Annotated in this window: 54 protein-coding genes (2 of these 54 running past the window's edge); 11 read left to right on the forward strand and 43 right to left on the reverse strand. The window is 71.8% G+C overall.

The window, feature by feature from the left end; all coding sequences use genetic code 11:
* The 5 genes from carA to pyrR form a co-directional block, all read right to left on the reverse strand.
* Positions 1–789 carry the 5' portion of a glutamine-hydrolyzing carbamoyl-phosphate synthase small subunit gene (carA, locus tag ACZ4VA_RS14945; protein ID WP_355780889.1) on the reverse strand. 354 nt of this gene lie to the left of the window's left edge, so the window shows 789 of its 1,143 coding nt (coding positions 1–789); the start codon lies at positions 787–789; its stop codon lies beyond the left edge, outside the window.
* On the reverse strand, positions 786–1,409 hold the full coding sequence (locus tag ACZ4VA_RS14950; protein ID WP_356166523.1) for a PH-like domain-containing protein: 624 nt from the start codon (positions 1,407–1,409) through the stop codon (positions 786–788). Before ACZ4VA_RS14950 ends, carA begins: the two co-directional genes overlap by 4 nt.
* Positions 1,406–2,692 (reverse strand): dihydroorotase, encoded by a 1,287-nt coding sequence (locus tag ACZ4VA_RS14955; RefSeq protein WP_355779196.1) that lies wholly within the window; start codon positions 2,690–2,692, stop codon positions 1,406–1,408. Before ACZ4VA_RS14955 ends, ACZ4VA_RS14950 begins: the two co-directional genes overlap by 4 nt.
* Before the next feature lie 5 nt (positions 2,693–2,697).
* Complete coding sequence (locus tag ACZ4VA_RS14960; protein ID WP_355779199.1) at positions 2,698–3,732, reverse strand: aspartate carbamoyltransferase catalytic subunit; 1,035 nt, start codon at positions 3,730–3,732, stop codon at positions 2,698–2,700.
* 85 nt (positions 3,733–3,817) lie between these two features.
* Complete coding sequence (gene pyrR / locus ACZ4VA_RS14965; RefSeq protein WP_355779202.1) at positions 3,818–4,408, reverse strand: bifunctional pyr operon transcriptional regulator/uracil phosphoribosyltransferase PyrR; 591 nt, start codon at positions 4,406–4,408, stop codon at positions 3,818–3,820.
* 245 nt (positions 4,409–4,653) lie between these two features.
* Here pyrR and bldD point away from each other — a divergent pair, with 245 nt between their 5' ends.
* Positions 4,654–5,154: a transcriptional regulator BldD gene (gene bldD / locus ACZ4VA_RS14970; protein WP_067366005.1), complete on the forward strand. Its 501-nt coding sequence runs from the start codon at positions 4,654–4,656 to the stop codon at positions 5,152–5,154.
* 250 nt (positions 5,155–5,404) lie between these two features.
* Here the strand turns inward: bldD and nusB are convergent, their stop codons facing one another.
* The 13 genes from nusB to ACZ4VA_RS15035 form a co-directional block, all read right to left on the reverse strand.
* Complete coding sequence (nusB, locus tag ACZ4VA_RS14975; RefSeq protein ID WP_355795591.1) at positions 5,405–5,839, reverse strand: transcription antitermination factor NusB; 435 nt, start codon at positions 5,837–5,839, stop codon at positions 5,405–5,407.
* A 2-nt stretch (positions 5,840–5,841) separates the two neighbouring features.
* Entirely contained in the window at positions 5,842–6,408 is a 567-nt protein-coding gene (gene efp / locus ACZ4VA_RS14980; RefSeq protein ID WP_355795589.1) for an elongation factor P, read from the reverse strand.
* A 46-nt stretch (positions 6,409–6,454) separates the two neighbouring features.
* Complete coding sequence (locus tag ACZ4VA_RS14985) at positions 6,455–7,561, reverse strand: aminopeptidase P family protein (RefSeq protein WP_356166530.1); 1,107 nt, start codon at positions 7,559–7,561, stop codon at positions 6,455–6,457.
* Between the two features lie 125 nt (positions 7,562–7,686).
* Positions 7,687–8,568, reverse strand: a complete 882-nt coding sequence (locus ACZ4VA_RS14990; RefSeq protein ID WP_355782103.1) for a Pro-rich N-terminal domain-containing protein — start codon at positions 8,566–8,568, stop codon at positions 7,687–7,689.
* A gap of 285 nt (positions 8,569–8,853) precedes the next feature.
* Positions 8,854–9,945 (reverse strand): 3-dehydroquinate synthase, encoded by a 1,092-nt coding sequence (aroB, locus tag ACZ4VA_RS14995; protein ID WP_355782100.1) that lies wholly within the window; start codon positions 9,943–9,945, stop codon positions 8,854–8,856.
* Positions 9,942–10,460 (reverse strand): shikimate kinase, encoded by a 519-nt coding sequence (locus tag ACZ4VA_RS15000; protein WP_355782097.1) that lies wholly within the window; start codon positions 10,458–10,460, stop codon positions 9,942–9,944. The genes aroB and ACZ4VA_RS15000 overlap by 4 nt, the downstream gene beginning before the upstream one ends.
* Entirely contained in the window at positions 10,457–11,641 is a 1,185-nt protein-coding gene (gene aroC, locus ACZ4VA_RS15005) for a chorismate synthase (protein WP_355782094.1), read from the reverse strand. Before aroC ends, ACZ4VA_RS15000 begins: the two co-directional genes overlap by 4 nt.
* Before the next feature lie 175 nt (positions 11,642–11,816).
* Positions 11,817–12,653 (reverse strand): shikimate dehydrogenase, encoded by an 837-nt coding sequence (locus ACZ4VA_RS15010; RefSeq protein ID WP_355782092.1) that lies wholly within the window; start codon positions 12,651–12,653, stop codon positions 11,817–11,819.
* The gene (gene mltG, locus ACZ4VA_RS15015) at positions 12,650–14,434 is read right to left on the reverse strand and encodes an endolytic transglycosylase MltG (protein WP_468081591.1); all 1,785 of its coding nucleotides are present in this window, start codon (positions 14,432–14,434) and stop codon (positions 12,650–12,652) included. The genes ACZ4VA_RS15010 and mltG overlap by 4 nt, the downstream gene beginning before the upstream one ends.
* A 123-nt stretch (positions 14,435–14,557) precedes the next feature.
* Entirely contained in the window at positions 14,558–15,022 is a 465-nt protein-coding gene (ruvX, locus tag ACZ4VA_RS15020; RefSeq protein ID WP_355782086.1) for a Holliday junction resolvase RuvX, read from the reverse strand.
* 9 nt (positions 15,023–15,031) lie between these two features.
* Positions 15,032–17,704, reverse strand: a complete 2,673-nt coding sequence (gene alaS / locus ACZ4VA_RS15025) for an alanine--tRNA ligase (protein ID WP_355782083.1) — start codon at positions 17,702–17,704, stop codon at positions 15,032–15,034.
* Positions 17,704–18,042, reverse strand: coding sequence for a DUF6167 family protein (locus ACZ4VA_RS15030; RefSeq protein WP_355782080.1), 339 nt, complete (start codon positions 18,040–18,042; stop codon positions 17,704–17,706). The genes alaS and ACZ4VA_RS15030 overlap by 1 nt, the downstream gene beginning before the upstream one ends.
* Positions 18,043–18,049: 7 nt before the next feature.
* The gene (locus tag ACZ4VA_RS15035; RefSeq protein WP_355782105.1) at positions 18,050–18,484 is read right to left on the reverse strand and encodes a DUF948 domain-containing protein; all 435 of its coding nucleotides are present in this window, start codon (positions 18,482–18,484) and stop codon (positions 18,050–18,052) included.
* A gap of 161 nt (positions 18,485–18,645) precedes the next feature.
* Between ACZ4VA_RS15035 and ACZ4VA_RS15040 the strand changes: the two genes are divergently transcribed.
* Complete coding sequence (locus tag ACZ4VA_RS15040; protein WP_468081595.1) at positions 18,646–20,829, forward strand: ATP-binding protein; 2,184 nt, start codon at positions 18,646–18,648, stop codon at positions 20,827–20,829.
* A gap of 32 nt (positions 20,830–20,861) precedes the next feature.
* On the opposite strand, the gene rpsD is transcribed toward ACZ4VA_RS15040, so the two are convergent.
* The 3 genes from rpsD to ACZ4VA_RS15055 form a co-directional block, all read right to left on the reverse strand.
* Positions 20,862–21,476 carry a 30S ribosomal protein S4 gene (gene rpsD, locus ACZ4VA_RS15045; RefSeq protein WP_355793228.1) on the reverse strand — a complete coding sequence of 205 codons (615 nt, stop codon included), beginning with the start codon at positions 21,474–21,476 and terminating at the stop codon, positions 20,862–20,864.
* Positions 21,477–21,811: 335 nt separating this feature from the next.
* On the reverse strand, positions 21,812–23,167 hold the full coding sequence (locus ACZ4VA_RS15050) for a replication-associated recombination protein A (protein ID WP_356166545.1): 1,356 nt from the start codon (positions 23,165–23,167) through the stop codon (positions 21,812–21,814).
* 66 nt (positions 23,168–23,233) lie between these two features.
* Positions 23,234–23,872 (reverse strand): vitamin K epoxide reductase family protein, encoded by a 639-nt coding sequence (locus ACZ4VA_RS15055; RefSeq protein ID WP_356166548.1) that lies wholly within the window; start codon positions 23,870–23,872, stop codon positions 23,234–23,236.
* 139 nt (positions 23,873–24,011) lie between these two features.
* Between ACZ4VA_RS15055 and ACZ4VA_RS15060 the strand changes: the two genes are divergently transcribed.
* Genes ACZ4VA_RS15060 through ACZ4VA_RS15075 form a run of 4 tightly spaced genes read left to right on the forward strand, consistent with a single transcriptional unit; the run spans position 24,012 to position 27,536 of the window.
* Positions 24,012–24,878, forward strand: a complete 867-nt coding sequence (locus ACZ4VA_RS15060; protein ID WP_468081599.1) for an ABC transporter ATP-binding protein — start codon at positions 24,012–24,014, stop codon at positions 24,876–24,878.
* Positions 24,875–25,720 (forward strand): ABC transporter permease, encoded by an 846-nt coding sequence (locus tag ACZ4VA_RS15065; RefSeq protein WP_356166551.1) that lies wholly within the window; start codon positions 24,875–24,877, stop codon positions 25,718–25,720. Before ACZ4VA_RS15060 ends, ACZ4VA_RS15065 begins: the two co-directional genes overlap by 4 nt.
* Positions 25,717–26,916 carry a sensor histidine kinase gene (locus ACZ4VA_RS15070; RefSeq protein WP_356242160.1) on the forward strand — a complete coding sequence of 400 codons (1,200 nt, stop codon included), beginning with the start codon at positions 25,717–25,719 and terminating at the stop codon, positions 26,914–26,916. The genes ACZ4VA_RS15065 and ACZ4VA_RS15070 overlap by 4 nt, the downstream gene beginning before the upstream one ends.
* Entirely contained in the window at positions 26,913–27,536 is a 624-nt protein-coding gene (locus ACZ4VA_RS15075; RefSeq protein WP_356242157.1) for a response regulator transcription factor, read from the forward strand. The genes ACZ4VA_RS15070 and ACZ4VA_RS15075 overlap by 4 nt, the downstream gene beginning before the upstream one ends.
* Positions 27,537–27,610: 74 nt before the next feature.
* On the opposite strand, the gene hisS is transcribed toward ACZ4VA_RS15075, so the two are convergent.
* Together hisS and ACZ4VA_RS15085 are read right to left on the reverse strand one after the other, a co-directional pair.
* Entirely contained in the window at positions 27,611–28,873 is a 1,263-nt protein-coding gene (gene hisS / locus ACZ4VA_RS15080) for a histidine--tRNA ligase (protein ID WP_355788892.1), read from the reverse strand.
* Between the two features lie 11 nt (positions 28,874–28,884).
* Complete coding sequence (locus ACZ4VA_RS15085) at positions 28,885–29,595, reverse strand: MBL fold metallo-hydrolase (protein WP_355788895.1); 711 nt, start codon at positions 29,593–29,595, stop codon at positions 28,885–28,887.
* 187 nt (positions 29,596–29,782) lie between these two features.
* Here ACZ4VA_RS15085 and ACZ4VA_RS15090 point away from each other — a divergent pair, with 187 nt between their 5' ends.
* The gene (locus ACZ4VA_RS15090; protein ID WP_355788897.1) at positions 29,783–30,604 is read left to right on the forward strand and encodes a peptidylprolyl isomerase; all 822 of its coding nucleotides are present in this window, start codon (positions 29,783–29,785) and stop codon (positions 30,602–30,604) included.
* Between the two features lie 135 nt (positions 30,605–30,739).
* Entirely contained in the window at positions 30,740–31,969 is a 1,230-nt protein-coding gene (locus ACZ4VA_RS15095; protein WP_468081603.1) for a DUF349 domain-containing protein, read from the forward strand.
* Between the two features lie 78 nt (positions 31,970–32,047).
* On the opposite strand, the gene ACZ4VA_RS15100 is transcribed toward ACZ4VA_RS15095, so the two are convergent.
* The 18 genes from ACZ4VA_RS15100 to pgsA all read right to left on the reverse strand — a co-directional run bounded on the left by ACZ4VA_RS15100 (position 32,048) and on the right by pgsA (position 50,677).
* On the reverse strand, positions 32,048–33,193 hold the full coding sequence (locus tag ACZ4VA_RS15100; RefSeq protein ID WP_388906915.1) for a caspase family protein: 1,146 nt from the start codon (positions 33,191–33,193) through the stop codon (positions 32,048–32,050).
* A complete protein-coding gene (locus ACZ4VA_RS15105) occupies positions 33,174–33,596 on the reverse strand; it encodes an effector-associated constant component EACC1 (RefSeq protein WP_355785033.1) in 423 nt (140 codons plus the stop codon). Before ACZ4VA_RS15105 ends, ACZ4VA_RS15100 begins: the two co-directional genes overlap by 20 nt.
* Positions 33,589–34,998: a serine/threonine-protein kinase gene (locus tag ACZ4VA_RS15110; protein ID WP_355785036.1), complete on the reverse strand. Its 1,410-nt coding sequence runs from the start codon at positions 34,996–34,998 to the stop codon at positions 33,589–33,591. The genes ACZ4VA_RS15105 and ACZ4VA_RS15110 overlap by 8 nt, the downstream gene beginning before the upstream one ends.
* Before the next feature lie 19 nt (positions 34,999–35,017).
* Positions 35,018–37,573 (reverse strand): RelA/SpoT family protein, encoded by a 2,556-nt coding sequence (locus tag ACZ4VA_RS15115; protein ID WP_468081607.1) that lies wholly within the window; start codon positions 37,571–37,573, stop codon positions 35,018–35,020.
* 215 nt (positions 37,574–37,788) lie between these two features.
* Entirely contained in the window at positions 37,789–38,328 is a 540-nt protein-coding gene (locus ACZ4VA_RS15120) for an adenine phosphoribosyltransferase (RefSeq protein ID WP_468081609.1), read from the reverse strand.
* Positions 38,325–39,449: a protein translocase subunit SecF gene (gene secF / locus ACZ4VA_RS15125; protein WP_356166569.1), complete on the reverse strand. Its 1,125-nt coding sequence runs from the start codon at positions 39,447–39,449 to the stop codon at positions 38,325–38,327. The genes ACZ4VA_RS15120 and secF overlap by 4 nt, the downstream gene beginning before the upstream one ends.
* Before the next feature lies 1 nt (position 39,450).
* Positions 39,451–41,220: a protein translocase subunit SecD gene (gene secD, locus ACZ4VA_RS15130; protein WP_468081611.1), complete on the reverse strand. Its 1,770-nt coding sequence runs from the start codon at positions 41,218–41,220 to the stop codon at positions 39,451–39,453.
* Between the two features lie 141 nt (positions 41,221–41,361).
* Positions 41,362–41,853, reverse strand: coding sequence for a preprotein translocase subunit YajC (yajC, locus tag ACZ4VA_RS15135; RefSeq protein ID WP_389391093.1), 492 nt, complete (start codon positions 41,851–41,853; stop codon positions 41,362–41,364).
* 165 nt (positions 41,854–42,018) lie between these two features.
* Positions 42,019–43,089: a Holliday junction branch migration DNA helicase RuvB gene (ruvB, locus tag ACZ4VA_RS15140; protein WP_356166577.1), complete on the reverse strand. Its 1,071-nt coding sequence runs from the start codon at positions 43,087–43,089 to the stop codon at positions 42,019–42,021.
* Between the two features lie 61 nt (positions 43,090–43,150).
* On the reverse strand, positions 43,151–43,762 hold the full coding sequence (gene ruvA, locus ACZ4VA_RS15145) for a Holliday junction branch migration protein RuvA (RefSeq protein ID WP_355789872.1): 612 nt from the start codon (positions 43,760–43,762) through the stop codon (positions 43,151–43,153).
* Entirely contained in the window at positions 43,759–44,289 is a 531-nt protein-coding gene (gene ruvC / locus ACZ4VA_RS15150) for a crossover junction endodeoxyribonuclease RuvC (RefSeq protein WP_453364668.1), read from the reverse strand. The genes ruvA and ruvC overlap by 4 nt, the downstream gene beginning before the upstream one ends.
* Positions 44,290–44,398: 109 nt before the next feature.
* Positions 44,399–45,151 carry a YebC/PmpR family DNA-binding transcriptional regulator gene (locus ACZ4VA_RS15155; RefSeq protein WP_355789878.1) on the reverse strand — a complete coding sequence of 251 codons (753 nt, stop codon included), beginning with the start codon at positions 45,149–45,151 and terminating at the stop codon, positions 44,399–44,401.
* A 48-nt stretch (positions 45,152–45,199) separates the two neighbouring features.
* Positions 45,200–45,808, reverse strand: a complete 609-nt coding sequence (gene pdxT, locus ACZ4VA_RS15160; RefSeq protein ID WP_468081616.1) for a pyridoxal 5'-phosphate synthase glutaminase subunit PdxT — start codon at positions 45,806–45,808, stop codon at positions 45,200–45,202.
* 6 nt (positions 45,809–45,814) lie between these two features.
* On the reverse strand, positions 45,815–46,738 hold the full coding sequence (gene pdxS, locus ACZ4VA_RS15165; protein ID WP_356166583.1) for a pyridoxal 5'-phosphate synthase lyase subunit PdxS: 924 nt from the start codon (positions 46,736–46,738) through the stop codon (positions 45,815–45,817).
* Positions 46,739–46,963: 225 nt separating this feature from the next.
* Positions 46,964–47,509, reverse strand: a complete 546-nt coding sequence (locus tag ACZ4VA_RS15170; RefSeq protein ID WP_356166586.1) for a LemA family protein — start codon at positions 47,507–47,509, stop codon at positions 46,964–46,966.
* Positions 47,510–47,877: 368 nt separating this feature from the next.
* The gene (locus ACZ4VA_RS15175) at positions 47,878–49,038 is read right to left on the reverse strand and encodes a glycosyltransferase family 4 protein (RefSeq protein WP_355794017.1); all 1,161 of its coding nucleotides are present in this window, start codon (positions 49,036–49,038) and stop codon (positions 47,878–47,880) included.
* Positions 49,035–49,964, reverse strand: a complete 930-nt coding sequence (locus tag ACZ4VA_RS15180; RefSeq protein WP_356166589.1) for a phosphatidylinositol mannoside acyltransferase — start codon at positions 49,962–49,964, stop codon at positions 49,035–49,037. The genes ACZ4VA_RS15175 and ACZ4VA_RS15180 overlap by 4 nt, the downstream gene beginning before the upstream one ends.
* A complete protein-coding gene (gene pgsA, locus ACZ4VA_RS15185; protein WP_356166677.1) occupies positions 49,961–50,677 on the reverse strand; it encodes a phosphatidylinositol phosphate synthase in 717 nt (238 codons plus the stop codon). The genes ACZ4VA_RS15180 and pgsA overlap by 4 nt, the downstream gene beginning before the upstream one ends.
* 215 nt (positions 50,678–50,892) lie before the next feature.
* Between pgsA and ACZ4VA_RS15190 the strand changes: the two genes are divergently transcribed.
* Positions 50,893–53,088 carry an elongation factor G-like protein EF-G2 gene (locus ACZ4VA_RS15190; RefSeq protein ID WP_355791171.1) on the forward strand — a complete coding sequence of 732 codons (2,196 nt, stop codon included), beginning with the start codon at positions 50,893–50,895 and terminating at the stop codon, positions 53,086–53,088.
* Positions 53,089–53,262: 174 nt separating this feature from the next.
* Entirely contained in the window at positions 53,263–54,924 is a 1,662-nt protein-coding gene (locus ACZ4VA_RS15195; RefSeq protein ID WP_356166592.1) for a hypothetical protein, read from the forward strand.
* A 43-nt stretch (positions 54,925–54,967) separates the two neighbouring features.
* Here ACZ4VA_RS15195 and ACZ4VA_RS15200 read toward each other — a convergent pair whose 3' ends face one another.
* Entirely contained in the window at positions 54,968–55,531 is a 564-nt protein-coding gene (locus tag ACZ4VA_RS15200; protein WP_355784474.1) for an HIT family protein, read from the reverse strand.
* Positions 55,532–55,598: 67 nt separating this feature from the next.
* Between ACZ4VA_RS15200 and ACZ4VA_RS15205 the strand changes: the two genes are divergently transcribed.
* Positions 55,599–56,252: a potassium channel family protein gene (locus ACZ4VA_RS15205; RefSeq protein ID WP_355784477.1), complete on the forward strand. Its 654-nt coding sequence runs from the start codon at positions 55,599–55,601 to the stop codon at positions 56,250–56,252.
* A gap of 33 nt (positions 56,253–56,285) precedes the next feature.
* Here ACZ4VA_RS15205 and thrS read toward each other — a convergent pair whose 3' ends face one another.
* A protein-coding gene (gene thrS / locus ACZ4VA_RS15210; RefSeq protein WP_355784480.1) for a threonine--tRNA ligase crosses the window boundary here: on the reverse strand, positions 56,286–56,530 show its end. It continues 1,732 nt past the right edge of the window; the window shows 245 of its 1,977 coding nt (coding positions 1,733–1,977); its start codon lies off the right edge, out of view; the stop codon is at positions 56,286–56,288.

A 56,530-nucleotide genomic window follows, 5' to 3' on the forward strand; every position in this document is an offset into this window, starting at 1 on the left:
GATGCCGAAGAGCGGGGTCTTGCGGCTGAGGACCTCGCGCATCAGGGCGACGGGCTGGTCGGCCTTCTCGGGGTCGCCGGGGCCGTTGGAGAAGAACACCCCGTCCGGCTGGACGGCGTAGAGCTCCTCGGCGGTCGCGGTGGCGGGCAGCACGTGCACCTCGATGCCGCGCTCGGCCATCCGGTGCGGGGTCATGCCCTTGATGCCGAGGTCGACGGCGGCGACGGTGAACTTCTTCTCGCCGACGGCCGGGACGACGTAGGTCTCCTGGGTGGCGACCTCCTCGAAGAGGCTGGCGCCCTTCATCTCGGGGGCCTGGCGCACCTCGGCGATCATCGTGCCCTCGTCGGGCAGCGCGTTGCCGGAGAAGATGCCGACGCGCATGGCGCCGCGCTCGCGCAGGTGGCGGGTGAGCGCGCGGGTGTCGATGCCGCTGATGCCGACGACGCCCTGGGCGCGCAGCTCGTCGTCCAGGGAGCGGCGGGAGCGCCAGTTGGAGGGCACGCGCGCGGGGTCGCGCACCACGTATCCGGCGACCCAGATCCGCTTCGACTCGGGGTCCTCGTCGTTGATGCCGGTGTTGCCCACGTGCGGGGCCGTCATGACGACGACCTGGCGGTGGTACGACGGGTCGGTGAGGGTCTCCTGGTAGCCGGTCATGCCGGTGGAGAACACCGCTTCGCCGAAGGTCTCCCCCACGGCCCCGTAGGCACGGCCGCGGAAGATCCGGCCGTCCTCCAGGACGAGTACGGCGGAAACCTTCGCGGCTTCCCTTGTGGAGGTCGTCATCGTGCGCCTTCCGTGTCGTTGCTCTTGTTGATCATGGCGTTCAGGGTGTCGACCCACTCGTTGTGTTCGGCCGCGCGGTCCGAGCGGAACCCGGAGTCGATCAGCCGGTCGCCGTGGGCCCAGGTGACGACGAGCAGGCCGCCCTCGGTGAGGACCTTGCCGGCGATGCCCTTGTCGAGCCGGGCCTCGCGCAGTGCTCCGGCCGGGACGAAGAAGTCGGTGGCCCCGGGGCGTACGACGTCCAGTCCCGCGTCCGTCAGCGTGAGCTCGACCCTGCTGCGGGTGCCCAGGCCGTGCGCCACGATGCGGTCGAGCCACTGCCCGGCGGTGGTGGAACCGTGGTAGCGGCCGCTCATCGTCAGTCTCGCCGGACCGGGGCCGGTCGGCATTCCAGGCAGCCGCGGGCCGTCCTCGTCGGGGGCGGCGGGCGCCGGGCGGGTCGGCAGCTCGGGCAGGTCGCCCTGGAGGGTGCCGCGCCACTTCCAGCCCTCGCGCATCAGCCAGTAGACCAGCGCGACGAAGAGGACGAGGCCGACGAGCCAGCCGATCCGGGCGGCCCAGTCGGTCACCTCCGCCGACTTCTGTCCGGCGGCGATATAGGTCGGTTGCAGAGATGTCACGCGAGCTTCCCGTCGACGAGCGTGGCCCGGCCCCGCAGCCACGTGTGCGTCACACGGCCCGGCAGCTCGCGGCCCTCGTACGGAGTGTTGCGGCTGCGCGAGGCGAAGCCCGCGGGGTCCACGGCTCCACGGTATTCCGTGTCGACCAGCGTGAGGTTGGCGGGCTCACCTGCCGAGACGGGACGTCCGTGGCCGGTGGCCCGGCCGATCACGGCGGGCTTGACGGACATGCGGTCGGCGACGCCGGCCCAGTCGAGCAGGCCGGTCTCCACCATCGTCTGCTGGACGACGGAGAGGGCGGTCTCCAGGCCGACCATGCCCATGGCCGCCGCGGCCCACTCGCAGTCCTTGTCCTCGTGCGGGTGCGGGGCGTGGTCGGTGGCGACGATGTCGATGGTGCCGTCGGCGAGCGCCTCGCGCAGGGCGAGCACGTCACGCTCGGTGCGCAGCGGCGGGTTGACCTTGAAGACCGGGTTGTAGCTGCGCACCAGCTCGTCGGTGAGGAGCAGGTGGTGTGGGGTGACCTCGGCGGTGACGTCGATGCCGCGGGACTTGGCCCAGCGGACGATCTCGACGGAGCCGGCGGTCGACAGGTGGCAGATGTGGACGCGGGAGCCGACGTGCTCGGCGAGCAGCACGTCCCGGGCGATGATCGACTCCTCGGCGACGGCGGGCCAGCCGCCGAGGCCCAGCTCGGCGGAGACGACGCCCTCGTTCATCTGGGCGCCCTCGGTCAGCCGGGGCTCCTGGGCGTGCTGGGCGACGACGCCGCCGAAGGCCTTCACGTACTCCAGGGCACGGCGCATGATCACGGCGTCGTCGACGCACTTGCCGTCGTCGGAGAAGACCGTGACGCCGGCCGCGGACTCGTGCATCGCGCCCAGCTCGGCGAGCTTCTTGCCCTCCAGGCCGACGGTGACGGCGCCGATGGGCTGCACGTCGCAGTAGCCGCCCTCCTGGCCGAGCCGGTAGACCTGCTCGACGACGCCGGCGGTGTCGGCGACCGGGAAGGTGTTGGCCATGGCGAACACCGAGGTGTAGCCGCCGCTCGCCGCGGCCCGGGTGCCGGTGAGCACGGTCTCGGAGTCCTCGCGGCCCGGCTCGCGCAGGTGGGTGTGCAGGTCGACGAGGCCCGGCAGCAGCACCCGGCCCTCCGCCTCCACGACCTCGGCGCCCTCGGCGCTGAGGCCGGTGCCGACCTCGGCGATGGTCTCGCCGTCGATCAGCACGTCCTGCGGCTCGCCGCCGAGCACCTTCGCACCGCGAATAAGGATCTTGCTCATCTGTCTTACTTCTCCTCGTCCGCGGAAAGGGTGTGCGCGGAGCGCTCGCTGGAAGGGTGGGGGTGGGAGACGGGCGGGCGGGTGTGGGTGACGGCGGGCTCGTTGCCGCCCAGCAGCAGGTACAGCACCGCCATGCGGATGGACACGCCGTTCGTCACCTGCTCGATCGCCGTGCACCGGTCGGAGTCGGCGACCGCGGCGGTGATCTCCATGCCGCGGACCATCGGGCCGGGGTGCATCACGATGGCGTGCTCCGGCATCTTCGCCATCCGGTCGCCGTCGAGGCCGTAACGACGCGAGTACTCGCGCTCGGTCGGGAAGAAGGCCGCGTTCATGCGCTCGCGCTGGACGCGCAGCATCATCACCGCGTCGGACTTGGACAGCGTGCTGTCGAGGTCGTAGGAGACCTCGCAGGGCCAGGACTCGACGCCGATGGGCAGCAGCGTCGGCGGGGCGACCAGGGTGACCTCGGCGCCCAGGGTGTGCAGCAGGTCGACGTTGGAGCGGGCGACCCGGCTGTGCAGGATGTCGCCGACCAGCGTGATGCGCCGACCCGCCAGGTCCCTGCCGAGTCCGGCGTCCCGGCCGACGAGCCGGCGGCGCATGGTGAACGCGTCGAGCAGGGCCTGCGTGGGGTGCTGGTGGGTGCCGTCGCCCGCGTTGATCACGGCCGCGTCGATCCAGCCGGAGGTGGCGAGGCGGTACGGGGCCCCGGAGGCGCCGTGCCGGATGACGACCGCGTCGACGCCCATGGCCTCCAGGGTCTGGGCGGTGTCCTTCAGGGACTCGCCCTTGGAGACGCTGGACCCCTTGGCGGTGAAGTTGATGACGTCCGCCGAGAGCCGCTTCTCGGCGGCCTCGAAGGAGATCCGGGTGCGGGTGGAGTCCTCGAAGAAGAGGTTGACGACGGTGCGGCCGCGCAGGGTCGGCAGCTTCTTGATCGGCCGGTCGGCGACCCGGGCCATTTCCTCGGCGGTGTCGAGGATGAGCACGGCGTCGTCGCGGGTGAGATCGGCGGCCGAGATGAGATGACGCTGCATCTGTCAGGCTCCGTAAGGCAGTTCAGGCATATGGGGGCATACGGGCGCGCGGAGGCGCACTCAGGGGACGTACCGCTGAGTGGGACTACTGCTCGCCGGCCGGGGAGGTCCGCTTCACACCGAGCAGCACGGTGTCGCGACCGTCCTCCTCGGCGAGCTGGACCTTGACCGTCTCCCGCAGCGACGTGGGGAGGTTCTTGCCGACGTAGTCGGCGCGGATGGGCAGTTCGCGGTGGCCGCGGTCGACGAGGACCGCCAGCTGCACGGCGCGCGGACGCCCGATGTCGTTCAGCGCGTCGAGGGCGGCGCGGATGGTGCGGCCGGAGAAGAGCACGTCGTCGACGAGGACGACCAGCCGGCCGTCGATGCCGTCACCGGGGATCTCGGTGCGGGCCAGCGCACGCGGCGGGTGCATGCGCAGGTCGTCGCGGTACATGGTGATGTCGAGGGAGCCGACCGGGATCGTGCGGCCGGTGATCGCCGCGAGCTTGTCGGCCAGCCTGCGGGCCAGGAAGACGCCCCGGGTGGGAATGCCGAGGAGCACCACGTCGTCGGCGCCCTTGGCGCGTTCGACGATCTCGTGGGCGATGCGGGTCAGCACCCGCGCGATGTCGGGACCCTCGAGAACGGGCCGCGCATCGGACTCGTACTGCTGCTTGTCCTGCTCGGTGTCCATACGAAACGGACCTCCTTCTCCGCCTCACGGGACGGATCATTAAAGGACGTCGGATTTGCGCCACCCACGGTACCAGCAAGGCAACGCGCCTGATCACACCCGCGGAATCACCCGTACGGCGGCTGCCGGGGAGGGGCGGGTACGGACCTTTCGGCTTGACGGGGGAGAGTAACGCTGCGTAACCTCACAGTGAGTCACCAGCCGCGCGGCGGAGCCGCACGTTGATACAGCGTCCGGGGAGCTATATGTCCAGCGAATACGCCAAACAGCTCGGGGCCAAGCTCCGCGCCATCCGCACCCAGCAGGGACTTTCCCTCCACGGCGTCGAGGAGAAGTCCCAGGGCCGCTGGAAGGCAGTCGTGGTCGGTTCGTACGAGCGCGGCGACCGCGCCGTCACCGTGCAGCGTCTCGCCGAGCTGGCGGACTTCTACGGGGTCCCCGTGCAGGAGCTGCTTCCGGGCACCACGCCGGGCGGGGCCGCCGAGCCGCCGCCGAAGCTGGTCCTGGACCTGGAGCGCCTGGCTCACGTGCCGGCCGAGAAGGCGGGCCCGCTCCAGCGGTACGCGGCCACGATCCAGTCCCAGCGCGGTGACTACAACGGCAAGGTGCTGTCGATCCGCCAGGACGACCTGCGCACACTCGCCGTCATCTACGACCAGTCGCCGTCGGTGCTCACCGAGCAGCTGATCAGCTGGGGCGTGCTGGACGCGGACGCGCGCCGCGCGGTCTCCCACGACGAAGGCTGATCCCTTCCCCCGCTTGTGAAGAAACGTGCCGCCGGGGTGGCCGGAACACATCGTTCCGGCCACCCCGGCGGCTTTCTGCGCGCCGCGCGGGCCCCGGGGGCACCGGCGGGCCACCGGGCTCCCGCGAGGGCTCAGGGGGGCACAGGAACGCCGGAGGGCCCGCAGCGGGTGCGCTGCGGGCCCTCCGGCGTTTCGTACGTCGTCATCCGGCGCCGTACGACCAGGTCTCGCTCCGGCGGAACCGCCGGTGCTAGGCCTCGTCCCGGCGGAGCGACGGCTTCAGGTCCTTCAGCCGGCCCAGCAGGCCGTTGATGAACGCGGGCGACTCGTCCGTGGAGAACTCCTTCGCCAGCTGGACCGCCTCGTCCAGCACCACGGCGTCGGGGGTCTCGTCGACCCAGATCAGCTCGTAGGCACCGAGACGCAGGACGTTGCGGTCCACGACCGGCATCCGGTCGAGGGTCCAGCCGACGGAGTACTGCGCGAGGAGGTCGTCGATCCGGCGGGCCTTCTCGGCGTACCCCTCGACCAGCTGCATCGTGTACTCGCTGACCGGCGGCTGCCGGGTGTCGGACCGGGAGTGCCGGATCCAGTCCGCGAGGACCGTCAGGACGTCCACATCGCGCTGGTCGCCCTCGAAGAGGATCTGGAAGGCGCGCTTGCGGGCCGTGTTGCGGGCAGCCACGGTTAGCTGTTCACCCGGCCGAGGTAGTCGCTCGTACGGGTGTCGACCTTGATCTTCTCACCGGTGGTGATGAAGAGGGGCACCTGGATCTGGTGGCCGGTCTCCAGGGTGGCGGGCTTGGTGCCACCGGTGGAGCGGTCGCCCTGGACACCGGGCTCGGTCTCCTGGATGGTCAGCTCGACGGCGGCCGGCAGCTCGACGAAGAGCACCTCGCCCTCGTGCTGCGCGACGGTGGCGGTGAAGCCCTCGATCAGGAAGTTGGCGGCGTCGCCGACGGACTTGCGGTCGACCATGAGCTGGTCGTACGTGCCCATGTCCATGAAGACGAAGTACTCGCCGTCCATGTACGAGAACTGCATGTCGCGCTTGTCGATCGTGGCCGTCTCGACCTTGACGCCGGCGTTGAACGTCTTGTCGACGACCTTGCCGGAGAGCACGTTCTTCAGCTTGGTGCGCACGAAGGCCGGGCCCTTGCCGGGCTTGACGTGCTGGAACTCGACGACGGACCAGAGCTGGCCGCCTTCGAGCTTGAGCACCAGGCCGTTCTTGAGGTCGTTCGTGGAAGCCACGGTTGCGGAATCTCCTGGACTGACGTGGACGACCAGAAGACACGCGCTACAGCGCGAGCAGCTCCTTGGTCGTGATGGTGAGCAGTTCGGGTCCGCCGTCCGCCTCGTGGCGCACGACGAGCGTGTCATCGATCCTGACACCGCCCCGGCCCGGAAGGTGGACCCCCGGTTCGACGGTGACCGGCACGCAAGCGTCCAGTTTACCCATGGCCGCGGGGGCCAACTGCGGGTCCTCGTCGATTTCGAGCCCGACACCGTGCCCGGTCATCGCCGGAAGGCCCTCGGTGTACCCCGCGGAGTCCAGTACCTGGCGGGCCGCGCGGTCCACGTCGCGGTAGGCCGCACCGGGCGCCAGCGCCTCGCGTCCGGCGCGCTGAGCGGCGAAGACGAGGTCGTACAGCTCGATCTGCCAGTCCGCGGGAGAGGTCCCGATGACGAACGTCCGGCCGATCTCGCAGCGGTAGCCGCGGTACACGGCGCCCAGGCAGACGGAGAGGAAGTCGCCCTCCTCGACCCGTCGGTCGGTGGGCCGGTGGCCCCGGCGCCCGGAGTTCGGCCCGGTGGCGACGGAGGTCGCGAACGCCCGGCCGTCGGCGCCGTGGTCGACGAGACGGCGCTCCAGCTCCAGCGCGAGGTGGCGTTCGGTGCGGCCCACCAGGATGGATTCGAGGAGTTCGCCCAGGGCCTGGTCGGCGATCTCGGCGCCGATCCGCAGGCAGGAGATCTCCTCCTCGTCCTTGACGACGCGCAGCTGCTCCACCGCGCCGCCCAGGTCCGCCAGCCGCAGCCGGGGGGCCACCGAGGCGAGGGCGCGGTGCCGCCGCACCGTCAGGTGGTGCTCCTCGACCGCGAGGGACTCCGCCCCCTGCTCGAGGGCGAGGCCGGCCGCCGTGACCGCCGCGTCCCCGCCGGGCGCCGGGAGCAGCTGCACCCGCAGCGCCTCGTCGGGCCGCCCCTCCACGGGGTCGCCGCTCGGCAGGGAGGCGCAGAGCAGCAGGTCCTCGGATCTGCCGAGCAGCAGGACGGCGCCCTCCGGTGCCGTACCCGCGAGATACCGCACGTTGGCCGGGCGGGTGACGAGCGCCGCGGCGCTGCCGCCCGCCGTGCTGCGTTCCCGGAGCCGCTCGCGGCGTACCGCGTACACCTCTGACATGTTCCGAGCCTACGAGCGGTGGCCGGATACCGCCGGTCCAGCGGGGCCGACCGGGCGGCGGTCATGCCCGCCCGCGGCGGCGCACGGGACGCCGGCGGGGCCGGGGCGTCCTCAGGCGCCGCAGGTCACCACTGGGGCGGGCTCGCGATCGAGCGGGCCAGGACGTCGTCCAGGATCCGCGCGGTGGCCGGTACGTCGAGCTGCGAGTTGTCGATGATCGGCAGCCCGGAGCCGTACCAGCCGGCCATCCGGCCGTGGATGCGGGCGACCTCCTCGTCGCTGAGGCGGCGGTTGCCGGAGCGCTCGGCGTTGCGCTCCAGGACGATCTCCAGGCCGGGCAGCAGGACGACCGGCAGCAGGCCCGGTCCCACGTGCCGCTTCCAGCCACCGAGGCCGACGACCGGGCGGTCGGGGAACACGGCGTCGTCGAGGATGCAGGAGATGCCGTTGGCCAGGAAGTTCCGTGCGGCGAAGCCGCAGGTCCGGCGGGCCAGGCGGTACTGCGCCTCGGAGTGGTCGTTCCACCCCGACTGGGGGTCCGCGAAGCCCGAGCGGACCCACTCGCGCACGTCGTCCAGGCTGATGTGGGCCGTGGGGACCCGGCGGTGCTCCGCCCAGTACTTGGCGACGCTGGTCTTGCCCGCGCCGGCCGGGCCGATGAGCAGGACCGCGAGCGTGGTGGCGGCCGGGTCGGGGGTGCCCGGGGCGGGCGGCGGGGACGGCATGGCCACGGGGCCGCCCGGGGGCAACTGCACATGGCCGGTGGTGTCCCTCGGGGGCGGTGCGGGCACGTGGTGCGCCGGGGGCTGGTGCGGGGCCTGGGCCGGCGGGACCCCTGGGGGTACGGGCGCACCGACCCCGGGAGGTACGGGCGCTCCGGCGAAGCCCGGGGCGGGCGCGGGTCCGGGACCGGGTCCCGGGTGCTGTCCGGCAGATGACCAGCCGGCGGCCGGTCCGTGCCCCGGCTGATGGGGCGGCGGCAGCGGAGCCCCCACTGCGTGCTGCATCCGGTGCCACTCCGTCTCGTGTCTTTCGGCTCGCTCGCCTCCGGGGCGCCCGCGTCGACTTCCGGAAGCCCGGCCGCGGCAGGACCCGCGGGTCCTGGCGCTCTCCCCCTCGACACCGACACGCCTTCGAACTCGCTCGCCGCAGGCAATTGGCGCTGGCAGCGGGGCCCGAACCCCGCTCCGTACCGAACGGTACCGTCCCCGGCCGCCGTTGTGTGAACGGCCGGGGACGGCCCGGAGTGCCCGTGTGCGGAGCCGGACCGGACCAACCGGTCCGGAGTGGAACTACTCGCCCACCTCGCCGTAGGCGGCGAGCAGGACGGCCGGGTCGGGGCCCTCCAGGACGGTCGGCTTGGCCAGGCCGTCCAGGACGATGAAGCGCAGCAGGTCGCCGCGGGACTTCTTGTCGACCTTCATGTTCTGCAGCAGCTTGGGCCACTGGTCGTAGCGGTAGTGCAGCGGCAGGCCCACCGCCTGGAGGATCGTCCGGTGCCGGTCGGCGGTGGCGTCGTCCAGGCGGCCCGCCAGCCGGCCGAGTTCGGCGGCGAAGTGCATGCCGACGGAGACGGCCGCACCGTGGCGCCACTGGTAGCGCTCGTTCTTCTCGATGGCGTGGGCCAGGGTGTGCCCGTAGTTGAGGATCTCCCGGAGCCCGGACTCCTTGAGGTCCCCGGAGACGACCTCGGCCTTCACCCTGATCGAGCGCTCGATGAGTTCGGCGGTGTGCGGTCCGGCCGGGGTGCGGGCCGCCTGCGGGTCGGCCTCGATGAGCTCAAGGATCGCGGGGTCGGCGATGAAGCCGGCCTTGATGACCTCCGCGAGTCCCGACACGAAGTCGTGGACCGGCAGGGAGTCCAGCGCGGCCAGGTCGCAGAGCACCCCGGCGGGCGGGTGGAAGGCGCCGACCAGGTTCTTGCCCTCGGCGGTGTTGATGCCGGTCTTGCCACCGACCGCCGCGTCCACCATGCCGAGCACGGTGGTCGGGATCGCGATCCAGCGCACGCCGCGCAGCCAGGTCGCGGCGACGAATCCGGCGAGGTCGGTGGTGGCGCCGCCGCCCACGCCCACGATGACGTCGGTGCGGGTGAAGCCGGAGGTGCCCAGCGCCTTCCAGCAGTACGCGGCGACCTCGGCGGTCTTGGCCTCCTCGGCGTTCGGCACCTGGATGGCGATCGCCTCGAAGCCCTGCCCGGCCAGGTCGGCGCGCAGCGCCTCACCGGTGTCGGCCAGCGCCTCGGGGTGGATGACCGCGACGCGCTTGGTGCCCTCGCCGATCAGACCGCCGAGCTCTTCGAGGAGTTGGCGGCCGACCAGGACCTCGTAGGGGTCGGTGCCCGCCGTGCCACCGACGTGGATCCGGGTCACTGCCTCGCTCATGCTTCCTTCAACTCCAGTGCGTCGAGGACCGCCTGGGCGACCTCTTCGGGGGTGCGGCCGTCGGTGGCGATCACCGCGCCGGCCACTTCGGTGTACAGGTGGCGGCGGGCCTCCATCAGCTCGCGCCACTGCCGGCGCGGGTTGACCGCGAGCAGCGGGCGCGCGGTGTTCAGCCCGGTGCGCTGGACCGCCTCCTCGACGTCCATCGAGAGGTAGACGACCCGGTGTCCGGCGAGCAGCGTCCGCGTCTCCTCGTCGAGGATCGCGCCTCCGCCGAGCGCCAGTACGCCGTCGTGCTCGGCGAGCGCCCGGTGCACCGCGCGCTTCTCCACGGCACGGAAGGCGGCCTCGCCCTCGTCGACGAAGATGTCGGCGACGGTGCGGCCCTCGGCGGCCACGATGTCGTCGTCGGTGTCCCGGTAGGCGCAGCCCAGCCGCCCGGCGAGCAGCGCGCCCACCGTGGACTTGCCGACGCCCATCGGTCCCACCAGCACGACCAGGGGCGCGGGGCTCACCGGATGGCCAGGTTCTCGAGGTACGAGGTCACGTTGCGGCGGGTCTCGGGGACGCTGTCGCCGCCGAACTTCTCGGCCACGGCGTCGGCCAGGACGAGCGCCACCATGGCCTCGGCGACGATGCCGGCGGCCGGGACCGCGCACACGTCCGAGCGCTGGTGGTGGGCCTTGGCGGCCTCGCCGGTGGCCACGTCGATGGTGGCCAGGGCGCGCGGCACGGTCGCGATGGGCTTCATCGCGGCCCGTACGCGCAGCAGTTCACCGGTCGTCAGGCCGCCCTCGGTGCCGCCGGAGCGGCCGGTGGAGCGGCGGATGCCGTCCTCGGTGTGGACGATCTCGTCGTGCGCCTGGGAGCCGGGCACCCGCGCCAGGTCGAAGCCGTCGCCGACCTCGACGCCCTTGATGGCCTGGATGCCCATGAGCGCGGCCGCGAGCCGGGCGTCGAGCCGCCGGTCCCAGTGGACGTGCGAGCCGAGCCCGACCGGTACGCCGTAGGCGAGCACCTCGACGACGCCACCCAGGGTGTCGCCGTCCTTGTGGGCCTGGTCGATCTCCGCGACCATCGCCTTCGAGGCGTCGGCGTCGAGGCAGCGCACCGGGTCGGCGTCCAGCCGCTCCACGTCGGCGGGCGTGGGGTACACCCCGTACGGCGCCTTGGCGCCCGCCAGCTCGGTCACGTGGCTGACGATCTCGATCCCGGCCGTCTCCTTCAGGTACGAGCGGGCCACGGCGCCGAGGGCCACCCGGGCCGCGGTCTCCCGCGCGGAGGCGCGCTCCAGGATCGGCCGGGCCTCGTCGAAGCCGTACTTCTGCATGCCCGCGAGGTCCGCGTGGCCGGGCCGGGGCCGGGTCAGCGGGGCGTTGCGGGCCAGGTCGGCGAGGATCTCCGGGGCGACCGGGTCGGCCGCCATGACCTGCTCCCACTTGGGCCACTCGGTGTTGCCCACCATGATCGCGACGGGCGAGCCGAGGGTGAGGCCGTGCCGGACGCCGCCCAGGAAGGTGACCTCGTCACGCTCGAACTTCATCCGGGCACCGCGTCCATAGCCGAGGCGCCGCCGGGCGAGATGGTCCGCCACCATGTCCGTGGTGATCGGTACGCCGGCGGGAAGTCCCTCCAGCGTCGCGACAAGTGCGGGACCGTGGGACTCCCCCGCGGTCAGCCAGCGCAACCTGCTCAACGGTGCTCCTCATGCTCGCGCCCTGGTACTGCTGCTGCGTACACGCGTCCTCGCGTACGGCGACGGCGCGACCGGGTGCGCGGCCCTGGCCCGCCACCTCCGATCCTCCCACGTCCGGCGGCGGGCACCGGCCGCAGGTCCATCAGGCGGACGGCTCCGGGGACGCGTGGGCGCCTCAGCGGCCCGCGAGGGCGTGCTCGCCCGCCTTGCGCATGGCGTCCAGCGGCGCGGGGGAACGCCCGGTCATCTGCTGGACCTGGAGCACCGCCTGGTGCACGAGCAGGTCGAGCCCGCTGACCACGGCACCGCCGTACGCCGACCAGCGGGCGGCGAGATCGGTGGGCCAGGGGTCGTACAGCACGTCGAACAGCGTGGCGGGCCGTTCGGGCACGGCGGCGGCCAGCGCGTCCGTGGTGCCCGCCGGGGTGGTGGCGATCACCAGGGGCGCGCGCAGGGCCTGCGCGGCGTCCGCCCAGTCCGCGGTCCGCACGTCGAGGCCGAGCCGCTCGCCCCACTGCCGCATCTCGGCGGCCCGGGCCGCGCTGCGCACGTACGCGACGACCTCGCCGGTGCACACCCGTGCCAGCGCGGCCAGCGCGGAGGAGGCGGTGGCGCCGGCGCCGAGCACGGCCGCCGAGTCGACCTGCTCGATGCCCCGCTCGCGCAGGGCGGCGACCATCCCGGGGATGTCGGTGTTGTCGCCGACGCGCCGCCCGTCCTCGGTGAACACGACCGTGTTCACCGTCTCGACGGAGGCGGCCGTCTCGCTGATCTCGTCCAGCAGCGGGATGACCGCCCGCTTGAGCGGCATGGTCAGCGACAGTCCCGCCCACTCCGGGCCGAGCTTCCCGACGAACTCGGGCAGCGTCTCCTCGTCCACCTCGAACCGGTCGTAGGACCAGCCGTCGAGTCCGAGCCGCGCGTACGCGGCCCGGTGCAGGACCGGGGAGAGGGAGTGCGCGATCGGGGAACCCAGGACGCCCGCTCTGCGCCCGCCACCGGTGCCGCTCATTGGCCCTTCTGTTCGTCGAGGTACTTCTCGCGGTTGCGGTTCTGCTCCTCGTTCGTCTCCGCGAACAGCGTCTTGTCCTCGCTGACGGAGACGAAGTAGTACCAGTTGCCCTTGGCGGGCTTGAGCGCCGCCTCGATGGCGACCTGACCGGGGTTGCCGATCGGCCCGGGCGGCAGCCCCTTGATCTTGTAGGTGTTGTACGGGTCCTTGAGTTGGCGCAGCTCGTTGACGGAGCCGGTGGCGAGCTTGGACTCCCCGCGGAGGTAGTTCACCGTCGAGTCGAAGTCGAGGAGGCCGTAGGTCTCGGTGTTGTCCGGCTTCAGACGGTTGTAGACGACCGTCGCGACCTTCTCGAAGTCGTGCTTGTACTTGCCCTCGGCCTGGACCAGGCTCGCGACCGTGAGGACCTGCAGGGGGTTCTTCAGGTCCAGGTCGTCGGCCTTGGCCTCGATGCCCAGCTCGGCGTACTTCTCCTTGGCCAGGTCGACCATCTGCTCCAGGACCTCCTTGGGCTTCATGCTCTTGGCCACCGGATAGGTCGACGGGTAGAGGAATCCTTCCAGCGGGTCCTTGATGTCCTTGCCCGTGTTCGCCCAGGACGGCAGGCCGAGGTCGGACCACTGCTTCTCTGCGACGCCCTTGGTCGTGCCCTTCTTGAGTTCGAGGGCCTTGTCGACCGCCGCGTAGACCTGGGCGTTGCGCTCGCCCTCGAACACCGTGAGGTTGTTCCGGCTCTTCGGGTCGAGCATCAGTGCGACGGCGCTCTCGGCGGACATCTGCTTGTTGAGCAGGTAGGAGCCCGCCTGGATCTGGCCGCCGTCGGGGTTGTTCGACTGGGCGGTGACGAAGGCGTCGACGCTCTTGACGACGTCCGCGTCCTTCAGCTTCTGCCCGATCGCGTAGCCGAGGGCGCCCTTGGGGATGACGACCGTGACCTTCTCGCCCGTGCCGTCGCCCGCGTAGTCCGGCGCCGAGCCGAAACGGTTCTGGTAGAACTGGTACCCGAAATATCCGACACCGCCGAGGCCGCCGCCGAAGACCAGGACGACCACGAGGCAGGCGCATCCGCTGCGCCGCTTGCGGTCCTTGCCGCCGCCGCGGCCCCGCCGGTCCCCGCGCCCGCCGCGGCCGGTGTCGTCCGTGTCGCCGTCGGAGTCGTCGTCACCCGCGAAGAAGGCGTGCTCGCCCTGGTCGGGTCCCGGGTCCCAGTCCGTCTGCGGCTCGGGTTCGGCACGGCGCCGGGCGGGCGGCTCGGGCGGCGGGTACGCGTCGGGCGTCTGGTAGAAGTCGGGCTGCTCGCCGCCGGGATACGCGGCCGGCTGGCCCGCGTACGGGTCGACCGGGTCGCCGGGGTACGGGACTTGGGGGTGCGCTCCGGTGGTGTAACCGCCGTTGTCGTAACCCTGCGCCTGGCCCTGGCCGGCGTACTGCTGCTGATCCTGGCCGGGGTACTGCTGCCCCTGGTCCGGGTACGGCCCGCCCTGGCCCTGGAACTGCTGCCCGCCCTGGTCGTACTGCTGCTGCCCGTACTGCTGCTGGTTCTGGTCGGGGTAGTGCCCCTGACCGCCGTACTGCTGCTGGCCCTGCTGGCCCTGCTGGCCCTGGTACGTCGCCTGGCCGGTGCCCCAGTCGCCCTGCTGCGGCTGCTGCGGATGGTGCTGTGGCTGGCCGCCGTAGGGGGACTGACCCTCGTGGGCCTGTCCTCCCCATCCGCCGTCCCCGTACAACGGGTCCTCCGGATGCCACGGTTCGGAGCCTGGGCCCCGGCCATACTCAGTCATCGATCCCCTAGAGCCGCGAGGCGGTGGCTGCTGGCGCTTGTGGCACGGCTCCCGTTCGCCTCTTTCGCTGTGCGGCGGCTGTTCGAACACCGCCGCATCGCGCGGAACGTTACCGTATCGCGATCAGATGACCACTTCGACGCCCTCGCCGGGCGCCGTGCCTGACGCCCGTTCGGACTCCAGGGCCTGCTGGAGGATGACGACGGCCGCCGCCTGGTCGATGACGGACCGGCCCTTCTTGGACTTCACGCCCGAGGCGCGCAGTCCCTGAGTGGCCGTCACCGTGGTCATTCTCTCGTCGAGGAGCCGCACCGCGACGGGTGCGATCCCCCGGGCGAGCTCCTCGGCGAAGGCGCGGACCTTGACCGCGGCGGGGCCCTCGCCCCCCTTGAGGGAGCGAGGGAGTCCGACCACGACCTCGATCGGCTCGTACTCGTCGACGAGCTGCCTCAACCGGCGCTGTGCCGCCGGGACATCGCGTCCCGGCACCGTCTCCACCGGGGTCGCGAGGATCCCGTCGGGGTCGCACGAGGCGACCCCGATGCGGGCGTCCCCGACGTCGATCGCGAGCCGGCGTCCTCTGCGCATCGGCCGGCCCTACTTGGCCGTCTCGGCGACGAGGCGCTCGACGGCGCCGACGGCCTCGCCGATGGCGGCCGGGTTCTGGCCGCCGCCCTGGGCGACGTCCGGCTTGCCGCCACCGCCGCCGCCGAGGGTCTTGGCGGCCGCGCGGACCAGCTCGCCGGCCTTGAGGCCGCGCTCGCGGGCCGCCTCGTTGGTGGCGATGACCGTGAGCGGCTTGCCGCCCACGGTGCTGAACAGGGCGACGACGACGGCCCGTCCGCCCTGGATGCGCCCGCGCACGTCGAGGACCAGCCTGCGCAGGTCGTCGGCGCTCGTGCCGTCCGGGACCTGCCCGGTCACCAGCGCGATGCCGTGGACGTCCTTGGCGGACTCGGCGAGACCGGCGGCGGCCTGGAGCACCTTCTCCGCGCGGAACTTCTCGATCTCCTTCTCCGCGTCCTTCAGCTTGCCGAGCATGGCGGAGATCTTCTCGGGGAGCTCCTCGGGGCGGCCCTTGACCAGCTCCTGGAGCTGGGCGACGACCGTGTGCTCACGGGCCAGGAAGTTGTACGCGTCGACGCCCACGAGGGCCTCGATGCGCCGTACGCCGGAGCCGATGGACGACTCGCCGAGCAGCTTGACCAGGCCGAGCTGGGCCGTGTTGTGGACGTGCGTGCCGCCGCACAGCTCCTTCGAGAAGTCGCCGATGGTCACGACGCGCACGCGCTCGCCGTACTTCTCGCCGAACTCGGCGATGGCGCCCTGCTTCTTGGCCTCGTCGATGCCCATGACCTCGGCGTGCACGTCCAGGTCGCGGGCGAGCACCTCGTTGATCTGCTGCTCGACGTCGGTCATCACGGCCGTGGGCACGGCCGACGGGGAACCGAAGTCGAAGCGGAAGCGGCCGGGCTGGTTCTCGGAACCGGCCTGGGCGGCCGTCGGGCCGAGGGCGTCGCGCAGCGCCTGGTGGGTGAGGTGCGTGGCCGAGTGGGCGCGGGCGATGGACTTGCGGCGGCGCACGTCGATCGTGGCCTGGGCCTTGGCGCCGACCGTCACCTCGCCGACCTGGACGACGCCCTTGTGGACGTAGACCCCGGGGACCGGCTTCTGGCAGTCGCGGACCTCGATCACGGCGCCGGTGTCCACCCGGATGCGGCCGGTGTCGCCGATCTGGCCACCGCCCTCGGCGTAGAACGGCGTGCGGTCCAGGACGATCTCGACCTCGTCGCCCTCGGTGGCGGCCGGCGAGGAGGCGCCGTCGACCAGGATGCCGACGATCGTGGACTCGCCCTCGGTCTGCGTGTACCCGACGAACTCGGTCTCGCCGGCGGCGTCGGCGATCTCGCGGTAGGCACCGAGGTCGGCGTGGCCGGTCTTCTTGGCCTGGGCGTCGGCCTTGGCGCGCTCCCGCTGCTCCTTCATCAGGCGGCGGAAGCCGTCCTCGTCCACGGACAGGCCCTGTTCGGCGGCCATCTCCAGGGTGAGGTCGATGGGGAAGCCCCAGGTGTCGTGGAGCAGGAAGGCCTTGTCGCCGGAGAGCACGGTACCGCCGGCGGACTTGGTCTCGGTGACGGCAGTGTCGAGGATGTTGGTGCCGCCCTTGAGGGCCTTGAGGAACGCGGCCTCCTCGGCGAGGGCGACGGTCTCGATGCGCCGGCGGTCGGAGACGAGCTCCGGGTACTGCTGCCCCATCATCTCGATGACGACGTCGATGAGGTCCTTGACGACCGGGCCGGTGGCGCCGAGCAGCCGCATGTTGCGGATGGCGCGGCGCATGATGCGGCGCAGCACGTAGCCGCGGCCCTCGTTGCCGGGGCTGACGCCGTCGCCGATGAGCATCACGGAGGTGCGCATGTGGTCGGTGACCACGCGCAGCGAGACGTCGGAGCCGTGGGCGGCGCCGTACTCGACGCCGGTCAGCTCGGTGGCCTTCCTGATGACGGCCATGGAGGTGTCGATCTCGTACATGTTCTGCACGTCCTGCAGAATCATCGCGAGGCGTTCCAGGCCGAGGCCGGTGTCGATGTTCTTGCTGGGCAGCTCGCCGAGGATCTCGAAGTCCTCCTTCGAGGTGCCCTCGCCGCGCTCGTACTGCATGAAGACCAGGTTCCAGATCTCCACGTAGCGCTCGTCGTTGACGGCCGGACCGCCCTCGACGCCGAACTCGGGGCCGCGGTCGTAGTTGATCTCGGAGCAGGGGCCGCAGGGTCCGGGGACGCCCATGGACCAGTAGTTGTCCTTCTTGCCGAGGCGCTGGATGCGCTCGGCCGGCACGCCGATCTTCTCGCGCCAGATCTTCTCGGCCTCGTCGTCGTCGAGGTAGACGGTCACCCACAGGCGCTCCGGGTCGAGCCCGTAACCGCCCTTGTCCTGGGGCGAGGTGAGCAGCTCCCAGGCGTAGGTGATGGCGCCTTCCTTGAAGTAGTCGCCGAAGGAGAAGTTGCCGCACATCTGGAAGAAGGTGCCGTGGCGGGTGGTCTTGCCGACCTCTTCGATGTCGGGCGTGCGCACGCACTTCTGCACGCTGGTGGCGCGCGAGAACGGCGGCTTGACCTCACCGAGGAAGTACGGCTTGAAGGGGACCATGCCCGCGGGGACCAGGAGCAGAGTCGGGTCGTCCGCGATGAGCGACGCCGAAGGGACGACGGTGTGACCGCGCTCCTCGAAGAAGCTCAACCAGCGGCGGCGAATCTCGGCCGACTCCATCAGTGGTCCTCATTCCGGTTGTACGAGTACGTCGACCTCTCGACGTACTTGGGGTTGCTGCGGTTCTCGATGGCGGCGACGCGCCGCGGTGCGGGCAGCTCGGGGTCCGTCTCGGCGTTCAGCCCGAGTGCCTCGTCGAGTTCGGCCTGGCGCTGGGCCATGCCCTCGCGGACGTCGAGCGCGAAGTCCTTGAGCCGGTGGCCCGCTTCGATCGCCTTGTTCGCGGCCTGTGCCGCGAGGCTCTCGGGCGTCAGCTGCCTGATCTTGCGGTTGACCTTGGTGGTGGCCCACACGCCGGCGGCTGCGCCCGCGGTGAACCAGAACGTACGGCGGAACATCGCTGCGTCAGTCCTTCTTCCGCTTTCCCCGTCGCGCGGACGGGACGGTGCGTCCCACGATCACGGTGCGGCGGGACGCCCTGGGTGGCTCGTTCTCACGTCGGACCCCGAGTGCCCGGCGGACGCCGTAGCCGAACGCCGCGACCTTCACGAGGGGGCCGCCGAAGGTGGAGGCGACCGTCGTGGAGAGCGCCGACGCGTTCGACGTGACCTCCTGGACGTCGGAGGCGATGGCGTCCACCCGCTCGATCTGGGTCTGTGCGGAGCGCACCGCCGTGGAGGCGTCGGCCAGCAGCGGGACGGCCTGGTCGGTCACGTCCGCCACGAGCTTGGTGGTCGCCCTGAGCGTCTGGGCCAGCCTCGCCAGCGCGACGGCGAGGAAGGAGACCAGGATCGCCCAGAACACGGCCACCAGGATCCCGGCCACCTCTCCACCGGACACTGATTGCACCCGCTCCCTGATACGTGCCTGAACATCGAAAAGTCGTCCCCCGAGCCTATCGCGCCGGGGCCGCGGCTCCGCACCGGATTACCGGCGCCCCCGGCGGGAGTTCCGCGAATCGATTGTACGGAGAGCACATGGGTCAGTACGCTGCGTATCCCATGCACCGTTCTCACCCGGCCCGGCGCGCGGGCTCCCCGCCCCCCGGCAATCTTCCCCTGGAACTCAACGTGTTCGTGGGTCGCTCGGCGGAACTGGGGCGGCTGGACGAGGCCCTGCGCTCGGCGCGGCTGGTGACGGTGACGGGCATGGGGGGCGTCGGCAAGTCGCGGCTCGCGGCGCACGCGGCGGCACGCACCGGCCTGTCCGGCGGGGCGTGGCGGGTGGAGCTGGCGGCGGTCCGCGAACCGGAGCTCGTCGAGTACGCGGTCGTCGAGGCCCTCGGGCTGACGGACCACACCTCCAGGCTGCCCCGCGAGGTGCTGGCCGGCCATCTCGCCGAGCGCGAACTCCTGCTGGTCCTGGACGGTTTCGAGCATCTCGTGGACGCCTGCGCCTCGCTGGTGGGCGAGTTGCTGCGGACGGCGCCGGGGCTGCGGGTGCTGGCCGCGGGGCGCCGGCCGCTGGAGGTGGAGGGCGAGCGGCTGTTCCCGCTGGCGCCGATGACCGGGCCGGAGGCCGCGGAGCTGTTCGCGGAGCGGGCGGCGGCCCGGGTGCCCGGGTTCGCGGTGGACGAGGCGAACCGGGCGGACGTCCTGGAGCTGTGCCGGCGCCTGGACGGGATCCCGCTCGCCGTCGAGCTGGCGGCCGGCCGGCTGAGCACCCTCTCCCCCGCGCAGCTGCTGTCGCGCCTGGAGGACCGGTTCCGGCTGCTGACGGGCGGCGGCCGGGACGTGCCGGCGCGCCACCAGACACTGCGTACGGCCATCGGCTGGAGCCATGAGCTGTGCACCCCGCGGGAGCGGCTGCTCTGGTCGCGCCTGTCGGTGTTCGCGGGCCGGTTCGACCTGGAGGCCGCCGAGTACGTGTGCAGCGGCGACGGCCTGCCCGCCGACGACGTCCTGGACGTGCTGGGTGAACTGCTCGCCCAGTCCGTGGTCTCCCGCGAGGAGGCCCCCGTCGGGGTGCGCTACCGGATGCTGGACACGGTCCGCGCGTACGGCGCCGAGTGGCTGGAGGCGATGGGGGACGCGGAGCGGCTGCGGCGCCGCCACCGCGACTGGTTCATGGGGCTGGCCACCTGGTGCGAGCTGGACTGGTTCTCGCCGCGCCAGGGCGAGGTCGCCGCGCGCGTGGAGGCGGAGCTGCCGAATCTGCGCTGCGCCCTGGAGCACTGTCTGACCGAGCCGGGCGGGACGCATCTGGGCCAGTACCTTGCGGGCAGCCTCTGGTTCTACTGGGTGGGCTGCGGCAGGCTCGCCGAGGGGCGGCACTGGCTGGACCGCTGCGTCGAGCCGACGCCGGAGGACGGGGCGTATGAGCAGTCCCGGCTCAAGGCGCTGTGGGTGCTCGGTTACGTGGCGGTCCTCCAGGGCGACCCGGTGGCCGCGCTCGCCGCGCTCCAGGAGTGCCGCGAGGAGGCGGAGCGGAGCGGGAACGCGACGGCGGTGGCGTACGCGGAGCACCGCACCGGGTGTCTGGCGCTGGTGACGGACGACATGCCGCGCGCGGAGAGCCTGCTCGGCTCGGCGCTGGACCGCTATCACGAGATCGGCGAGCTCAACAGCAACGTGCTGATGGGCCAGGTCGAGCTGGCGATGGCGAAGGCGTTCCAGGGGGATCTGCCGGGCGCGGTGAAGCTGTGCGACGACGTCCGCCGGGTGTGCGAGGACCACGGGGAGCGCTGGGCACTGGCGTACGCGCTGTACGTGCTGGCCTACGGGGCCTGGGCCGAGGGCGACCGGCGGCGGGCCCGGGATCTGCTGGAGGAGTGCCTCGGCATCGGGCACACCTTCCACGATCTGCTCGGCACGGTCCTCGCGGTGGAACTGCTCGCGCTGGTCACCGCGGAGGACGGCGATCCCGCCGAGGCCGCGGTGCTGCAGGGCGCGGCGTCCCGGATGTGGCCCTCGGTGGGCCTGCCGCTGTTCGGTTCGGCGTACTACAACGCGCCGCACGAACGCTGCGAGACGACCGCCCGGGAGCGGCTGGGCGACGAGCGGTACGAGGAGTGCGTACGCGCCGGGGCGCGGCTGGGGCAGGAGGCGGCGGTGGCCCGGGCGCTCGGGCGGCGCGGGGAGCGCACGCTCGGCGCGTTGCCGGCGCCGCGGACGATGCCGGCGTCCGTGGACATGCGAAAGCCCGCCGCCTCGCCCACCCGGAAGGGCGGGGAGACGACGGGCTGACACGCAGTGGTGCTACATCCGCCGGAAAGCGATCAGCGGGCGTAGTACTCGACGACGAGCTGCTCGTCGCAGATCACCGGGATCTCCTTGCGGTTCGGCTCGCGGTCCAGGCGGAAGGCCAGGGCGCGGAGGTTCACCTGGAGGTAGCGCGGGGTCTCGCCGTCGGGGGCGAAGCCACCCTCACGCGCGACCTCGAACAGCGGCTTCTGGCGGCTGCGCTCACGGACCATGACGACGTCGTCCGGCTTGACCCGGAAGGACGGCTTGTCGACCTTCTGGCCGTTGACCTCGATGTGGCCGTGGACGACCATCTGGCGGGCCTGGTAGATCGTGCGGGCGATGCCCGAACGCAGGACCAGCGCGTCGAGACGGCGCTCGAGCTCGATGACCAGGGCCTCACCGGTCTTGCCCTGGGTCTTGGCGGCACGCTCGTAGGCGCGGACGAGCTGGCGCTCGGACACGTCGTACTGCGCGCGCAGACGCTGCTTCTCGAGCAGACGGACCTTGTAGTCCGAGTTCTGCTTGCGGCCGCGGCCGTGCTCGCCCGGCGGGTAGGGGCGGGCCTCGAAGTACTTGACGGCCTTCGGGGTCAGCGCGATGCCGAGGGCACGCGACTTCTTGACCTTGGGGCGGGACTGGTTCGGCATGAACCAAACACCTCATGTTTTCGATACGAATACGGCTTCACCAGGGTTAGGGGAGGTCGCAATCCGCAGCCGGGGAAACCCCGCGGGCCCTTGACGGACCTGCCGGGCAGCCGCTCCCTGGTCTGGGCACATACGTGCAGCACGCGAGTGGCCCACCGACCTGTTCCCGGAGGTCCGGGAGGGTGGTGGGCTGCCCGCGACACCTTCGACGGTGCGCGACGCTCCTGGATCCCCCGCGCCTTGCGGCGCACGGGGTTCCGGCTGGATGTCCCGTTCTGGTGGTGCCGACCGGAGCCGGGCACGGGACGCAGCGCTTCAGGGAGTCTACAGGGTGGTCAGGGCCGCCCTCGACCGAGGCGCTTGCGGGTCCATTCCACCGCGTCCGCGTAACGTGCCTCGGCGCCGTGGCGGGAGGGTGTGTAGTACTCCCGGTCCTTGAGCTCCTCCGGTGCGTACTGCTGGGCGGCGATGCCCTCGGGGAGGTCGTGCGGGTACACGTACCCCTGCGCGTGGCCGAGCTTGGCGGCGCCCTTGTAGTGCCCGTCGCGCAGGTGCATCGGCACGGGGCCCGCGTGGCCCTTGCGGACGTCCTCCATGGCGGCGCCGATCGCGGTGGTCGCGGCGTTCGACTTGGGGGCCAGGGCGAGGGCGATGGTGGCGTGGCTGAGGGTGAGCGCGGCCTCCGGGAAGCCGATCATGGCGACGGCCTGGGCGGCGGCGACCGCGATCGGCAGCGCGTTCGGGTCCGCGAGACCGATGTCCTCGCTGGCGGAGATCATCAGGCGGCGGGCGATGAAGCGGGGGTCCTCACCTGCCTCGATCATGCGCGCCAGGTAGTGCAGGGCGGCGTCCACGTCCGAGCCGCGGATGGACTTGATCAGGGCGCTGGCGACGTCGTAGTGCTGGTCGCCGTCGCGGTCGTAGGTGACGGCGGCGCGGTCGACCGTCTCCTCCAGGGTCTGGAGGGTGATCTCCGGCTCGCCCTTGTCGAGCGCGGACCCGGCGGCGGCCTCCAGCGCCGTCAGGGCCCGTCGGGCGTCGCCGCCGGCGATCCGCAGCAGGTGCTCCTCGGTGTCCCCGGGGAGGGTGACGGCCTCCTTGAGGCCGCGCTCGTCGGTGAGGGCCCGGCGCAGCAGTGCGCGCAGGTCGTCGTCGGTGAGCGGTTCCAGGGTCAGCAGGAGGGAGCGGGACAGGAGGGGGGAGATCACCGAGAAGTACGGGTTCTCCGTGGTCGCGGCGATCAGGGTCACCCAGCGGTTCTCGACGGCCGGGAGGAGGGAGTCCTGCTGCGCCTTGCTGAAGCGGTGGATCTCGTCGAGGAAGAGGACGGTCTCCTTGCCGAAGCCACCGGTGGCACGGCGGGCGCCCTCGATGACCGCGCGCACCTCCTTGACGCCCGCGGTGATCGCGGACAGCTCGACGAAGCGCTTGTTCGTGGCCTTGGAGACGACGTAGGCGAGGGTGGTCTTGCCGGTGCCCGGCGGGCCCCAGAGGATCACGGAGGACGGTCCGGCGGGGCCGCCGCCGCTCTCGCCGACCAGTCTGCGCAGGGGCGAGCCCGGCTTGAGGAGATGCTGCTGGCCCACGACCTCGTCGAGGGTGCGCGGGCGCATCCGGACCGCCAGGGGGCTGCTGGACGGGTCCTTCTCCTGGCGTTCTTCGGCTGCGGCGGTGAACAGGTCGGGCTCCACGTACGAAACCCTATGTCACACCACTGACAACGCCCCCGGGCCCGGTGGACCGGGGCTCCGGCGGGGTCAGCTGGTCCAGAAGTCCCACCAGCGGGTCAGGATCAGCATGCCGATGATGCCGATGTGCAGGACGGGCAGCACCCAGGTGAACTCGCCGAAGAAGCTCCTGACCCAGCGCGGGGCGGGCAGGAAGCCGTTGCGGACGTTGGACGACGTCACGTACCAGAACATGAGGATGGTGGCGACCCACGCCAGGCAGCACCACAGGCACAGCGAGTTGATCCGGTACAGGGACTGGAACTGGAGCCAGGTGCAGAAGCCGACGCCGAAGAGGGTGCCGGCGTTGAAGGTCAGCCAGTACCAGCGCGGGAAGGTGGCCCTGGCGAGCAGGCTGACGCCGACGCAGACGACGACGCCGTAGGCGACCAGTCCCAGCATCGGGTTGGGGAACCCGAAGACCGAGGCCTGGTCGCTCTTCATGATGTTGCCGCAGGAGACGACCGGGTTGAGGCTGCAGCCCGGTACGAAGCCCGGGTCCTCCAGCAGCTTGAACTTGTCGATCGTGATGACCCAGGCGGCGAGCAGACCGGCCGCACCGGTGATCACCAGCAGCAGGGCGAGGGCCGCGCTGCCGCCCACCGTCCGGGGGGCGTCGACGCGCTCGTCGTCGAGGGAGACGTCGTCCTTGACTGTCGTCTTGCTCATCACGCCGATCCGTTGCTGGGTGGGGGCTTCGCGGGCACGGTCATTGTGCCGCACGCGCCCGCGTGTCCACCGTTCGATGGACATAAGGAGGTACGGACGGACGTCCCGGAACGTTCGGTTCGCGCCGACGCTGGTCGGCATGACGACACACGCGGACGGGCTCGTGGTGGACGTACGGGGACTGCGCAAGCGGTACGGGGACGTGACGGCGGTGGACGGCGTCGACCTGGGCGTCCGGCGCGGGGAGGTGTTCGGCCTGCTCGGGCCGAACGGCGCCGGGAAGAGCACGACGGTGGAGATCCTCCAGGGCGAGCGGGTCCGGGACGCGGGGCACGTCGCGGTCCTGGGCGCGGATCCGGCGAGGAGCACACGCGCGTGGCGTTCACGGATCGGTGTCGTCCGGCAGGACGAATCGGCGCCCGCGGAGTTGACGGTGCGCGAGACGGTGCGGCATTTCGCCCGCTACTACCCGAAGCCGCGGGACCCGGAGGAGGTCATCGCCCTGGTGGGGCTCCAGGAGGAGGCGGACACCCGGGTCAAGGCGCTGTCCGGCGGCGAGCGGCGCCGCCTCGAAGTGGCGCTGGGGGTGACGGGCGATCCGGAACTCCTGCTCCTGGACGAGCCGACGACCGGCTTCCACCCGGCCGCCCGCCGCCGCTTCGGGGAGATGATCCGGGAGCTGGCCGCCGGGGGCACGACGGTCCTCATGACCACGCACCAGCTCCACGAGGCGGAGACGCTCGCGGACCGGATCGCGGTCGTCGTACGGGGACGCGTGGTCGCCGAGGGCGCTCCCTCCGTCCTGCGGGAACGTCACGGCACCGCGGCGGACGTCGAGTGGACGGAGGCAGACGGCACCCCGCGCCGCGAGCGCACCGGGACACCGGCGCGGACGGTGGCGCGACTCGCCGCCCGCTTCGGCGGGGAGGTCCCGGGGCTGCGCGTGAGCCGCCCCACCCTGGAGGACCTCTATCTGCGGCTGACCGGACAGGAGGGCACCCGATGACCACGACGGCGGCGGTCCGCACCGCGAAGCGTTCCGCGCGGCGGCTCCCCGGTGCCTGGGGCCTCGGGCTCGCCCGCGGCGCGCTGGAACTGCGGCAGTTCTTCCGCCGCCGCGACCAGGTGGTCTTCACGCTCGCCTTCCCGGTCGTCCTGCTGTTCCTCTTCGCCTCGGTCTTCGACGACGACGTGCGGGGCGCCGGGGTCACGGCGGCCCAGCTGTACGTCCCCGCCATGACGGCCGCGGGCATCATGTCCGTCGGCTTCCAGTCCCTCGGCATCTCCGTCGCGGTCGAGCGGGACGAGAAGGTGCTGCGCCGGCTGCGCGCGACGCCGATGCCACCCGCCGCGTACTTCCTGGGGAAGATCTGGCTGGTTCTCGTCAGCGGTGTCCTGGAGACGGCGGTCCTGCTCCTCGCCGGGGTCACCCTGTTCGGCGCCGCCGCCCCCTCCGGCGCGGACGGCTGGTTCCGCCTCGTCTGGATCTTCGTCCTCGGCCTGACGGCGTGCGCCCTGCTCGGCATCGCGGTCGGCTCGCTCCCGGCGTCCGGCAGGAGCGCCACCTCGGTGATCGTCCTGCCGTTCCTGGTGCTCCAGTTCGTCTCCGGGGTGTACGTCCCGGTCGGCAGCGTGCCGGACTGGATGCCGGCCGTCGCCGCCCTGTTCCCGCTGAAGTGGATGTGCCAGGGCCTGCGCGGGGTCTTCCTGCCCGACTCGGCGCGCGTCCTGGAGCAGGCGGGCGACTGGGAGTTCGGCCGCGTGGCCCTGGTGCTCGGGGCATGGTGCGCCGGAGGATTGCTGCTGTGTCTGCTGACCTTCCGGTGGAAGAACCGGCGCGAGGGATGACGGGCCCGGGCGGCGCGCGCGGTTCGTACACCTGGGAACGCTCGTTTCGGCTCTGGGACTCGTACTTCGCGGTCGTGTGGCTGGCCACCCTGGTCTTCGTGCTGGGCACGGCGCGGCCCGGGCCGCCCTACCGGATCGCCTCGGCCGCCCTGCTCGCCCTGCTGGTCCCCTGGTACGTGGCCGTGGGGCGGCCGGTGCTCGGCGGTGACCCGCCCGACGAACGCCGGGCCCTGCGGTACCTCGCCGGGGCCACGGCGCTGTTCCTGCCGTCGGGGATCCTCGTCGGCGAGACCCGCCTGATGACGTTCGCGCTCGTCCCCCAGTGCTTCATGGCGCTGAGTCCGCGCCGGGCGCTGCCGGCCGTGACCGTCCTCAACCTCGCGCCGGTGGCCGGCTGGCTCCTGCTCTGGCGGCCGAGCGGCGCGGACGCCTTCTACAACTCGGTCTTCGCTGTGGTCACCCTGGTCTTCTCAGCGGCCGTCGGCGGCTGGACCGCCCGGGTCGTCGAACAGAGCCAGGAACGCGCCGCGCTGATCGCGGAACTGGACGCGGGCCGCCACGAGATCGCCCGGCTCTCGGCCGCCCATGGCGCGCTGGCCGAGCGGGAGCGGTTCTCCAGGGAGATCCACGACACCCTCGCGCAGGGCTTCACCAGCCTGCTGATGCTGGTCCAGGCCGTCGAGGCGGAACTCGACGGCGATCCAGCCGAGGCGCGCCGGCATCTGGCGCTCATGGCGCGGACGGCGCGGGAGAACCTCGCCGAGGCGCGCGCCCTGGTCGCCGGGTCCGGGCCCGCGGACCTCGACGGCGCCTCGCTGCCCGACGCGCTGCGCCGGCTCGCCGTACGCCACGGCGCCGCCCTCGACGTGACGGGTGAGGTGCGCCCGCTGCCCGCCGGCACCGAGGTGGTCGCGCTGCGCTCCTGCCAGGAAGCGCTCACCAACGCCCGTAGGCACGGCGGGATTTCGGCTTCCGTCGGCCTCTCCCTCGCGTACGCCGGCACGGCGCTCACCGTCTCGGTACGGGACGACGGCTGCGGTTTCGACCCGGAGGCGCCGGCGGGCGGCTACGGTCTGGCGGGACTGCGCGCACGGGCGGCGGAGGCGGGCGGCACGGCCCGGGTGAGCAGCGCCCCCGGCGAGGGGACCCTGGTGACCGTCCGGCTTCCGGCACCGCCCGCGAGGAGTGCGCCGTGATCCGGATCGTGCTGGCGGACGACCATCCCGTCGTACGCGAGGGGCTGCGCGCGATGCTCGGAGCCGAGCCCGATCTCGACGTGGTCGGGGACGCGTCCAGCGGGCCGCGGGCGGAGGCGCTGGCCGCCGAACTCCGGCCCGACATCGTCCTGATGGACCTGCGGATGCCGGGTGGCGGGGGCGTCGAGTCGATCGCGCGGATGACCGGGGCGGGGCTGCCGTGCCGGGTGATCGTGCTCACCACCTACGAGACGGACGGCGACATCCTGCGGGCGGTGGAGGCGGGTGCGGCGGGCTACCTGCTGAAGGACCTGCCGCGCGGTGAGCTGGCGGAGGCGGTGCGGGCCGCAGCGCGGGGCGAGACCGTGCTGGCTCCGTCGGTGGCCGCCCGGCTGGTCGACCGGCTGCGGTCCAGACCGGAGCGGCCGCGGCTGTCCGAGCGGGAGACCGCGGTGCTCGCCCTGGTGGCCGAGGGGTGCACGAACGCCGAGATCGGCCGGCGCCTGTTCATCGGCGAGTCGACCGTGAAGACCCATCTGCTGCGGGCCTTCGGCAAGTTGGGAGTCGACGACCGGACGGCAGCGGTGACGAGCGCGATGCGCTGGGGGCTGCTGGGCTGAGGTCCCGCGCCTGCGCCCATGGGCCGGAAGCGGCCGGATCCCCGCCGGTGCGACGAGGATCCGGCCGGCCGCCGTCAGCCCAGGCGGGACTCCAGTTCCGCCACGATCTCGTTGACCCCGACGGCCGTCTGCTCGCCGGACTCCATGTCCTTGAGCTGGACGACACCCTCGGCGAGGTCCCGCTCGCCGGCGACGATCGTGTAGCGCGCGCCGCTGCGGTTGGCGTTCTTCATCGCGCCCTTGAGGCCCTTGCCGCCGTAACTGAAGTCGGCGGCGATGCCGACCTTGCGCAGCTCGTTGACCTTGGCGAAGAGGAACCGGCGGGCCTCGTCGCCGAGCGGGACCGCGAACACGCTGGTGGCCGAGGGGAGTTCGAGCGAGACACCCTCCGCCTCCAGGGCGAGGACGGTGCGGTCGACGCCGAGCGCCCAGCCGACGGATGGCAGCGCGGGCCCGCCGATCATCTCGGACAGCCCGTCGTAGCGCCCGCCGCCGCCGACCGCGGACTGCGAGCCGAGTCCGTCGTGGACGAACTCGAAGGTCGTGCGCGTGTAGTAGTCGAGGCCGCGCACCAGCTTCGGGTCGTCCTCGAAGGAGACGCCCGCGGCCGTGATCAGCTCGCGCACCTCCTCGTGGTACGCCTTGCAGGCGTCGCACAGGTAGTCGCGCAGCAACGGCGCGCCCACCAGCTGCTTCTGGACGTCGTCGCGCTTGTCGTCGAGCACGCGCAGCGGGTTGATGTCGGCGCGGCGCAGCGTCTCCTCGTCGAGGTCGAGCCCGCGCAGGAAGTCCTGGAGCGCGGCCCGGTAGACGGGGCGGCACTCCTTGTCGCCCAGGGAGTTCAGCAGGATGCGGAACTCGCGCAGGCCCAGCGAGCGGTACGCCTGGTCGGCCAGGATGATCAGTTCGGCGTCGAGCGCCGGGTCCTCGGCTCCGATCGCCTCGGCGCCGACCTGCGAGAAGTGGCGGTAACGGCCCTTCTGGGGGCGCTCGTAGCGGTAGTACGAGCCCGAGTACCAGAGCTTGACGGGGAGGTTGCCCGCCTTGTGCAGGTTGGCCTCCAGCGCGGCGCGCAGCACGGAGGCGGTGCCCTCGGGGCGCAGGGCCAGCCGGTCGCCGCCCTTGGTCTCGAAGGCGTACATCTCCTTGGTCACGATGTCGGTGGACTCACCGACGCCGCGCGCGAACAGCTCGACGCTCTCGAAGCCGGGCGTCTCGATGTACCCGTAGCCGGAGGTGCGCAGGGGGGCGGAGATCGCCTCGCGCACGGCGAGGTACCGGGCGCTGTCCGGCGGGATCAGGTCGTACGTGCCCTTGGGGGCCTTGAAGGTGCTCACGGAAGGTCTCGTCACATTCCTCGTCGGGGAGCCTCGGATGCTCCCTGGCCGCCGGCGGCCACCTGCCGCAGATACGGGTTGGTGGCGCGCTCCTGGCCGATGGTCGTCTGGGGGCCGTGGCCGGACAGCACCACGGTCGAGTCGTCGAGCGGCAGGCACACACGGCCCAGCGAGGCGAGCATGTCGTCCATGTCGCCGCCGGGCAGGTCGGTGCGTCCGATGGAGCCGGCGAACAGCAGATCCCCGGAGAAGAACACGGACGGCACGTCCGCGCTCTCGGGCATCCGGAAGGTCACCGACCCCTTCGTATGGCCGGGCGCGTGCGCGACGGAGAAGTCGAGGCCGGCGAGCTTCAGCTCGGCGCCGTCGGTGAGTTCCCTGACGTCGTCCGGCTCGCCCACGGTGATCTCGCCCATCAGCGGCATCCCGATGGAACGGCCGATGCCCTTCTCGGGGTCGCTCATCATGTAGCGGTCCCGGGGGTGGATCCAGGCCGGTACGTCGTGCGCTCCGCACACCGGCACGACCGAGGCGACATGGTCGATGTGGCCGTGGGTGAGGATGACCGCGACGGGCTTGAGCCGATGCTTGGCGAGTGCGTCCTCGACTCCCTGGGCGGCCTGGTGGCCCGGGTCGATGATCACGCACTCCTCACCCGCGGCGGGGGCGACCAGATAACAGTTGGTCCCCCAGGCCCCTGCGGGGAACCCGGCAATGAGCACGATCGTCCTTCGTTTGTGTCGTACGAGGTCATACGGCGTCGTACGGGGCGGGTGGCTGCGGATCAGAGCCTACCGGCGCTGCCGTTTCCTCAGCGAACCCATATACGGTACGGGGCACACGCAGGCGGTCGGCTCACAAGACGCACGCGTCCCACTTGACGAACGAGACGCACGAGGAGAAAACCCGGTGGTCAGCCAGGAGCAGCGGCGGCGTCAGCTCGCCCGGGAGAAGTTCTTGCGGCAGCAGCAGCGGCGTACGGCCGCGCGGCGCAAGACGCACGCACGCAACGCGGTGATCGCGTCGGTCCTCGGCGTGGTCGTCGTGGGCAGTGTCGTGTCGTACGCGACCGGGGTCTTCAAGGACGATGGCAAGAAGACCAACGCGGGCGCGGAGGTGACGCCGAGCCCCTCGACGCCGAGCAAGGCGCCGGACCCGTGCGAGAAGCCCGCGGCGGGCAAGGTGGCGAAGCTGAGCTGGAAGAAGGAGCCGGCGGTCACCATCGACAAGTCGGCCGCCTACACGATGAAGCTGGCGACGACGTGCGGTGACATAGACGTCGACCTGAAGACGGCGGCGGCGCCGCACACGGTGAACTCGTTCGGCTTCCTCGCCGGCAAGGGGTTCTTCGACCACACCAAGTGCCACCGCCTGGTCACGAACGGCATCTACGTCCTGCAGTGCGGTGACCCGCAGGGCACCGGCGGCGGCGGTCCGGGCTACACGATCCCGGACGAGAACCTGAAGGACAAGAGCCTCAAGAGCGGGGTCTACCCGGCGGGCACCGTCGCGATGGCCAACACCGGCCAGAAGCACACCGGCGGCAGCCAGTTCTTCCTCGTGTACCAGGACAGCAAGCTGCCGCCCACCTACACGCCGTTCGGAACGATCTCCAAGTCCGGCATGACGGTTCTGAAGAAGATCGCCGCCGCCGGTGAGAGCACCGGACAGGGCGACGGCGCACCCAACGCGACCGTCGTGATCAACAAGCTGACCGTGTCGAAATCCTGACCGCCAGCTGCGAAATTTCGGTCGCGCGGGATGCGGACAGCCGCCCCGCCGGTCGCCTATGTTGGCCGTGACGAAACTGTGGACGATGCCCGGGGGCGCTGAAGCCTCCCGCAGGCATCATGTGGAGGAGGCGCTGTGAGCAGCGACCCGTGGGGCCGCGTCGACGAGACGGGGACCGTGTACGTGCGTACGGCCGACGGCGAGCAGGTCGTCGGTTCCTGGCAGGCCGGCTCCCCTGACGAGGCGCTGGCCTACTTCGAGCGCAAGTACGAGGGCCTGGTTGTGGAGATCGGCCTCCTCGAGAAGCGAGTGAAGACCACCGACCTGTCCGCGAAGGACGCCCAGGCCGCGATCGCGCACATCCGCGAGCAGGTCGACGCCCATCACGCGGTCGGTGATCTGGACGCGCTGCGCAAGCGGCTGGACAAGCTCGTCGAGACGGTGGACGCGCGCCGGCAGGAGCGCAAGGAGCAGCGGGCCAAGCAGTCCGACGAGGCGCGGCACGCCAAGGAGGCCCTGGTCACCGAGGCGGAGGAGCTGGCGCAGAGCGACCAGTGGCGGGCGGCCGGTGAGCGGCTGCGCTCGCTGGTGGACACCTGGAAGGGGCTGCCGCGGCTCGACCGCAAGTCGGACGACGAGCTGTGGCACCGCTTCTCGCACGCGCGCTCGGCGTTCTCCAAGCGGCGCAAGGCGCACTTCGCGTCGCTGGACGCGCAGCGCGAGGAGGCCCGCAAGACCAAGGAGAAGCTGGTCGCCGAGGCCGAGGCGCTGTCCGGTTCGACGGACTGGGGTCCGACGGCGGCCCGCTACCGCGAGCTGATGGCGGACTGGAAGGCCGCGGGCCGCGCCCAGCGTGAGCACGAGGACGATCTGTGGAACCGCTTCCGCGGCGCCCAGGACGTCTTCTTCGCGGCGCGCAGCTCGGTCTTCGCCGAGCGGGACGCGGAGCAGTCGGAGAACCTGAAGCTCAAGGAGGAGCTGGCCGAGGAGGCCGAGAAGCTCGTCCCGGTGCAGGATCTCAAGGCCGCCCGGGCCGCCTTCCGCTCGATCAACGAGCGCTGGGAGGCCATCGGCCACGTGCCGCGCGACGCCCAGCCGAAGGTCGAGGGCCGGATGCACGCGGTGGAGCGGGCTCTGCAGGAGTCCGAGGAGGCCGAGTGGCGCCGGACCAACCCCGAGGCACGCGCGCGTGCGGAGGGTCTGACCGGTCAGCTCCAGGCCGCCGTGGACAAGCTCCGCGGCCAGATCGAGACGGCCCGCTCGGCGGGCAACAACGCCAAGGCCGACAAGCTCCAGAAGGAGCTCGACGGCCGTCAGGCGCTGCTGGACCAGGCCCTGAAGGGTCTGCAGGAGTTCGGCGGCTGACACCCGCCCGTCGCCCGCGGGCGGCTTTCCTCCGGCGCGGCCCGGCGGTGGTTCCCCCACCGCCGGGCCGCGCCGCGTTCAGGAGGCGGTGCGCGGTCCGCCCTGCTCGGCGATGTGCAGCGCGTGCTTGAGGACCTCACAGGCCTGGATGTGGTTCCCGGACTCCTGGAGGAGATCGGCGAGCCGCCGGCACACCAGGATCGCCTCGGGCCCGTACAGCTTGTGCACCTGCTGGAAGGCGAGTTCCAGTACCTCGACGGCCTCCGCGACCTGTCCGGACTCGGCGAGCAGTTCGGAGAGTTCCAGCTGCACGGCGAGCAGGTCGCCCTGTCCGTGCGTGGTCTGTTCCTGGAGGGCGAGCCGCAGCACGGGCAGGGCGTCGCGGGAGTTGCCGGCGGCCCGCAGCGCCCGGGCCACGGCGAGGCCGGTGGCCACCATCGCTGCGCGTACGTCGGCGGCGAGGACCGGTCCCGCGGGAGTGCGCCGGCCGGCGCGGGCCTTGTTGCGGGCGAAGGGGAGCCGTCCCACGCCGTTCTCCTGCGAACGCTGCGGCAGGGGGCGGTTCTTGGCGCGCAGGCGTTCCTCCAGGACGCGGTAGAGGGTGTCCAGGTCGATGAGTTCGGGGCCGTCCTGGACGCCGCCGCGCAGGACGGTGAGGAGTTCGCCGGTGAACGCGGTGTAGCGCTCGCCGTCGGGCGCGAGGGCCAGCCGGTCGCGGGGCGAGGCGGTGAGCACGAAGGCGCCGTCGACGGCGGCCTGGGCGGCGAGCACGTCGCCGCCGACGAGGGTGCGGGCGGCGCGGCCGCTGAAGCAGCAGTCGAGGACGACGACCTTGCGGCGGGCGCGGGAGGCGCGCAGGGCGGACCGCAGGTGCTGGTAGGCGACGGCGGTGTAGCCGAGGTGGTCGCGGGAGTCGCCGAGCGCGAGGTACAGGTCCGCGGACTCGGAGTCGCGCATGCCGTGCCCGGCGTAGTACACGATCAGGGTGTCGGTGGCCTCGTCGCCGGCCTGGTGCACCGGGTCGAGCATGGCGAGGGGGCTCTGCGGATCGGTGACGACCGTGCAGTGCTGGACCGGGAGTCCCCAGACCGTGGCGTCGCACAGCTCCGCGGCGAGGTCGACCACGTTGGCCTCGACGGCGGGCAGTTGCGGCAGATGCCGGTAGGAGGCGGTCCCGATGAGGACGGCGCGGGAGCGGGCCGGGTCAGGAAGCGTCGAGGTCACTCTCGGCTTCCTCCCGGTCGAGGACCGCGACGATCCTGCGCAGCGTCTCCTCGTCGCGCGCCGCCTCCGCGGTGAGCAGCACCTCGACCTCGCCGCGGCGCAGGGTGACGGACGGCGCCCGGCGCCGCGAGGTCTGCCACTGCAGGACGGAGACGACCAGGGAGGCGGTGGACAGCCCGCTGCCGAGGGCGAGTTGGAGCACGTCGAAGCCGGTTCCCATATGGTGCGCGGGAGTCGGACCGCCGGTGACCCGGGCCCGTACGTCGAGCGTCTCGTCCGCGTGCAACCAGCGCAGCAGGGACCGGAGTTCGTCCTCGGCGCCGGGTGCTCCCCCGGCGCCCGGCGGCGGTTCGGCTCCCGCGGCCGCCGGGACCGCTGCGATCCCCGCGACGAAGTCAGTCATCGATCCCGTCCGTTCCTCGGCCGACACGTCTGTTCACGCGCGAGAACAGGTCCAGTGCCTGGTCTCCGGCGTCCAGCCTGGCCAGGCACACGGCCTGCCAGTACTGGCTGGTCAGGGTGGTGAGGTGGTCCGGGCCCAGGGACGACAGGCACACCGGCACGATCACCGACAACATCTGTGCGGCCTCGCGGAGTTCACCGCGCAGCACCAGGTTGACCGCCTCGCGCTGCCGGGACAGCGCGTTCTGCGGGGTCATGCTGCTGAGCACGAGCCGGCGGGTGGCGTCGCTCAGCGTGGGCGGCGCCAGCCTGCCGGCCATGCGGAACGACTCCCGCGGCCGGATCTCACCGTCGTCGTCCGCAGGACCCGCCGCGCCGGCGCCCCACGACGGGCCGGCCCGGTCCCAGTCGTACTCGGGCGCCTCGACCTGCGGCCGGAACACCTCTCCCTCGTGACCGGGGCCGGGTGAGCCCTCGGGCGGTGGCCCGCCCTGGGCGGCGACCGGTCCGGCGAGGCCCTCCAGCGCCTCCTCGCGGATGTGCCCGGCCAGCAGCCCGGCCAGCAGCGCGGTGCCTCCGTCCGCGAGGCCGCGCAGTTCGTGCCCGACCTCCTCGACCCGCTGCGGCCGGTCGGCCGGGTCCTGCCGGCAGAGCCGGTCGACGAGCCGGGTCAGCCCGTCCGGGTACGCCGGTTTCCGGCCGGCCAGCGGCGGGATGCCGTCGCCGAGGGCCTTCTCCACGATCGCCCCGACGTCCACGGTCTCGCCGAACGGCAGCTCGCCCGTGATCATCAGGTACATGCACGCACCCAGCCCGTACAGGTCGGCGGCGGGTTCCGGCAGCACCCCGCGGATCGCCTCGGGCGCGATGAACTGGGGGGTGCCCATCAGCACACCGGTCCGGGTGATCACCGCCTCCCCGGCGAGACGGGCGAGCCCGAAGTCCTGGAGGACGACCCGCCCTGCCCGGTCGATCCCGACGTTCGAGGGCTTGACGTCGCGGTGCAGCACCCCCGCCTCGTGCGCGGCGGCGAGGGCGTCCGTGACGCCGAGGGCGACGGAGGCGACCGCGGCCGGCGGCAGGGGTCCCGCGGTCGCCACGAGGTCGGCGAGGCTCACGCCGTCGAGCACCTGCATGACCAGGTACGGGGTGCCGTCGTGCACCCCCGTGTCGTACAGCGTGACGACCGAGGGATGGTCGATCCTGGCCAGGGCGCGGGCCTCGCGCATGAAGCGCTCCAGCGCCTCGTTGTCGGCGGCCAGTCCCTCGACGGCGGTCAGCATCTTCACCGCGACGCGGCGGCCGAGCACCTCGTCGACCGCCTCGTACACCACACCCATGCCGCCCCGCCCGAGCAGTCCCACCGGGCGGTAGCGGCCGGCCACTAAGCCGACGTTCTCCATCTCGTCCCCCGTCGTGCGGTCAGGGCCTGCGCGCCGACGTCACCCGGTACACGTCGTACACGCCCTCCACGCCGCGTACGGCCTTCAGGACGTGGCCGAGGTGCTTGGGGTCGCCCATCTCGAAGGTGAAGCGCGAGGTGGCGACCCGGTCGCGGGAGGTCTGCACGGCCGCGGACAGGATGTTGACGTGCTGGTCCGACAGGACGCGCGTGACGTCCGACAGGAGCCGGGAGCGGTCCAGGGCCTCGACCTGTATGGCGACCAGGAAGACCGAGGACTGGGTGGGCGCCCACTCGACCTCCAGGATCCGCTCCGGTTCCCGGGACAGCGAGTCCACGTTGACGCAGTCGCTGCGGTGCACCGAGACACCGCTGCCGCGGGTGACGAAGCCGATGATCGGGTCGCCGGGCACGGGCGTACAGCAGCGGGCGAGCTTGACCCACACGTCGTCGACGCCCTTGACGACGACGCCGGGGTCGGCGTTCGAGCGCCGCTTGCGGCTGCGGCCGCGGGCGGGCGGGACGCTCTCGTCGATCTCCTCGGTGGCCGCCTCCTCGCCGCCGAGCGCCTGCACCAGCTTCTGCACGACGCTCTGCGCCGCGACGTGCCCCTCGCCGATCGCCGCGTACAGCGACGAGATGTCGGGGTAGCGCATCTCGTGCGCCAGCGTGACCAGGGAGTCGCCGGTAAGGATGCGCTGGATCGGCAGGTTCTGCTTGCGCATGGCCCGCGCGATGGCGTCCTTGCCCTGCTCGATCGCCTCGTCGCGGCGCTCCTTGGAGAACCAGGCCCTGATCTTGTTGCGGGCCCGCGGCGACTTGACGAAGCCGAGCCAGTCCCGGGAGGGACCCGCGCCGGCGGCCTTGGATGTGAAGACCTCGACCAGGTCGCCGTTGTCCAGGGTCGATTCGAGCGGGACGAGACGCCCGTTGACCCGGGCCCCTATGGTCCGGTGCCCGACCTCGGTGTGCACGGCGTAGGAGAAGTCGACCGGGGTGGCGCCCGCCGGGAGCGCTATCACGTCGCCCTTCGGCGTGAACACGAAGACCTCGTTGCGCGAGAGGTCGAAGCGCAGGGACTCCAGGAACTCGCCCGGGTCCTCGGTCTCCTTCTGCCAGTCCAGGAGCTGGCGCAGCCACGCCATGTCGTTCAGGTGGTCGTCCTTGCCGGTGGTCCTCGGCTGGTCCGAGCGGACCTTGGAGGTGCCGGCGACGGCCTCCTGCTTGTACTTCCAGTGCGCCGCGATGCCGTACTCGGCGCGGCGGTGCATGTCGAACGTGCGGATCTGCAGCTCGACCGGCTTGCCGTTGGGCCCGATGACCGTCGTGTGCAGCGACTGGTACATGTTGAACTTGGGCATCGCGATGTAGTCCTTGAACCGGCCGGGGACCGGGTTCCAGCGCGCGTGCACCGTGCCGAGGGCCGCGTAGCAGTCGCGGACGGTGTCCACGAGGACGCGGATGCCCACCAGGTCGTAGATCTCCGCGAAGTCACGGCCGCGGACGATCATCTTCTGGTAGACGCTGTAGTAGTGCTTCGGGCGGCCGGTGACGGTCGCCTTGATGCGGGCCGCGCGCAGGTCGGACTGGACCTCGTCGGTCACTATGGCGAGGTACTCGTCGCGCTTGGGGGCGCGCTCGGCGACCAGGCGGACGATCTCGTCGTACATCTTCGGGTAGAGGATCGCGAAGGCGAGGTCCTCAAGTTCCCACTTGATGGTGTTCATGCCCAGCCGGTGGGCCAGCGGCGCGTAGATCTCCAGCGTCTCGCGCGCCTTCTTCTCCTGCTTCTCGCGCTTGAGGTAGCGCATGGTGCGCATGTTGTGCAGGCGGTCGGCGAGCTTGATGACCAGGACGCGGGGGTCCTTGGCCATGGCGACGACCATCTTGCGCACGGTCTCGGCCTGCGCCGCCTCGCCGAACTTGACCTTGTCGAGCTTGGTGACGCCGTCGACCAGCAGGGCGACCTGGTCGCCGAAGTCCTTGCGGAGCGTGTCGAGCCCGTACTCGGTGTCCTCGACCGTGTCGTGCAGCAGGCCGGCCATCAGGGTGGCCGGGTCCATGCCCAGTTCGGCGAGGATCGTGGTCACCGCGAGCGGGTGCGTGATGTACGGGTCGCCGCTCTTGCGCTTCTGGCCGCGGTGCCAGCGCTCGGCGACCTGGTAGGCGCGCTCGATCTGGCGGAGCGTGGACGTCTCGATCTTCGGGTCGTTGCCGCGCACTATCCGCAGCAGGGGCTCCAGGACCGGGTTGTACGGGTTGGAGCGCTGGACGCCGAGGCGGGCGAGCCGGGCGCGTACGCGGTTGGAGGAGCCGCCGCCGGTGCGGGCGGGCTGGCCGGCCGCCGGACGGACCACCGGGGTGTGCGGGGAGCGCTCGCCCTCGGACGGAGCCGGCTTGGGACGCGGCTGCTCGGCCGCCCTCTCCTCGGGCGCCGCCTGGGCGTGCTCGATCGGCCCGTGCGTGACGCTCTTCGCGGGCTTGTCCGCGGGGCCCGAGGTCGGTACGGGCTGGGCGGCTGGGGTTCCCCCCTGGCGGTCAGCACTGGGGGCGAGTGGCTGGGCCTCGTCTGGCAAGAGGACTCCTCGTGCGCTTTCCGGGTCCCCCGGTCAGGCTCCGGAGAACCCATGGTAGCGATCCCGGGCTTCGAACTCGCCTTCGGCCGGTGGGACGGCCTCTTACAGCGGAAACACCGAAGGCGGGCACCGGATTCCTCCGGGCCCGCCTCCATGGCGTCGAACGGGTGTCCAAGGCTGCCGCGCGGGCGCCGGAAGCGCCCGTGAGAAGCGGCTCAGACCTGGAGCAGCGCCTCCAGCGGTGCGCCCTGCAGGGCCGGCTCCAGACGGGCCCGGCCGCCCAGGAAGCCGAGCTCCATCAGGACCGCGACGCCCGCGACCTCGGCGCCCGCCCTGCGGATGAGCTGGAGCGAGGCCTCGGCGGTGCCGCCGGTGGCCAGGACGTCGTCGACGATCATCACGCGGTCGCCCGCGGTCAGGTCCTCGGCGTGCACCTCGATCTCGGCGGAGCCGTACTCCAGGTCGTACGTCTGGCTCAGCGTCGCTCCGGGGAGCTTGCCGGCCTTGCGTACGGGGATGAAGCCGACGCCGGCGCGGACGGCCGCCGGAGCGCCCAGGATGAAGCCCCGGGCCTCCAGGCCGACGATCTTCGTGGCGCCGTGGCGCACCGTGATCTCGGCCAGGGCGTCGGTCAGCGCGGTGAACGCCGCCGGGTCCGCGAGCAGGGGCGTGATGTCCTTGAACACCACACCCGGCTCCGGGTGGTCCGCGACGTCGCGGATGCGGCTGAGCAGCAGCTCCTCGATGCCGGTCATCGGCGCTTGCCCGACGGCCGGCCGCGGCCGCGGTTGCGGGACGCGGGCTGGTTGCGCGGGCCGACGACCGCGGGGGCGGCGTCCTGCGGCTCGTCGTCCTCGTCGTCCAGGCCGTCGGCGACGACCGGCGCGTCCAGCGACTCGCCCCGCGCGGCGGCCTGCGCCCGCTTGGCGAGGACCCGCTTCTTGAGGGCCTTCATCTGCGGCTCGCGCTCCTTGAGGTCGGCGACGAGCGGCGTGGCGATGAAGATCGACGAGTACGCACCGGCCGCGAGACCCACGAACAGCGACAGCGAGATGTCGTTGAGCATGCCGGCCCCGAGGACACCGCCACCGATGAACAGCAGGCCCGCGACGGGCAGCAGCGCGACCACCGTCGTGTTGATCGAGCGGACCAGGGTGCTGTTGATCGAGCGGTCCGCGACCTCGCTGTAGGTCCAGCGGGTCTGCTTGGTGAGGTCCTTGGTCTGTTCCTTGAGACTGTCGAACACCACGACCGTGTCGTAGAGCGAGTAACCGAGGATCGTGAGCAGACCGATCACGGTGCCCGGGGTGACCTCGAAGCCGACCAGGGCGTAGATGCCGACCGTGATGGTGATGTCGTGGATCAGGGCGACGAGGGCCGCGAGGGCCATGCGCCACTCGAAGGCGATCGCCAGGTAGATCACCACCAGGACCATGAAGATCGCCAGACCCTGCCAGGCCTTGTTGGCGATCTGGTCACCCCAGCTGGGACCGACCAGGTCGGCGTTGATCGACTCGGAGTCGACCTTCAGGTCCTTGGCCAGCTCGTCCTTGATCTGGTCGGACTTGCCGGTGTCGATCCCGGCGATCTGGATGCGCAGTCCGCCGTTGCCGAGCTTCTGGACGATCGCGTCGTGGCCGGAGGCCTCTTCCGCGTAGGTCTCGGCCTGGGACACCGAGACGCTGGTCCGCTCGGTGGTGAAGACGGCGCCGCCCTGGAACTCGATGCCCATGTTCAGGCCGCGCACCGTCAGGCCGAGGATGGCCGTGATGGTGATCAGGATCGAGACGCCGTACCAGATCTTGCGCTTACCGACGAAGTCGTAGCCGATCTCGCCGCGGTGGAGCCGGGCGCCGAGGGTGCCGAGTTTCGACATCTCACGCCTCCTTCGTGTCGACGGGGGCGGACGCGCGACGGGTGCGGCGCAGCGGAGGCTGGGCGCCCAGTCGCTTCGGGTCGAGGCCCGACCAGCTGTGACCGCTTGCGAAGAACTTCTTGCGGGCGAGGATCGTCATCAGCGGCTTGGTGAACAGGAAGACCACGACGACGTCGAGCAGGGTGGTCAGACCGAGCGTGAACGCGAAGCCCTGGACCTTGCCGACGGTGACGATGAAGAGCACCGCGGCGGCGAGGAACGACACGAAGTCGGAGACCAGGATGGTGCGCCGGGCGCGCGGCCAGGCACGCTCGACGGCCGGGCGCAGCGTACGGCCCTCGCGGATCTCGTCCCGGATGCGTTCGAAGAACACGATGAACGAGTCCGCGGTGATTCCGATCGCGACGATGGCACCGCAGACGGCCGGCAGGTTCAGCGCGAAGCCGATGGCCGGACCGAGCAGAGCCATGATCACGTACGTCAGGACGGCCGAGACCAGCAGCGAGGCGACGGCGATGAGCGACAGGCCGCGGTAGTAGACCACCAGGTAGATGACGACCAGGGCCAGGCCGATCGCGCCGGCGATCAGACCGGCGTGCAGCTGCTCGCCACCGAGGGCGGCGGTCACCGTGGTGACGCTCGCCTCCTTGAAGGTGAGCGGCAGCGCGCCGTACTTCAGCATGTTCGCCAGGTCCTGCGCCTCGGTCTGGTCGAAGCTGCCGGAGATCTCCGCGCTGCCGCCGGTCAGCGCCTGGCTGACGGAGGGGTCGGAGACGACGTCGTTGTCCAGGACGATCGCGAACTGGTTCTGCGGGGGCTGGTTCTGCGAGAGCTTGCCGGTGATGTCGGCGAACTTCTTGGAGCCACCGGACGTGAAGTCCATGGTGACCTTCCAGCCGGCTCCGCTCTGGGTGTCGTAGACGGCCGCGGCCTTCTTGACGTCCGTGCCGGACACCTCGGCCGGGCCGAGCACGTACTTCTGCCACTGCCCGCCCGAGTTCTGGCCGCAGGCGATGGTGGAGTCGGAGGGCTTGGCGCCCGCGCCCGCCTTGGCGCGCTGCGCCGGCTTCGTGCAGTCGAGTGCGGCGTACTGGGCCTGGAGCTTGGCCGTCGCCGGGTCGGCGCTCGCCGAGGGAGAGGCAGTCGCCTTGGGCTTGTCCGAAGCGCTCGCCGACGGGCTGGCGGTGGCCTTCAGGGCGTCGGTGACCGCACGGCCCTGCGAGGTGGCGGAGGCCGAGGGAGTCGCCGAGCCGGACGGGGTCGCCTTCTCGGAGGCCTTGTCCGTCGCCTTGTCCGTCGCCTTGTCCGAGGGAGCCTTGGAGGAGCTGCCGCTCGGCGAGGGGCTGGCCGACGCGTCACCGCCGGAGACCTCGGTCACCAGCACCGGCCGGAAGTACAGCTTGGCGGTGGTGCCGACCTGCTCCCGGGCCTGCTTGGAGTTCGTGCCCTTGGGGATGTTGACGATGATGTTCTTGTCGCCCTGCGTCTGCACCTCCGCCTCGGAGACACCAAGACCGTTGACGCGGCGGTTCATGATGTCGACCGCGGTGTCCATGTTGGTCTTGTTGATCGCGTTGGGCTGGCCGGGCTCGTTCTTCGCCTCGAGCGTGATGCTCGTGCCGCCGGCGAGGTCGATGCCGAGACGCGGGGTGGAATGCCCGGAGAGGAACATCCCCCCGGTGAGCGCCACGATGGCGATCAGGATGAGGGCCAGCGAGCGCCCCGGCCTGCTCTGGGCGCTCGCGCTCCGGCCCTTCTTCGGTGCTGCCACCTTCTCGTACTCCCTCTCGGGCCACCCGACGCCGGGTGAGCGCCGGGGCGGCCATGACATGGTGTCGGGATTCCGTGCGGAACCGCACGTCCCGGGGGAACGCCGGGCGCGAGCGAATCGCGCCGTGCTCCCGGGTCGTGCCTACTTCGCGTCGGACTCGCCGTCGGTCTTCTTCGGCTCGGCCGCGTCGGCCGCGGTGGGCTCGCCGGCCGTGGTGTCCTGCGCGTCCGCGTCCTTCTTGCCGAGGTCGACGATCTTGTCGTCGGCGGCGTCGGCGGACTCGTCGGTCCCGGTGAGGGAGGAGGCGTCGTCCGGCACGACCGCCGCGTCGTCGTCCTTCAGGTCGGGGTCGATGCCGTGGACGATGCGGTTGTACTCGTCGTCGGACAGGACGGCACCGATCGAGTTCTTCGCGAAGATCAGGTGGACGCCGGGGGCGGCGTCGAGGAGGACCGTCTCCTCACTGACCTCCTTCACCGTCGCGTACATGCCCCCGATCGTGCGGACGCCGGTGCCGGGCTGCATCTCGTTGCGCATCTGCGCGGCCGCCTGCTGCTTGCGCTTGGCCGAGCGGGTCATCAGGAACATGGCCCCGATGAGCACGATGAACGGGAGGAGGGTCAAGGTATTCACGGGACGGAGTTTCCTTCGCACGACCGCGCGGGGGGCGGCCTGGTGGATGGGGGTGGTCGGCGCCGTCCTGCAAGGGCGGCATCGGCGGAGTCTAAGCGAGTCCGCACTCATGGAACAACGCTCAGCATGACACCGGGGTTCCTGGGCAGGGAGAGTCCCGCGCCGTCACGCCCCGAACAGGTCCTGTTGTCCGGTTCCCCCCGGTGCCTGGCGGGGCGGGGTGAGTCCGAGATGCGCCCAGGCGGCCGGGGTCGCGACCCGGCCGCGGGGGGTGCGGGCCAGCAGCCCCTCGCGCACCAGGAAGGGTTCGGCCACCTCCTCGACGGTCTCGCGCTCCTCCCCCACGGCGACCGCGAGGGTGGACAGGCCGACGGGACCTCCCCCGAAGAGCTTCAGCAGCGCCTCCAGGACGCCCCGGTCGAGCCGGTCCAGGCCGCGGGCGTCGACCTCGTACACCGCGAGGGCCGCCGCCGCGATGTCCCTGGTGACGATCCCGTCGGCCTTGACCTGCGCGTAGTCGCGTACGCGGCGCAGCAGCCGGTTGGCGATGCGGGGCGTGCCCCGGGAGCGGCCGGCGATCTCGGCGGCGCCCGCGGTGTCGATCTCGACGTCGAGGAGGTGGGCGGAGCGGTGGATGACGCGCTCCAGCTCGGCGGGCTCGTAGAACTCCATGTGCGCGGTGAAGCCGAACCGGTCGCGCAGCGGGGGCGGCAGCAGGCCCGCACGTGTGGTGGCGCCGACCAGGGTGAACGGCGGCAGTTCGAGCGGGATCGCGGTGGCTCCGGGGCCCTTGCCGACGATGACGTCGACCCGGAAGTCCTCCATCGCCATGTAGAGCATCTCCTCGGCGGGCCGCGACATGCGGTGGATCTCGTCGAGGAAGAGGACCTCGCCCTCCTGGAGGGAGGACAGGATCGCCGCGAGGTCGCCGGCGTGCTGGATCGCCGGGCCGCTGGTGATGCGGATCGGGGCGCCCATCTCGGCGGCGATGATCATGGAGAGCGTGGTCTTGCCGAGCCCCGGGGCGCCGGACAGGAGCACGTGGTCGGCGGTGGCGCCGCGCGCGCGGGCGGCGCGCAGGACGAGGTCGAGCTGCTCGCGGACCTTCTCCTGGCCGATGAACTCGCCCAGGTCCTTGGGACGCAGGGCCGCCTCGACGGCCTGGTCCTCGCGGTCGGCTGACGCGCCGACGAGCCGCTCGTCGGCGCTCTCGTCGGTCGTGTCGTCCCAGTTCATTGCTTGTGCCTCGCGGTCGCGGTGGGGTTCGGGCGGAGGGGCGGGGGGCGCCGGAAGGCGGTCAGCGGGTCCGGTTGAGGGTCTGCAGGGCCGCCTTCAGCAGCTGGCCCACCTGGGGGCTGCCGCCGGCGGCCTCGGCCTGGGGCTCGACGGCGGAGACCGCCTCGTCGGCCTCGCGGGTCGCGTAGCCGAGGCCGATCAGCGCGGCGTGCAGCTGGTCGCGCCAGCCTGCGGTGACGGACCTGCCGATCGCCGGGCCGCCGGCGCCGAGGGGCTCGCCGAGCCGGCCCTTGAGCTCCAGCAGGAGCTTCTGGGCGCCCTTCTTGCCGATGCCGGGGACGGCGGTGAGCGCCTTCTCGTCACCGGTGGCGACCGCCCTGCGCAGGGCGTCGGGGCTGTGCACGGCGAGCATGGCCTGCGCCAGCCGCGGTCCTACGCCGCTCGCGGTCTGGAGCAGCTCGAAGACCTGCCGCTCGTCGTCGTCGGCGAACCCGTAGAGGGTCAGGGAGTCCTCACGGACGACGAGGGAGGTGGCGAGCTTGGCGTCCTGCCCCATGCGCAGCCCGGAGAGGGTGTTCGGCGCGCACTGGACGGCGATGCCGATGCCGCCCACCTCCAGCACCGCGGAGTCGGGGGCGAGGGCGGCGACCGGGCCGCTGACGAAGGCGATCATGCGGTACGCCCTTTCGATGCGTGCAGGGCGACGGCCTGCTGGAGTCTGTTCTGAGCGGGTGCGCGCCAGATGTGGCAGATGGCGAGGGCGAGGGCGTCCGCGGCGTCGGCGGGTTTGGGCGGGGCGTCGAGCCGCAGCAGGCGCGTGACCATCGCTCCGACCTGTGCCTTGTCCGCGCGTCCGCTGCCGGTGACGGCGGCCTTGACCTCGCTGGGGGTGTGCAGGGCGACGGGGATGCCGCGGCGGGCGGCGCAGAGCATCGCGACGGCGCTGGCCTGGGCGGTGCCCATGACCGTGCGCACGTTGTGCTGGCTGAACACCCGCTCCACGGCGACGAATTCGGGCCGGTACTCGTCGAGCCACCGCTCGATGCCCTGCTCCACGGCGACGAGGCGCAGGCCCAACTCGGCGTCGGCCGGGGTCCGTACGACTCCGACACCGCACATGGTCAGGGGGCGGCCGGCGAGACCTTCGACCACCCCGACACCGCACCGGGTCAAACCCGGGTCAACACCCAGTACCCGCACCCCGAACCCCTCCGTCGACCGCCTGTTCGTGCAGGTTATCGGGTACCGCCGACAAAGCCGCGGGCCGACGGGGTGTGTGTCCCCGCCGGCCCGTGCTGTGGTCGGCCGCTCAGGCGTCGACCTTGGCCATCACGTCGTCGCTCACGTCGAAGTTGGCGAAGACGTTCTGCACGTCGTCGCTGTCCTCCAGCGCGTCGATCAGCTTGAAGATCTTGCGGGCGCCCTCCTCGTCCAGTTCGACCTGCATGGTCGGGACGAAGTTGGCCTCGGCGGAGTCGTAGTCGATGCCCGCCTCCTGGAGGGCGGTGCGGACCGCGACCAGGTCGGTGGCCTCGGAGAGGACCTCGAAGGACTCACCGAGGTCGTTGACCTCCTCGGCGCCCGCGTCGAGCACCGCGCCCAGGACGTCGTCCTCGGACAGCTCGCCCTTGGGGACGATGACGACGCCCTTGCGGTTGAACAGGTACGACACGGAACCCGGGTCGGCCATGTTGCCGCCGTTGCGCGTCATGGCGACACGCACGTCGGAGGCGGCGCGGTTGCGGTTGTCGGTGAGGCACTCGATGAGCACCGCGACACCGTTCGGGCCGTAGCCCTCGTACATGATCGTCTCGTAGTCGGCGCCACCGGCTTCGAGACCGGCGCCGCGCTTGACCGCGGAGTCGATGTTCTTGTTCGGGACCGAGCTCTTCTTGGCCTTCTGGATGGCGTCGAAGAGCGTCGGGTTACCGGCCGGGTCGGCGCCGCCCGTGCGGGCCGCGACCTCGATGTTCTTGATCATCTTCGCGAAGAGCTTGCCGCGCTTGGCGTCGATCACGGCCTTCTTGTGCTTCGTCGTAGCCCATTTAGAGTGGCCGGACATCTGCCTGTCTCCTTCGCGTAACCCAACTCTTTACGAACGCCAGAGATCCTACAAGGACTCGGGTGTCCGGTTCGCGCGCACCATGTCGACGAACAGTCCGTGCACGCGGTGGTCGCCGGTCAGCTCGGGGTGGAACGACGTGGCGAGCGCGTTGCCCTGGCGGACGGCGACGATGTGGCCCTCGTGCTCGGCGAGCACCTCGGCCGCGGCGCCGACGGACTCGACCCAGGGGGCGCGGATGAAGACGCCCTCCACGGGAGCGCCCTCGACGCCCGTCACGGCGACGGCGGCCTCGAAGGACTCGTTCTGCCGCCCGAAGGCGTTGCGGCGCACGATCATGTCGATGCCGCCGACGGTCTCCTGGCCCGAGCGCGGGTCCAGGATCTTGTCGGCGAGCATGATCATGCCCGCGCAGGTGCCGTAGACGGGCATGCCGTCACGCACGCACGCGCGGAGGGGCTCCATCAGGCCGAAGAGCACGGCCAGCTTGGAGATGGTGGTGGACTCGCCGCCGGGGATGACGAGACCGTCGACCTCGGCGAGTTCCTCGGGGCGCCTCACCTGCCTGGCCACGGCGTCCGCCGCGGCCAGGGCGATCAGGTGCTCCCGTACGTCGCCCTGGAGGGCCAGGACGCCTATGACAGGTGCTTCGGTCATGAGTGGTTACCAGCCGCGGTTGGCGTAGCGCTCGGTCTCGGGGAGGGTGTCGCAGTTGATGCCGACCATGGCCTCGCCCAGGTTGCGGGACGCGTCCGCGATGATCTTCGGGTCGTCGTAGAAGGTGGTCGCCTTCACGATGGCGGCGGCGCGCTTGGCCGGGTCGCCCGACTTGAAGATGCCGGAGCCGACGAAGACGCCCTCGGCACCGAGCTGGCGCATCAGCGCGGCGTCGGCCGGGGTGGCCACGCCACCGGCGGAGAACAGCACCACGGGGAGCTTGCCGAGCTCGGCGACCTCCTTGACGATCTCGTACGGGGCGCGCAGCTCCTTGGCGGCGGCGTACAGCTCGTTGTTGTCGAAGCCGCGCAGCTTGGCGATCTCGTTCTTGATCTGGCGCAGGTGGCGGACGGCCTCGACGACGTTGCCGGTGCCGGCCTCGCCCTTGGAGCGGATCATGGCCGCGCCCTCGGCGATGCGGCGCAGGGCCTCGCCCAGGTTGGTGGCGCCGCAGACGAAGGGGGTCGTGAACGCCCACTTGTCGGAGTGGTTGACCTCGTCGGCCGGGGTGAGGACCTCGGACTCGTCGATGTAGTCGACGCCGAGGGACTGCAGGACCTGGGCCTCGACGAAGTGGCCGATGCGGGACTTGGCCATGACCGGGATGGAGACCGCGTCGATGATCTCCTCGATCATGGTCGGGTCCGACATGCGGGCCACGCCGCCGTCCTTGCGGATGTCGGCCGGGACCCGCTCCAGCGCCATGACGGCGACGGCTCCCGCGTCCTCGGCGATCTTCGCCTGCTCGGCGTTGACGACGTCCATGATCACGCCGCCCTTGAGCTGCTCGGCCATGCCGCGCTTGACGCGCGCGGTGCCGGTCGCGGGACTGTCGGAGGACTGGGCGGAGTTGGAGAGCGTGCTGGACACGGGTTGACCTCACTCGGTGGAAAAGAGGGCTGCTGCAGCACCGAGGAAACGCCTGTGGACCAGGCCACAGCAAGGGCCAATGACCAGCCGGTGGCTCATTTTCCGTTCAGCTCCCGGAAAAGCCCAGGCCACAGCGCTGTCACCGGTTCGGGGTGGGGGCCGGCCGCTTCGGCGGACCCGGAGAAGGGGCCACCTCGCCGACCACGAGCCGTGCCCGCGGTGCGGCTACGACGTGGGCCGGTCCGCCAGCGCCACCGGCGGCTCGTCGTCCATCTCGAAGGCGAGCGGGAACGGGGCGTGTCCCGCGAGCCGGAACCAGCGCACCTTGCGGTGCCGGCGCAGCGCGCGGGCCGCCCGCACGGCGTCGTTGTGGAAGCGGCGGGCCATCGGCACCCTGCGCACCGCCTGCGCGAGTTCGTTCGCGGCCTCCTCGCCACCCGGCGCCGCCCGGACGGCCTCGACCTGCGCCGTCTCCCCGAACACGGCCCGCAACGCCTGGCTCAGCTCGCTCTCGGCGACCTCCCGCTGGTCCTCCTCGGCCTGCCGGGCGGCGTGGGCCGCCTCGTAGAGCACGATCGAGGCGGCCGGGTCCAGCACTCCGGAGGTGGCCAGCTCCTGGGCGACCGAGGCGCGGCGCAGGAGCTGGGCGTCCAGGGCGGCGCGCGCGGCGTCGATCCGGGCGTGCAGCCGGTCCAGGCGTCCCGCGGTCCAGCTCAGGTACAGGCCGATGGCTACGAGGCCGACGAGGATCCAGATGAGGGTTGCGGTCACGGGCCGCAAGGCTACCGGTGCGTTGCGCAGGGCTTCGCGCGGCTCCCGGGTACGCCGGCGAACGCCCTGCTCGTCCGCCCGCCGGAGCCCGATCGCCGCTCTCGTCGCGAGGCCCGGACTCCCCCGGCCGGGACGGGCCCGCAGGGGGCGACAGGGCTGGGCGGCACGGGCCCGAGCGGCGGCCGTCCGTCGCCGGGGCGCTCCCGACGCACGCCTGTGGAGTACGTCGGCGAAGGCGCCGGCGTCCGCGACGAAACGGCCGGAAGACGTCCCCGCGCCCCGTGCCTCACGCGCTCCGGACGGCCCGAGGGTCCGGCACACCCCAGGAGCGCCGAGGGCTGCGGACGTGCGCCGCGCAGTGCCCCCGCTCAGTCCCGGGCGAGTCCGAAGCGGGCCATCAGGCCGGTCCGCTCGTCGGCCGCGACCGCCGCCGCCCCGTCCGTCACCGTCTCGTACACGGAGAGGATGTCCGCGCCGACCGTCGACCAGTCGAAGCGCCGCACGTGGGCGCTGCCGCGCTCGCGCAGCTCGGTGCGGCGCGCCTCGTCGCCGAGGAGCCGCACGGCCGCGTCGGCCAGCGCGTCCGCGTCCTCGTTGGCGAACAGCTCCCCCGCCGCCCCCTGGTCGAGGACCTGGGCGAACGCGTCGAGGTCGGAGGCGAGCACCGGGGCGCCCGCCGACATGGCCTCCACGAGGATGATCCCGAAGCTCTCGCCGCCGGTGTTGGGCGCGACGTACACGTCGACACTGCGCAGGAAGCGCGCCTTGTCCTTGTCGCTGACCATGCCGAGGAACTCCACCCGGGAGCGCATCTCGGCCGGCAGGTCCTCCACGGCCTCCTTCTCGTCGCCGCGTCCGGCGACCAGGAGCCGGGTCCGCGGACGCTCGGCGAGGATCTTCGGCAGCGCCCTCATCAGCACGGGCAGGCCCTTGCGGGGCTCGTCGATGCGCCCGATGAAGCCGAGGGTCTCGCCCTGCCAGTCGGGGTTGGGCTTGGCGCGCGCGAAGAAGTCGACGTCGACGCCGTTCGGGATGACGACGGCGTCGCCCCCGAGGTGCTCGACGAGGGTGCGGCGCGCGTACTCGCTCACGGCGATGCGCGCGCTGATCTTCTCCAGGGCGGGCTGGAGGATCGGGTACGCGGCGATCATCGCCCGGGAGCGCGGGTTCGAGGTGTGGAAGGTGGCGACGATGGGTCCCTGGGCCGCCCAGCACGTCAGCAGGCCCAGCGACGGCGAGGTCGGCTCGTGGATGTGGATCACGTCGAACATGCCGTCGTGCAGCCAGCGCCGCACCCGGGCGGCGCTCAGGAAGCCGAAGTTGAGGCGCGCGACGGAACCGTTGTACGGCACCGGGACCGCGCGGCCCGCCGAGACGACGTAGGGCGGCAGGGGCGTCTCGTCGTCGGCGGGGGCCAGCACGGACACCTCGTGCCCGAGACGGATGAGGTGCTCGGCCAGGTCGCGGATGTGGAACTGCACGCCGCCCGGGACGTCCCAGGAGTACGGGCAGACGATGCCGATCCTCACGGGCGCTCCCCGGCGTCGGACGGCTCGGGGCGGGGCTCCAGGTCGGCGAGCCACAGGCGCTGCAGCATGTGCCAGTCCTCCGGGTGTTCGGCGATACCGGTGGCGAAGGCGTCGGCCAGCGCCTGTGTCATCACAGACGTCTTCTCGGCGCGGGTGCCTGACCCGGGGACCGCGACGGGCGGATGGACGCGGCCCTTCATCACGGGCGAGTCGTCGAACCAGAGCGTCACCGGCATGAGCTGGGCGCCGGTCTGCTGGGCGAGCAGGGCGGGTCCGGCGGGCATCCGGGCGGTCTCCCCGAAGAAGTCGACCTCGACGCCGGACGCGGACAGGTCGCGGTCGGCGACCAGGCAGACCAGTCCGCCCTCGCGCAGCCGCCGGGCCAGCGTGCCGAACGCGGAGCCGCCGCTGTGCGGCAGGACCTCCATGCCCAGGCCCTCGCGGTAGGCGACGAAGCGGTCGTAGAGCGACTCGGGCTTGAGCCGCTCGGCGACCGTGGTGAAGGGGATCCCCAGCTTGGTGGTGACCCAGGCGCCCGCGAGGTCCCAGTTGCCCAGGTGCGGCAGCGCCAGCACGACGCCCTTGCCGGCGGCGAGCCCGTCGGTGAGGTGGTGCAGGTCCTTCGGGTCGAAGCCGGTGCGCACGCGCTCCTCGCTCCAGGCGGGCAGCCGGAAGGACTCCATCCAGTAGCGCAGGTAGGAGCGCATGCCCGCCCTGGACAGCTCGGCGAGCCGCTCCGGGGTCGCGTCGGGCACCACGCGCGCGTAGTTGCTCTCCAGACGCTGGACGCCCTTGCCGCGCCGCTTCCAGGCGAGGTCGGCGACAGCGCGGCCGAGCCGTACCGCGACGGGCTCCGGGAGCTTCTTGACGGTGCTCCAGCCGAGTGCGTACGTCCCGTCCGTCACCCGGTCCCGCAGACCGCTCACGAGGCCGCCTCGCTGCCCTGGGTGGCGGCGTCGGCCTCGGCGGCCTCACGGCGCACGGTGACCACCCGCTGGATCAGCGTGACGAGGCTCCCGACCGCGACGATCCACAGCGCGACGGGCAGCAGCCACTGGATGCCGGGGACCCCGAACTTGTGCAGCCCCGCGAACCCGGCTGCGACCAGCGAGATCACCAGCCGCTCGGCGCGCTCGACCAGGCCGTTGACCGCGACGGGCAGGCCGATCGACTCGCCGCGCGCCTTGGTGTACGACACGACCTGGCCGCTGGCCAGGCAGAAGATGGAGACCGCGCACAGCCCGATGTCGTCGCCGCCGCCCGCGTACCAGAGGGCGAAGCCGCCGAAGATCGCGCCGTCGGCGACCCGGTCCAGGGTGGAGTCGAGGAACGCGCCCCAGCGGCTGGAGCGGCCGAGCTGGCGCGCCATGTTGCCGTCGACCAGGTCCGAGAACACGAACAGCGTGATCACGACCGTGCCCCAGAAGAACTCGCCCATGGGGTAGAAGACCAGCGCACCCGCCATGACTCCGGCCGTGCCGAGGAGCGTCACGGTGTCGGGGCTCACCCCCCGCCGGATGAGAAACGCGGCGAACGGTGTGAGGACACGCGTGAAGAATGCACGCGCGTACTTGTTCAGCATGGCCTTCCCGAGGGTCGGTGTCGCCGCGCGGCCCCTGCTGGCCACCGGCTGGCCCATCGTAGCCACGCGCGCGCCTGTGCGACGGCCGGGCACCCGCGCCCCGCGTCGCGGCGGACGCCACCGGGGTCACGGCGCGATCGCGTCCGTCGTATGGACGCACCGTGACGGGAGTGGAAAGCTCGAAGGACCGCGGGCGTCGCCGGAGCCGCCACCGCACGCGGACCGGCATGTCCGCGCCCACAGTGACCTCACCGTGCACGGGAGGCAAGGCCATGGGCGACAAGGCGAACGCACACCCCGGAGCCGCCGGCAGGGCTACGGCGGCCGACCACCCCGCGTCCGTACGGAATGTGGTGCTGGTCGGCCACAGCGGATCCGGCAAGACGACGCTGGTGGAGGCTCTCGCGCTGACCGCGGGAGCGGTGAACAGGGCGGGCCGCGTGGAGGACGGCGGCACCGTCTCCGACTACGACGAGATCGAGCACCGGCAGCAGCGTTCGGTGCAGCTCTCACTGGTCCCCGTCGACTGGGGCGGGTACAAGATCAACATTCTGGACACCCCGGGATACGCGGATTTCGTCGGGGAGCTGAGGGCCGGTCTGCGCGCTGCGGACGCGGCCCTCTTCGTCGTCTCGGCCTCGGACGGGGTGGACGGCTCGACCCGGATGGTGTGGGACGAGTGCGCGGCGGTCGGCATGCCGCGGGCCATCGTGGTCACGCACCTGGAGGCGGCCCGCGCCGACTTCGAGGAGATGACCCGCATCTGCGCGGACGCGTTCGGCGCCGACGATCCCGACGCCGTACTGCCGCTGTACCTGCCGCTGCACGGCGCGCCCGGGCCCGACGGGCACGCCCCGGTGACCGGGCTGATCGGGCTGCTCTCGCAGCGCCTCTTCGACTACTCCTCCGGTGAGCGCAAGGAGTCCGAACCGGGTCCCGAGCAGCTGCCGCTCATCGAGGAGGCCCGCAACCGGCTGATCGAGGGGATCATCGCGGAGAGCGAGGACGAGACCCTCATGGACCGCTATCTCGGCGGCGAGGAGATCGACCTGAAGACGCTCGTGCAGGACCTGGAGCGGGCCGTGGCGCGCGGGACCTTCTTCCCCGTGCTGGCCGCCGCCCCCGCCGCCGAGGGCGCCCGCCAGGGCCTCGGCACGGTCGAGCTGTTCGAGCTGATCACCGGCGGCTTCCCGACCCCCCTGGAGCGACCGGCGCCCGAGGTCACCACCCCGGACGGCCGGGCCCGCGAGGTCACGGCGTGCGATCCGGACGGGCCGCTGGTCGCCGAGGTGGTCAAGACCGCCAGTGACCCCTACGTCGGCCGCGTCTCGCTCGTGCGGGTCTTCTCCGGCACGCTGCGCCCGGACGCGACGGTGCACGTCTCCGGGCACGGTCTCGCCGACCGCGGCCACGAGGACCACGACGTCGACGAGCGCGTCGGCGCCCTGTCCGCACCCTTCGGCAAACAGCAGCGGGTGCTCACGCACTGCATCGCGGGCGATCTGGCGTGCGTGGCGAAGCTGAACCGCGCGGAGACCGGGGACACGCTTTCGGCCAAGAACGATCCGCTGCTGATGGCGCCGTGGCAGATGCCCGACCCGCTGCTGCCGCTGGCCATCGAGGCGCACAGCAAGGCCGACGAGGACAAGCTCTCGCAGGGACTGGCACGGCTGGTGGCCGAGGACCCGACGATGCGTCTGGAGCAGAACCAGAACACGCATCAGGTGGTCCTGTGGTGCCTCGGCGAGGCGCACGCCGACGTCGCCCTGGAACGGCTGCGGAACAGGTACGGCGTCCGCGTCGACGTCGTCCCGCACAAGGTGTCGCTGCGGGAGACCTTCGCGGCCGCCGCCACGGGCCGCGGCCGGCATGTGAAACAGTCCGGCGGCCACGGGCAGTTCGCGGTCTGCGAGATCGAGGTGGAACCGCTGCCGAACGGCTCCGGGATCGAGTTCGTGGACAAGGTCGTCGGCGGCGCCGTGCCGCGGCAGTTCATCCCGTCCGTGGAGAAGGGCGTACGCGCCCAGGCCGCGAGGGGGGTGGCCGCCGGCCATCCGCTCATCGACGTACGGGTCACGCTGCTCGACGGCAAGGCGCACTCGGTGGACTCCTCCGACGCCGCGTTCCAGACCGCCGGGGCGCTCGCCCTGCGCGAGGCCGCCGCGGACGCGGTGATCCATCTGCTGGAGCCGGTGGCCGAGGTGACGGTCCTGGTGGGCGACGAGTACGTGGGCGCCGTGATGAGCGACCTGTCCGGACGGCGCGGCCGGGTCGTCGGGACCGAACAGGCGGGCGGCGGACGCACCGTCGTACGGGCCGAGGTGCCGGAGATCGAGATCGGCCGGTACGCGGTCGACCTGCGCTCGCTCTCGCACGGCACCGCCCGCTTCGGCCGGCACTACGCGCGGCACGAACCGATGCCGACGCAGATCGCCGAGCGGATCCGCGAACAGGCCCGGGCCGCCTGACAGTTCGGGCGGGGCAGCACGTCGGCGGGCGGCTTCGGCCGTCCGCCGACGGATGTCCGCGGCTGCGGATACGCTGATGACCTGATCAAGTTGCGACTCGATCAGCACGATGACCTGATCAACAGGTGTGCGAGGCACGGAAGTCGGGAAAAGCCGCAGCAGCGGACGGCGGCGATGGGGGCGGCAGTGGCCACTGACGGATTCGATTTCAGTCCCGGGGCACAGGTGCCGCTCTCGGGCTCGGCGGGACAGACCGCCGCCACCTACGCCCTGGCGTCGGCGGCGTACCGGGACAACGAGGTCGCGGAGATCCTCAAGGCCAACAACGAATGGCACCAGTCGGTGGTCAAGCCCGGCCGCCGGTGGGCGTCCCTGTGGCGGCCGAACCTGGGCGAGGCCTTCGCCCGGGCCGTCCAGGACCGCATGCTGGGCGCCGGCCGCAAGCCCCTCATCCAGTCGTTCGGCACGGAGCCTCAGGTCGTCGTCGAGCACTGCCTCGCCGCGAACCGCATCCGCCGGGAGCGCGACAACTGGCTCACGGCGGTCTGGGTGCTGTGCGGGCTGCTCTTCCTGCCGGGACTCGTCGTCTGGCTGCTGGTCTTCCAGATCCGGTCGGCGGTGACGAAGCGCGGCGGCGCGCTCGCCACCACGCTGCTGGTGGCCGTCGGCGCCCTCGCCGTGCTCTTCGTGCTCAAGATGCCCTTCGGCGGCTTCTGGGGCTGGTACGCCCGCGCGACCGTGGTGATGCCGGTCGTCGGCTGGTTCTGGGCCAAGCGGATCTGCGAGCGGACCGCCCAGGACCTGCGCGAGCGCTGGGACAGCCTGCTCGCCGGCGGCGGCCTCGGCGCCAAGATCCCCGAGGCGGTGCCGGGCAGCCCCGGGGAGAACGCGGCGGAGCGGCTGCGCCAGTCCCTGGCCCGGCTCAGCGCCGAGCAGCAGTCCAACTCGGTCTTCTACGCGGGCCCCAAGGGCATACTCGGCATGGGCACCCGCTGGGGCAGCTGGCAGCTCGCCGAGAACCTGGTGCCCCGCGACCCCGACCGGGAGATCCACCCCTTCCGCAGCTGGGACGTCGTCCGGTCGATCCACGACCAGCTGCGCATGCTGGAGCGCGGCCCGCTGAACACGGGCGGTTTCCCGAAGCCCTCCATCAAGCACTGGATCGTCACGCCGATCGGTGAGAACGCCAAGGCGGTCTCCCGGCCCGAGGGCACGGACGTGGACGCGTTCCAGGTCAGGAACCACGCGATACAGGACATCTGCAACAAGCAGCAGTTCGGCGGCGGCGACCGCCACTACCTGGGCGTGCAGTGGACACTGTGGGACGGCCAGCTCGTCCTCACCATGCTGATCACGGTGACCGTGCTGCACGAGACGCTGCGCATCGAGGTCACCGGCCACGCGCTGGGCCCGGTCAACTCCCTCTTCACCACCAAGCCGGAGGCGCCCACCAAGGAGGTCGCCAAGTCCGTCAGGTTCTGGGAGACCCGCAAGGTGACCCTGCCCCTGGTCGACACGGACGAGGTGGTACGCCTCACCGCCCGCGCCCCCCTCACCTGGTACCCGCCGCTGCTGAACTGGCTGGGCGGCACGCTGACCCTGCCCGAGCCGTTCGGTCTGCGGCACGCCTGGGCGGACCAGCCCTGGCGGCACCGCTTCATGGCGGACGACGCGCTGCGCGCCGCGACGCCGGTGCTGCGCGTGGTCCACGCGGCGGCGATCAAGGTCCTGGAGGAGAACGGCGTGGACACCGAGAAGTTCGGCACCCGCTCGTCGTTCCTCAGCACCGCGGTCCAGGACGTCTCACCGCGGAAGGCGGACGTGTACGACGCGTAGCGCGTCCGGCGGGGCCGTCGACGCGGCCCCGCCCCGCGTTCCTCTAGCCCTGTGACGGCCAGGCGTCGGCCAGCATCTTCCGGGTGTCGGCGAGCAGCTGCGGCAGCACCTTGGTGTGGCCGACGACCGGCATGAAGTTCGTGTCGCCGCCCCAGCGGGGCACGACGTGCTGGTGCAGGTGCGCGGCGATGCCCGCCCCGGCCACGCCGCCCTGGTTCATGCCGATGTTGAAGCCGTGCGCCCCCGAGGCCGTACGCAGCGCGGTCATGGCCTGCTTGGTCAGGTCGGCCAGCTCCGCGGTCTCCGGGCCCGTGAGGTCGGTGTAGTCCGCGACGTGCCGGTAGGGCACCACCATCAGGTGGCCGCCGTTGTACGGGTAGAGGTTGAGCACCGCGTACACGTGCTCGCCGCGCCGGACGACCAGCCCGTCCTCGTCGGACTTGGCGGGGATCGAGCAGAAGGGACAGCCGTCGTCGGCACCCGGGCCGGTGGGCTTGTTCTCGCCCTGGATGTAGGCCATCCGGTGGGGCGTCCACAGGCGCTGGAACGCGTCCTGCGTCCCCACTCCGATCTGCTGCTCCGGCTCACTCGTCATGAGAAGCAGCATATGACTTCGCCCGTTCGCGGCGTGTCGCCGGGGTTGCGGGAAGCTGCGTCCGGGCCAAGCTGGGCCGGTGGATCCCGACAGCCCCACCGCCCGCTGGGAGCGGCGCACCGAGCTGCTGCTCACCCCGGCCTCGCTGGCCTTCCTCGGCGCGTACGCCTTCCTGGTCCTGGCGCCGGAGGCGGAGGACGCGCACCGGGACCTCGCGCTGGCCGTCCTGCTCGCCGCCTGGGCGGTGTTCGCCGTCGACTACGGGGTGCGCTGGCGGCTCAGCGGACGCCGGCTCGGCTACGTACGGACGCACGTGCTGGACACCGTGGTGCTGATCCTGCCCCTGCTGCGTCCGCTGCGGATCGTGCGCATCTACGAGGTCATGCAGCGCCGGAGCGGCCGGCCCCGGCTCAGCCTGCACGCGCGGGTGATCTCCTACGCGGGGATCTCGGCCACCCTGCTGGGCTTCACCGGTGCCCTCGCCGTGTACCAGCAGGAGCGGGACGCGCCGGGGGCGGACATGCGCACGTTCGGGGACGCGGTGTGGTGGGCCTGCTCGACGCTGACCACGGTCGGCTACGGCGACATCGTGCCCGTCACGACGGGCGGCCGGGTGATCGCCGCCGGGATGATGGCCTGCGGCCTGGCGCTGCTGGGGGCGGTGACCGGCTCGTTCTCCTCCTGGCTGATCCAGGTGTTCTCCCGGGAGGACGAGAGGCCCCCGGGGAGCTGAACTCCCGGGGGGCCTCTCGTCACGCGGGGTGGGTCAGACCTGCACGCGGTCCTCGACGACCTGGAGGATCTTGGCGATCGCCTCGTCGACGGGGATGCCGTTCTCCTGGGAACCGTCGCGGTAGCGGAAGGAGACGGCGCCGGCCGCCATGTCCTCGTCGCCCGCGATGACCATGAAGGGCACCTTCTGCTTCTGCGCGTTGCGGATCTTCTTCTGCATCCGGTCCGAGGAGGAGTCGACCTCGACGCGCAGGCCCTTCCTCTTCGCCGCGGCGGCGA

This window comes from Streptomyces sp. NPDC028308 (genome assembly GCF_055565855.1).

Coding starts and splice junctions, on each gene's coding strand:
- ACZ4VA_RS14955 (WP_355779196.1), bottom strand. CDS start 2,692: ATGAGCAAGATCCTTATTCGCGGTGCGAAGGTGCTCGGCGGCGAGCCG.
- ACZ4VA_RS14960 (WP_355779199.1), bottom strand. CDS start 3,732: ATGCAGCGTCATCTCATCTCGGCCGCCGATCTCACCCGCGACGACGCC.
- pyrR (WP_355779202.1), bottom strand. CDS start 4,408: ATGGACACCGAGCAGGACAAGCAGCAGTACGAGTCCGATGCGCGGCCC.
- bldD (WP_067366005.1), top strand. CDS start 4,654: ATGTCCAGCGAATACGCCAAACAGCTCGGGGCCAAGCTCCGCGCCATC.
- ACZ4VA_RS14985 (WP_356166530.1), bottom strand. CDS start 7,561: ATGTCAGAGGTGTACGCGGTACGCCGCGAGCGGCTCCGGGAACGCAGC.
- ACZ4VA_RS14990 (WP_355782103.1), bottom strand. CDS start 8,568: ATGCAGCACGCAGTGGGGGCTCCGCTGCCGCCGCCCCATCAGCCGGGG.
- aroB (WP_355782100.1), bottom strand. CDS start 9,945: ATGAGCGAGGCAGTGACCCGGATCCACGTCGGTGGCACGGCGGGCACC.
- ACZ4VA_RS15010 (WP_355782092.1), bottom strand. CDS start 12,653: ATGAGCGGCACCGGTGGCGGGCGCAGAGCGGGCGTCCTGGGTTCCCCG.
- mltG (WP_468081591.1), bottom strand. CDS start 14,434: ATGACTGAGTATGGCCGGGGCCCAGGCTCCGAACCGTGGCATCCGGAG.
- ruvX (WP_355782086.1), bottom strand. CDS start 15,022: ATGCGCAGAGGACGCCGGCTCGCGATCGACGTCGGGGACGCCCGCATC.
- alaS (WP_355782083.1), bottom strand. CDS start 17,704: ATGGAGTCGGCCGAGATTCGCCGCCGCTGGTTGAGCTTCTTCGAGGAG.
- ACZ4VA_RS15030 (WP_355782080.1), bottom strand. CDS start 18,042: ATGTTCCGCCGTACGTTCTGGTTCACCGCGGGCGCAGCCGCCGGCGTG.
- ACZ4VA_RS15040 (WP_468081595.1), top strand. CDS start 18,646: ATGCACCGTTCTCACCCGGCCCGGCGCGCGGGCTCCCCGCCCCCCGGC.
- rpsD (WP_355793228.1), bottom strand. CDS start 21,476: ATGCCGAACCAGTCCCGCCCCAAGGTCAAGAAGTCGCGTGCCCTCGGC.
- ACZ4VA_RS15055 (WP_356166548.1), bottom strand. CDS start 23,872: ATGAGCAAGACGACAGTCAAGGACGACGTCTCCCTCGACGACGAGCGC.
- ACZ4VA_RS15060 (WP_468081599.1), top strand. CDS start 24,012: ATGACGACACACGCGGACGGGCTCGTGGTGGACGTACGGGGACTGCGC.
- ACZ4VA_RS15065 (WP_356166551.1), top strand. CDS start 24,875: ATGACCACGACGGCGGCGGTCCGCACCGCGAAGCGTTCCGCGCGGCGG.
- ACZ4VA_RS15070 (WP_356242160.1), top strand. CDS start 25,717: ATGACGGGCCCGGGCGGCGCGCGCGGTTCGTACACCTGGGAACGCTCG.
- ACZ4VA_RS15105 (WP_355785033.1), bottom strand. CDS start 33,596: ATGACTGACTTCGTCGCGGGGATCGCAGCGGTCCCGGCGGCCGCGGGA.
- ACZ4VA_RS15110 (WP_355785036.1), bottom strand. CDS start 34,998: ATGGAGAACGTCGGCTTAGTGGCCGGCCGCTACCGCCCGGTGGGACTG.
- ACZ4VA_RS15120 (WP_468081609.1), bottom strand. CDS start 38,328: ATGACCGGCATCGAGGAGCTGCTGCTCAGCCGCATCCGCGACGTCGCG.
- secF (WP_356166569.1), bottom strand. CDS start 39,449: ATGTCGAAACTCGGCACCCTCGGCGCCCGGCTCCACCGCGGCGAGATC.
- ruvB (WP_356166577.1), bottom strand. CDS start 43,089: ATGAACTGGGACGACACGACCGACGAGAGCGCCGACGAGCGGCTCGTC.
- ruvA (WP_355789872.1), bottom strand. CDS start 43,762: ATGATCGCCTTCGTCAGCGGCCCGGTCGCCGCCCTCGCCCCCGACTCC.
- ACZ4VA_RS15155 (WP_355789878.1), bottom strand. CDS start 45,151: ATGTCCGGCCACTCTAAATGGGCTACGACGAAGCACAAGAAGGCCGTG.
- pdxT (WP_468081616.1), bottom strand. CDS start 45,808: ATGACCGAAGCACCTGTCATAGGCGTCCTGGCCCTCCAGGGCGACGTA.
- pgsA (WP_356166677.1), bottom strand. CDS start 50,677: ATGGGCCAGCCGGTGGCCAGCAGGGGCCGCGCGGCGACACCGACCCTC.
- ACZ4VA_RS15190 (WP_355791171.1), top strand. CDS start 50,893: ATGGGCGACAAGGCGAACGCACACCCCGGAGCCGCCGGCAGGGCTACG.
- ACZ4VA_RS15195 (WP_356166592.1), top strand. CDS start 53,263: ATGGGGGCGGCAGTGGCCACTGACGGATTCGATTTCAGTCCCGGGGCA.
- ACZ4VA_RS15200 (WP_355784474.1), bottom strand. CDS start 55,531: ATGCTGCTTCTCATGACGAGTGAGCCGGAGCAGCAGATCGGAGTGGGG.